The following is a 57,671-nucleotide window of genomic DNA, read 5'->3' on the forward strand; positions in this document are numbered from 1 at the left end:
ACATGCAATTACTGTAATAATTCTAAATTGTTTTGAGTTGGTATCTAGTTCTCCAGATTGATAGTCTGCAATTAATAAAGGTGCAATTAACAAACAAGGAAAAATAGAAGACAAACCTGCACTCAAAGCACCAAAAAAGAAAATTGAAACAGCCCATTTTCCAGCCACTGGCTCTAAAGTATTTGCCATATCTAATACTTGAGTAACTTCTTTACCATCATAAAATAAAGCTCCTGCAGCAACTGCCATTATAACTCCGCTTATGATAAAAATTAAAATAGCAGCTGCTATAGAGTCTTTCTTTTGCTGATCTAAATTTTTTATTGTCCAACCTTTTCCTTTTACAAATAATGGTCTTGATAAAAATGTTGCAGATGCCATTGTAGTACCTACAAAAGCAGCAACCAACATTTTCCTCCTGGAATATCTGGAATAGTTGGTATTAACCCTTTAACTACATCTATAGGTAATGGTTGAACAAAGCATAGAGATAACACAAAAGAAAGCCCCATTAAAGTTACAAATATTACTAATATTTTTTCGAAAAAAGTATATTTACCTACCAACATTAATAAATAAAAAGTAACTATAATTACAATAGCAGTAATTAAAACCGTTTCATATTTATAAGAACTTAAACCATCAAAATTAACAGCTAAAATTTCATAAATAATATTAGATGAAATTCCTAAAATTCCCATTAGTGAATTCCATTGCCCAAACGTAATACCAACAATAATTAAAAGCGCTAAAACTTTACCAAATTTAAAATGTTTTTTTAAGCCAAAAAGTGCAGTTTCACCAGTAATTAATGCATAATTTCCATATGCAAACATTAAAACCCCAGAAAAAACACAACTTAATAATAATACCCATAATAATTGCGTGTTAAATTTACTCCCTGCAACAATCATTGAGGTTACACTACCAGTACCAATTGTATAACCAATAGCAAAAATTCCTGGACCAAAACTTAAAACTAAAGCAATAATTTTCTTTAGTAAGGATTTTTTATTTTCTGAGTTCGACATATTATATGCTTTTAAATTTAGTTATTATTCCAATTTGAATGATAATACTTACCTGAATTATCATCTACTCTTTGATAAGTATGAGCTCCAAAATAATCTCTTTGAGCTTGAATTAAGTTTGCTGATGAATTTGCTACATTAAAACTATTTAAAAAATTAATAGATTCACTTAAGTTAGAAATTGCTATTTCATTTAAAATACATTCAGAAACCACATTTTTAATACTTGGTTTTAATGCATTTATCCTTTTAATTACAATATCACTATCTAAAAGATTATTAGTAGTTTTAAAAATTGTTACCAACTCAACCATTAAATCTGACTTAATTATACAGCCATTCGTCCAAATTCTAGATAATTCACTTAAATTTAATTCCCAATTATAACTTTCGGAAGCTTGATTAATTAATTTAAAGCCTTGGTAATGATTTATAATTCTAGCAAATTGATAAGCTTCTAATAAATCATTATTTTTTAGCTTTAAATTAGATTTTACATTTTTAAGAATCTTATTACTAGCTTTAATTCTATCTTCTTTGTAAAAAGAAATATAACGAGCAAATAACGCTGAAGCGATCATAGTACTTGGAACCCCTAATTCTGCTGTAGTAATTGTAGTCCAATTTCCAGTACCTTTATTACCAGCTTTATCCATTATTTTATCTAACAACCAGTCTTCTCCATCCTTCTTTCTTAAAATATCAATTGTAATTTCTAACAAATAACTATTTGCAGATTCTTTCCAAGACTCTAAAACATCTACAATTTGATTTGGAGTATTGTTTTGATTTTTTAAAATTGTATAAACCTCTGCTAACAACTGCATTTCTAAATATTCTATACCATTATGTATCATTTTTACAAAATGGCCACTACCTTCTAATCCTATAAAAGTACAACAAGGTAAATTGTTATCATCTTTTGCTGCAATCGCTTCTAAATATGGTTTAATTTCTTTATACGCTTCTTTATCACCTCCAGGCATAATAGATGGGCCTTTTAAAGCACCTTCTTCACCACCTGAAACTCCAGCTCCAATAAAGTTGATATTTTTAGATTTTAAATAATCAAACCTTTCTTTAGTTTTTTTGTAATTTGAATTACCTCCATCCATTATTATATCACCATTAGATAAAAAATGGTAAAAGATCTTCAATTACATAATCTACGGTTTTGCCTGCATTAACCATTAACATTATCTTTCTTGGTCTTTGTAAAGATTTTACAAACAATTCTACATTTGAAAACGGTAATGCAGTTGGCAACTCTACAAATTCATTTTTAAATTTATTGCCACATTTTCCTCTAAACCAACTACATGCCTATTAAATAATGAAACATTAAAACCTTTATTTGCTAAATTTCTACTAATATTTTTACCCATTACTCCTAATCCAAATAAACCAAATTCAGATTTTTTTAATAATTCTTTTTCTATCACTTCTACAATTTTGTTTGGAGTTAAACTAATATCTATTTTTATAGCGTTTTTTGGTTCTTCTAAAATATCGAATTGAGATTTTAATAAATCTGAACTCATAAAATGACCTTCTCGATTATTAATTCTATCTGTAATTTGATTAAATGAGCCATGAAGAAAAACCCATTTCGAATTATTTTGGATATCTACAGTTAAAATATCACGATAAAACTCTTTTAATGCTGAACATACTATTACACAGCCTTTATTTTTTGACTGATTTATTGCAAGTTCATTTAAAGTTTTTAACCAACCTATCCTATCCTCATCATTTAAAGGTTGTCCTTTAGACATTTTTAAAACATTACTTTCTGGATGATAATCATCTCCATCAAAGAAAGGAATGTTAAGTGATTTTGATAAAATACTACCAATAGTACTTTTACCAACACCTGAAACCCCATAATAAAGATAATTTTATTTTTTTTCATTTTTTGGTTAACCAATTTGGGCACCCAAAAATACATTTTATTTTTTAATAATCATATTCAATTTATAAAAATGTTTTAAAACACTTAAAATAAAGTAAAACAATACTATACAAAAAAAAGCTTCACAAATATGTGAAGCTTAAAATCAAAAATATTTTGCTATAAGTTAAAATAATTAACTTTTTAATAGCCTATTTACCGATCTTAAATATCTGCTATATATTACATCGTATTTTAAAAGTTGGCTTAAAGAGTATGCAGTCTTAGAATCACTCCTAAGTACTTTATCTCCATTAATTAAAGTTGCAGTAATAACAATATTATCTTTAGATTCATAATTTATAAATGAATCTTTATGAAAAGGAACAATTATTTCTTCTTTTGCAAGTAAATTATACTCATCAGAAATCAAATCTAAAACAAAAACGCTTGTATCGATAGTATTATATCCACGAGATTTTTTTATTAATTTAGTTTCAATATAAAAACTAAGTTCTGACGAAGGCCTACATTCAAACTGACTGTTTGATAGTAAATTAATTACATCTATTTTTTCTAAATTAAGACTAGACTTTATTTTTACATGTTCTTTTTTAGAAAAAGAAAAGATTCCAATAAGAATGATAAATAAAACTATTAATTTTTTTAATGCCTTCATAACTGGGGTATTTTAATTATTAAAAATGAACTACACAGTAAAGATAATTTGTTTTTAAGATTACATAAGTTCTCTTTCGATTAACAAAACTTCTCTATAGATGAACTGCAGCAAATCTTCCGTTTAATTTTATTCATCGATAAATAATACAAAATATTTTAAATATAAAGAATCAAGTCCAAAAGTTGTTGGATAAATTCAAAATAGTAGAACTTTTAGCATTGATCTGTTATTCATATATCTATTTTTTTAAAATTAAAAATGGGTACCTCCAAGATAAAACGGGTGTCTTTTAGTATCCCCAGAAAGGGATATATTTGATAATTTTTGAGATTTAAATAAGGCGTTTATAATTATCAAACATTGGGTTAAAACCCTTCTCTAATTGACTTAAAACAAAAAAGCCTCACATTTCTGTGAAGCTTTAAGTGAGCTCTGAAAGATTCGAACCTTTGATTTAAATAAATCATATTAAATGGAAATAAACATTTACATCTTATAGATTAAGATATTCAGCTTTTAAATAGATTGAAAAAAACTAAATATAAAATCATTTCGTACTATTTATTTATTTTTACATTATTCAAATAAAAACATATGGGAAGATTATATATCAATACAGAAGTACTAGAGATATAGGAAACCTTACTTTAAGATTAACTCATAGTCAAGAAATAGATTTAAAGACCTCCTATCCAATCTAAAAAAGAGTACTGGTTTAAAAAGATAACTAAAGGCTGAAAAACTAAACTATACAAATTATCTAAGGAATTTAAAAATGTGATCACGATGGATTGTTTAAAAAATATAGTGCTAATGGAGGTACTTTATCCCGGTTTCTATATAAAAAAGAGTTATTTAAAAGAGCGGTCAGTATTGATAATTAGAAGAAAACAAAGGATTGACCATAATGGTTGTAGCATACGACAGTGGTTTTAACTCAAAAACTGTATTCAATACTTTTTTTAAAAAGATAGAAGGAATTACACCTAACTCATATCTTAAAAATAATAAACCAAATTAGTTCTGATTTATAAATTAGAACTTTTGTTCAACAATTTCTAAATACTTTTGACTAATAGAAGTACTAACTACTAATTTTTTTACCCATGTATTTCTGAAAAATATACTTTAATTATAAATAAAATCTCACAGAATAATTGAACGTGACTTTAGTAAAAAAAAGAGAGAGAGGATTACTTATTTGGTCGAAATCGAAAACTTCACCATATTTATTAACCTTAATTCTTTCTTATTATTTTATCAAAAATATTAAAAGACAAACTTAAGGCATATAAAATTTATGCTAACTTTAAAGAAATATTGTAAAACCAATCAAAAAACTTAAATGCAAGAAATTTTAACAGAACGAAAAAAAACTTGGAATACAATCTTTCTTTTCCTCGCTATTGTCACAGTTTTAAGCTCTCTATTCCATTATGCTATAGTTAATTTATATCCTTCCCGAATATATATTGGAGGTTTAATGTGGTGTCCAGCCATAGCTACTTTAATTACGTTAAAAATAATAAAACGACCTATTTCTTCTCTAAATTGGAATTGGGGAAATTGGAAATATATTCGACTTTCTTATTTTATTCCTGCTTTATATGGCTTAATCACTTATATACTAATTTGGTTTTTGGTCTTTGGAAGTTTGACAAATGGAGAATTAATTATAGATTGGGGAAAAGAACTTGGTTTGATTGGAATAGGAACTTTAAATCCAACTTTGATTGCAATCATAGCTATTATCTTATTAGGAACTATTGAAGTTATAAGAGCATCAGCAACAACTTTAGGAGAAGAGATTGGGTGGCGAGGTTTTTTCATTTTTGAATTAAGAAAAGTTCTTTCGTTTACTGGTGTTTCCATTTTTAGTGGAGTTATTTGGGCAACTTGGCATTGGCCATTAATTGTATATTATGGTGAAAATGTAATCTTGGAATTGACGACATTTTATGTTGTTATTATTTCAATGTCGTTCATTATGACTTACTACACTTTTAAATCTAAAAGCCTATGGACAGCTGTGATTTTTCACGCAGTAAGTAATGTATATATTCAAAAAATATTGCCCGAATTAACAATTAAAAATAAAGGAACGGAACATTGGCTTGGTGAAAACGGAATTATGTTTGCTATTGTAACTTGTGTTTTTGGAATTTACTTTTGGAGAAAAGCAATTAAAGAAAAATTGTAAATAAATAACTCAGCTCCCTACAAAAAAGTGTAAAAAAATTGCGTAGAGTATTACTTAACAAAAACATAAAATCAATAATTGTAGCTATGCATTTACTATAAAGACAACAATTATAAAATTTAAACAAAAAAAATGCATATTCTTTTAGTACTTATTTCTTACATACTTTTAACTGCTTATACAGCTAAAAAACACTACCTATTTTATGCAAAAGCCTCAGAAGCATATGGAAGTATTACACCCTATGAAAAGTATTTTTTCTTTCATAGAACTTATGGTGTTGATACTGGAGATATATACTGGGTAGATGCACAATTTATTGAGAACCTAAGACCAAATTAAACAGAAAACCTATGACAATTTGTATCACGTTAAAAGAGCTGGAAAAAATGCAATTAATTTATACAACAAAAAAAAGATTAGATTTTTCTTTAGATTTCAAAACACAGAATATGGTATATAAATTATCAGCGTAAATTTAATTTTAACCTGTAGCCATATTTCAGAACAAGATATTATAAAATATACAAGACAAGCATTTCTATCTAATTGAAGTCTTTAATAGTATAAACCACCACATATATAAATGAAAGTAAAGTCATTAAAAATCTTAAGTATATTATTTCTATTTATTCTTAATACTATAAATACTTTTTCACAAACAAGAAAAATTGATATAGAAAACACTATTGAATACTTCAATCAAAGGAATAAAGCCATAAATTTAGTTAAAAGTAAAAAATGGAAAGAATCCATTGAAGTTTTAAAAACCCTAACTACACAATATGAAAACGATGCTGATTTATTTTATTTATTAGGGTTATCCTATTATGAAACTGGACAGTTTGCAAATGCAACTATTGTCTTAAAAAAAACTATTGAATCTGGAGGTACGATATTAAGAGATATTCCAACAGGTTCAGCACCTTCAAATGATATAATGATTAAGATTGCTAAAGCCTATGCTGCAGATGGAGATAAGAAGAATTCATTATTATGGCTACAAAAAGGCTTTGCATCTCGTTATGACGAAAAACCGTTTTTAAAAGATGACCCTGCTTTTAAAATTTTCAATACAGATGACGAATTTTTAGCCTTATTTGGAAATGATAATCAAACAAAAAATACAAAAAAAGAAACCTGGATTAAAGATATTTCATATCTAGAAAAAAGAATTCACGAGTTGCACTATAGCCCTAATCAGTCAATTTCCAGAACAGAATTATCAAAAGAATTTAAAAATTTAAAAACGAAAATAACTGCATTAAATGATGAACAAGTAATTGTAGAGTTAATGAAGATTGTTGGCCGTTTAGGAAATGGACACAACTTAATTATTCCAACATCCCCAAACAAAGGTGCCTTAAAAAAACTTCCAGTTCAGTTTTATAAGTTTAATGATGGACTATTCATTGTTGATGCGGAGATAGGCTTTGAACAATGGATAGGCTATAAAGTAGAATCGATTGAAAATACAACTATCGAAGAAGCTCTTCAAAGAACTAATACAATAAACGCGAGAGATAACGATATGCAAACACTTTGGTTAGGTCCATACTATTTAGGACTACCGTATGTCTTACAGGGTATAGGAATAATTAAAAATGCCAATAGAGTAACAATTACGTTGAGTGATACAAGAGGAAAATCTCAAAAAGTAACAATGAACCCAATTATTTGGAAATTTTCGGACTTCCCTAGAATTCCAAAACTAAAAAACAAGAAACAGCCATTATTTCTTTCAAAAATGAAAAATCCATATTGGTATAAACTATTCCCAGAAGATAATAGTATCTATGTTCAATTTAATATAGTCACACAAAAAAGAAAACAATCACTACTAGATTTTAATTTAGAAATCCGAAATCAAATAGCTCAAAACGGAATACAAAATCTAATATTAGATCTAAGACATAATCACGGTGGAAATGGCTCTATATTACCCCCAATGTTAAAAACTGTAATCAATTTTGAAGTTACGAGCCCTAAAGGGAAGCTTTTTGTAATAATCGGACGAGAAACTTTTTCTGCAGCACAAAATTTATTAACAGACATCACAAAATACACAAATCCAATTATTGTTGGAGAACCTAGTGGTTCAAAACCAAATCATATTGGAGAGGCTGGCTGGTTTAAGTTACCGTATTCAGGGTTAATGGGATTGATTTCTACACAATTTCATCAAACATCCAAGGCGGAGGATAATCGTAAATGGATTGCGCCTCATATTCCGATAAGTCTATCATCTATCGATTATTTTAATGGTAACGATAAGGCTCTGAATATTATAAATGAAGTGATAAAGGAGAAATAGGAAATAAAAACTAGGCATAACAAAGATGTATAAAAAACATAGGGCATTTGTGCTTTCTGTTTATAAATCTAATTTAATGTTTTACAAACTTAAGCCATGTATGACTAATTGTTATGGCAATTTCAACCTTATTATTATTATTATTATTCTATTTCAATACTATTTTTATAAAAACGCTAAACTTGGTAGTATAAACAGTTACAATCACAAAAAAATTATTTAACAAGTTTTTAAGAATTGCTCAGTAACAATGGTTGTGTAGTTGTCGTCTATTATTAAAAATAAATTAAAATGCGTAAAAAATTAACAATATCATTGAATCTTTTAATTGTTTTATTTTTAACAATTACATTATTCAGTTGCTCATCAGATGATGACAATATTTTAGGTCAAAATGATTACTCTAATAAAATTGATTTTGATGGTCAAACGTATCAAATAAGTGGTGGTAATTTTGAAGAAGGAGGTAACAATGAGTACTCTATGGCATTATTCCCAAAAGGTATTACCTTTAATGATAGTAACAATGTTATTAATGGGGGTGATTGGTATTTAGAAATTGAACTTATAACGGACGATAATACAATAGAGGGTACATATAAATGTGGAGAGAATGTATTTGGATATTTTATTAATAATGCTCAATTTGTCGATGACGAACTTCAACCTGGTGATATTGTATACGAGGTAAACCAAAACGGAACATTGAAGATAAACAAATTAGGAAATGACTATGAATTCATTTATAACGCTTTTGACAATAGAGGTGTTGCTTTTACTGTCAATTATAAAGGTGCTTTAACGTCATTGTAATTATTTACACGGAAAATCTCAAAGAAAACAAAGAACTAAGTTAAAAAACCAGTGATTTTTCAATCTAATTTCGACACTAAGCTTCATTATATGGTTTTCCAAATACAACCTAAGCAAATTTAAAAAATGGACTTATTAACTAAATTCATCAACGGGAACAACTAATAAAAAAAAGAAAAGTATTATTAATCTTCATTCTTTTTCTAACTATAGGAATTACTTGGATTATGGAATAATTTCTCCCGACATTTCTTTTTGCTTTGCATAGAACAAGTCACAAAATATTCAATACTTTTACAAGAATTGTGCAATAGGCACAACGTATACGATTAATTACTAGTATTTGCCTATTTACAAAGATCCTTGTGGATTTTCTATTCGGTTTGTATTTGCTAATTTAGCTGCTGAATCATGCAACGAAATCATACACAAAACTGTTTTAGTTAATTAAAAATTCAATATCAGTTTTTCGAAGCCCTGATAAAGTTATATTAAAAAATGAGCAACCACCTACCCATATCATCACCCAACAAATCCATAGCTGTTCTCCCATTTGTTAATATGAGCGCTGACCCTGAGAATGAGTATTTCAGCGATGGCATTACTGAAGAAATAATCAACGCCCTAACCACGGTAAAGGGCTTGAAAGTTATTGCCCGCACATCCTCTTTTGCTTTTAAGAATAAAAATATAGACGTGAGAACCATTGGTGATCAGCTAGGGGTAAGTACTATTTTGGAGGGAAGTGTCCGGAAATCCGAAAACAAGGTTCGCATTACAGCTCAGCTAATTAGCACTAAAGATGGTACTCATTTCTGGTCAAAGAATTTCGATAGGGAATTAGAAGATATATTTGTGGTTCAAGATGAAATAAGTTTACAGATTACTGACCAGATACGGGAAAATTTTGGTCACCTTAATATTCAGGAACATCTAATTGAAGCACCTACACAAAACATAGAGGCCTACAACCTTTATCTTAAAGGTCGCTACCAGCATTTAATGTGGGATGGACCAGGAATCGCAAAAGCAACAGAACTCTATGAACAAAGTGTAGCGAAAGACCCCTCATTTGCTTTGCCTTACTTTGGTTTGGCGTATTGTTATGCCATGTCCATATCATGGAGAAATAATAAAGGTTTATTGCAGATGACAAAAGAGAAACTCAGCAAAGGGTTTAATCTAAACAAACAATCTTTTGTAGGGTATTTTAGTAAAGCGACATTGTCTTTTTGGAGTCATTGGGATTTTATCAATGGGCATAAATATTTTCAAAAAGCAATAGAACTTAATCCATCCTATACGGAAGCAGAAGAAGGATTATGCGAATTATATACAGCAGTGGGGTATTTCGAAAAGGCACTCTGGCATGTTGATAATATTTTAAAAACCAATCCTTTTGCTACGAATCATTATTTTACCAAAGCAAATATTCATTATTTAAACGAGGACTACACCGAAGCTCTGGATTGTATAGAGATCTCCTTAAGCATCAATCCTGATTTCACACATTCTATCGCATTAAAACAAATCTGCTTAATTCTTACGAAAGATTACGAAAAACTAAATAACTTCTTAAGACAAACACCTTTAGCCGAGAGACCAGAAGAATGCAGAGTATTGTATAATCTGGTCAATGCAGAAGAAAAGATCGATATTGATATCAGCAGAGTGAGCTTTATGATAAAAGAGGATATTGGATCAGCACGATTTCCCTGGCCATTATTCTTGATGGTCCATTTTGGGAAACACGAAATGGCCTTGGACTTTTTAGAGGAAAAGATCAAAATGCGTACCGGTCAAATCATAAATTTTATGAATATTCCGCTTCTTCGACCTTTACACCAATATCAGCGATTTCAGGATTTGGTACAAACTGTTTTCCGTGTAGAGCTATTACCAACTGATTCCGAAGAACAAATAAGAATTGACCCTCCCAAAGCCTTAATGTCAGCTGCTGAAATCGACAAGGTTTTAGAAATGATTGGTAAAGGAATGAAGGAAGAAAATTGGTATCTAAACCCATCTTTATCTTTACGAAAACTAGCCGAAAAAGTGAATATTAGCAGTAACAAGCTTTCCTGGTTGCTGAATGAATGTATTGGCCAAAACTTCAATAAATACATCAATAGTTTTCGATTGGAGAACTTCAAAGGGAATGCCTTGAACCCTGCCAATAGCCACCTTACCCTTTTAGCGATAGCTTATGAAAGTGGCTTTAATTCTAAAACGGTATTCAACGCCTTCTTTAAAAAAAACGAAGGGATAACACCGAAAGCTTGGTTGAGATCTAATGAAATTTAAGCCTGTTTAAAAAAATCCAAATCTCACTATAAAGTCCGTAATTTCATTTCAGGACGATTCCACTTTCTTTTCTCTTCATCTTTGCACTTTCAAATCGATAAAGCAGAGTAAATAATCATCGGATGATAATTCCTTTCCCGTTTACTAAATAAACTAAAGATAACGGTAAGTGCTTTGTATAAATTGGATTTTTTTAAAAAAATATATTATTATCATGAAAAGTCTATTAACAATTCTTTTATTTTATTACACACTTAGTGCTTTTGCTCAAACGAACTCATCAGTGGATAAAGAAACTGAAGTTACCTATAAGTACAGGATAAGTATCCCTTCTTTTACTGTAACAGATCAAATCGGGGCATCCTGGGACGATCGAGAAAATACACAAATGATAGAGCTTCATATAAAGCGCAACCTGGATAATAAGAACATCGTAGGTGTGAAGTTTGCCACCTGGCGATTGTTTCAACCTATGGGAATCACTTGGTGGGATGGTCTTCTAGATAAATTAGAGACAAAAAGCGAATACTATCCAGGATATTTACGAGAAACAGGAATAGGCATAACTTACCAACGTATGCTATGGAAAGGACTATTTGCAACTGTTGAAGTTTTACCGCAGTTTCAAACCTATAGCGATTTAGACGGTAATAAAATTGGAAATGGTTTTAAAGTTTATAACTCGGTTCATATGGGCTACCATTTCGCATTTGGAAAGAAAAAACGATTTTTCATAGAACCTCAGGTTCATTGTAATCAATGGATGTTTGACAACAATTCTCCTGATGGATTTAAGCAGTTGGACAATAAATGGAGAAACTACTTTCTTTTTGAGCCAAACATATACATCGGGTGGAGTTTTTAAGCTATATTCTGACAAGTCAGGATTCACAATTTTTGGGTTGCCAGACTATAAATAAGCACAAAATAACAAATAGCATGTCCAGCAAAAAGGAACAATATGAAAAAAAACAACCATAATTATTTAATAAAAATTGAAATATGAAAAAAATATTATTATTTATTGGATTAGTATTAGTCATTTCAAATAGTAATGCTCAAGAGTATAAAGAGTACTATAATAAAAGAAATTTAAAAGTCTTAGGAACAAAAATAAATGGAATAGATACGGGAGAATGGAAATACTATTTTGAGAATGGTAAAATAAGTAAAATTGGAAAATATGAAAATGGAAAGCTTAATGGTGAATGGAAATACTATCACAACAATGGTGTATTAAGAATAATTGGAAAGTATCAGAAAGGAATAGATATAGGAGAATGGAAATACTATCACGATAATGGTGCATTAAGAGCAATTGGAGAGTATAAAAATGGAAAATTCACAGGAGAATGGAAATACTATTTTAAGAATGGAAAAATAAGTAAAATTGGAGAAAGAGAAAATGGAATTGATATAGGCGAATGGAAATACTATAATGAAAATGGCACATTAAAAAAGATTGAAAATAAAGAAAATGAAAAAAAGGCAATAGAAAAAATAATTAATCTCTATTTTGATGGAACAAAAACCGATAACCCAGATTTACTTAGAGAAGCATTTCATCCTGATGCTACGTTAAAGTTTATAAATGCTGAAGGTTTATACACTATGAGAACAATAGAAAAATTTTTCTCTTATTTCACAAATACCAAAACTAGGTCATTTGTAAGCAAAATATATTACATAGATATTACAGGAACAGCAGCAAATGTAAAGCTTTCAACAAAATATAAAACATATAAGTATACTGATTATATGAATATGCTTAAAACTAAAGAAGGTTGGAAAATTGTAAGTAAGATTTCACATCAGGAACTTTTTTGATTTAGCTCTTTTTTTCATTAAAAAAACTTAAAAAACAACGCATAAAATTTATGCTAGATTTATACAAAAATTGTAAAATCATAACAACCAAATAACATTTGTACTAGGCTAAAAATCCTTAGACTTTTAAGCCGTAAAAATCTTATACAATAACATTGTAAGCAATTAAAGAAACATAACGAAAAATAGAATGTCACAAATAAAAATTTACGGATTAAGAACAAATTTAAAAGATATAAAATCTAAATTGTCTGATGTTATTCATAAGTGCGTAGTTGAATCATTAAGTTACCCTAAAGACAAACGAGCGCATAGGTTTATTAATCTTGAAAAAGAAGATTTTTACTATCCTGAAGGAAGAACAGATGCATACATTATCATTGAGATCATGATGATATCTGGAAGAAAAGTTGACACCAAAAAGAATCTTATTAAAATGCTATTTAAAGAAATTCATGAGCAGTTATATATTTCAACAACTGATATAGAAATTTCAATAATTGAAAGTTGTGCATCAAATTGGGGATTTAGAGGTATGACAGGCGATGAAGTTTCCTTAAATTATAAAATTGAAATCTAAATTATAAAGAATTAAGAAATAGTATGATTATTAAAAGTGACCAAAAAAAAGATTTTGAAACAATCTATGAAATCATTAATGATGCTTCAATAGCCTATAAAGGCATAATTCCTTCTGATAGATGGCAAGAACCATATATGTCTAAAGAAGAATTGAAAAAACAAATAATTGAAGGTGTAGAGTTTTGGAATTTCGTAAAAGATAATAGAATATTAGGGGTAATGGGGATTCAATTTAAAGATGATGTTACATTAATTCGTCATGCGTATGTCCGAACCACAGCAAGACAAAAAGGAATAGGTGGGAAACTACTTAATCAACTGATTAACATGTCCGAAACACCAATTCTTATAGGCACGTGGGCTGACGCTTCTTGGGCTATTAGTTTTTATAAGAAAAACGGATTCAAAGTATTGCCTGAAACCGAAAAAAATAAACTTTTGAAGATTTATTGGAATATTCCTAAACGACAAGTAGAAACTTCTATAGTTTTAGCAAATAATGATTGGAAAAGTAACTAGTTAAAAAGATAACTTGTAAATACAAGCCACCATTTTAATTGATAAAACTGTATTCAATACTTTTTTTTAAAAGATAGAAGGAATTACACCTAATTCATATCTTAAAAATGATAAACAAAATTAGTTCTGATTGGTGATTGAATTGCTCCACATATTCAATTTAACTTATCATCAATAAATTATTTTAGTGAGAATGATAATACTTTGATGTTATCTTAGAAATTATTTTAATATAAAATAGGGTTATAATATTAATATTCCCCCTTTGATTTGGTATATGACTTCTATAGTTGTGTACCATTTTTTTATAGGTCTGATTTCTAAACACGAAGTTTTAAACTTAAAATAAATTGCAACTTTGTTGTAAATATCACAAATTATGAAATCAACAATTTACAAAAATTATGATTCACCAGAGGTTATCAAATTATAGAAACTGAAAAACCACACTCAAAACAGAATGAAATTTTAGTGAAAGTTATTACATCTTCAGCTACTATTACAGATACATTTATGAGACTTAGTAAACCTAAATTTGGAAGATTATTTTTTTCTCCTTAATAAACAGCAAGAAAAACTCATAAAAAGAGGTTGTATTTATTTTTACAGTTTCTCCCAACAATGTTTCCTTAACCTCTTGCAGCGTAAATGTTTCACCAGACAAAATATCTAATAAAATATTCTCTAAAAGCAACTTCTTTTTTTATGACTACAAATTGCTTTTTGTCATTTTTTGGCAACTGGTTTTTAAAATCCCATTCAGATTTTTCGAAATACATTTTTAACGTAAAAAACAAACGCTTACCTTTATGATTCAGATCTACAACTACCGGGAAACCTTTTTCCTTTTTTGCGCTTCCCTAGTTTCTAAAAATATATTTCCCTCCATAGCTATTAAAAAATTTCACAGATTTTTCACAGATTTACGCGTAAATATACCAAAATAAAGACAAATACAACCAAACAAAAGAAAACGTAAAACAACAAAAAGCCGCACTATTACTAGCGCGGCTTAAGTGAGCCCTGAAGGATTCGAACCTTCGACACTAAACAACTAAATATTAGTCTCTTGTATATACATTTCAAAACAAGTGTTCCTAAAAGTGTGCCATTTTTGTAATTATATTAACTGTCCTGTCCCTTATATAATATAATAAATAGGACACTATTTTATTATTAATACTGAAATGTTATATATTGTTAAAAAATTCTAATGACTAAAAAAACTAATCCTTCAAAACCTAAAGAAGATTCGGCTAAAGATATTTTAGATAAATTAGGTGTAACAATTTCTAGCCAAGCTCCCACAAAAGAATTACAAAAAATTACAGATAAAAAACATAATAAAAATGAGGACGATATAAATTTCATTTTTAAAGAAATGAATGCTTTAAATTTAAAGAAAGCTGATATGTCTATGTTTGGTATTAATATTAGTCAAATTAAAAAATCACCTGATAAAATTAATAATGTTAAGAAACAGGTTAAAGACATTAGTGACAAAACCTCTTTTAATGCATTAGAGTTGTTAAATCTTAATATTGAGAGCGTTCCTAAGCTTGTAGAACCATTCTTTCAAAAATCTGGACTTGCTTCTTTAGTTGGCACCTCAGATACAGGTAAATCTACCTTTTTAAGGCAGTTAGCTTTATCTATTGTTTTACAAAAAGAGGATTTTATTGGTTTTAAACTAAAGCCTAAACACAATAAAGTAATTTATGTAAGCACAGAAGATGGTGCTTTTAGTGTTAGCCATTCCATAAGGAAACAAATAAAAAGTATTACTGATAAAAATGATGATTTAGACCTTATTAAAAATTTGACATTTTTATTCGATACTGACAACCTCTACGAAAGATTAGAGGATATGATTACAGAATCTCCTGTTGACTTGATTATTATTGATGCTTTTACAGATGTTTTCTCTAATGAGTTAAATTCAAATACTCAAGTAAGAAATTTTCTAAATACTTATGATAGCCTTGCTAAAAAAAATGACTGTTTGGTAGTTTTTCTTCACCATACAGGTAAAAGAACTCAAAACAACAAACCCTCTAAAGATAGTATTATAGGTTCTCAAGCATTTGAAGCTAAAATGAAAGTTGTTTTGGAAATCAGAAGTAATTCTAAAAGTCATAACCTAAAAGATTTATGGGTTTTAAAATCTAACTTTCTTGAAAATGACCAAAAAAACCAATCTCATATTCTTAACTTTTCAAATGATTTAACCTTTTCTAATACTGGTCAAAAAGGCTCAAAGAGTATTAAAGCAAAATCAAATAATAAAGAGATATTAAATAAAGTTATAGAATTACATAGCGCTGGTAATTCCTTTAGAAAAATTGAAGAATTATTAAAAGGCACTAACTTTGAAATAAGTAAAACTGCTGCTAATAACTTAATTAAAGAGCATAAAAAAGGAGGTAATTAAACCTCCTTTTCTTTCTTCTAAAAACTAACTATATTTCCATAAATAATTACCACAATGCTTTCTTTCACCTCTGCACACTTTAGCTATTCCAGATTTATTACAACCTGTTTGACTTGAAGCTTCTGATACTGAAACAAATTCTTTTATAAATATACCAGGTAAAGTATATTGATGCACAACTTTTCTTCTTAAATCTTGTTTAGGGATAAATTTCTCAACATAATCATATGTCCAATAGAAGCCTTTACAAACCTTATTAACACTTAAACAAACCTTTGATAAATCTTGTTTATTTAAACCAATTACAGCTCCTGCATTAGTTAAATTAGAGTATTTGTTCAATAATTTACCAGATGATATATCATATTGATAAACAGTCTTTTCAAGCTCTCCGCCAATTGACATGTTGTATCCATCTTCTTTTGAATTATATTCTAAAATATATTCTTTTTCTTTATTAGCTAATTCATCTTTTGTTGCTACAGTTTCTAAAACCTCCCACTTGAAAGCTTCTATTCCATAAGTAGCAATTGCATTTTGAAATGCATAACTCTTACCTTTTTTAGATTTCTTTAAATGGTCTTTTTTTCTTTCTTCAATAGACTTTGTTGTTGCTCCAATATAGATTTTATTATCTATATTGTTAGTAACCTTGTATATATAATTATAAGTAATTGTCTCTTTCATATTCTCTTTCTTTTTTTAATTTCTCTTTAGGGAACACCCTCTACAACCCTTACTGTTAAAGGGTTTAAAAACTCATTTACCTAATGCTTTTAGGTAATTTTTTTTATGCTGTTTTTTTACCTACTTTATTAATACATAAAAACTCTCCATTCAACCATCTAATTAATAGTTGTCTCATTTTATAACTTGGTATATACAAATTCATATTTTCTTTTTTCCTAATGCATCCTCTCCATATCCATTGTACTAATTCCCCTAAAGCAAACAATTCTTCATTTAATTCAATACCACGTTGTCTAAAAAAGTTAACATTTTGTGGATGATTATATCTACTTGCCAAATAAGCCATTGATTTAATATTACTGTATTTATTTGTTGCTCTTGAATTTACAGGAATAAATCCTTTTGAATAACTTCCCCCTGATAATTTAGTTTCTGAAACTTTAAAAGTTGTGTAAGCATTCTCTTTGGATTTAGTCTTAAATTTTTTCCTAAAAATATAAGATGTTCTATCACTTATTTGTTTAGAGGATTTCCTACTAATATTAGTGCAATAAGTAACACTGTAGGTATTCATTGAATTTTTAGATTCATTAGCAACACCTAAATAAATATTTAATGCCCTTTTAATTTCAGTCAATTGATTTAGAGTGTAACTATCTTTAATATTAAAACTAATATTATGCAATTTCAAATAAGCACATAATAAAGTTCCTTTAAATAAATAGGTTAAAATTTGTACTTCTTTAAAAGCTTTAAAGATTTTAATTGGAAAGACCCAAACAAGATTATTCTTATCTAGATGGTAAACGGTATTGCTTCTGCACAATTTTTTTATATCATCAAATCTCCCTTTATAATCATCATTAATAAATCTTACTCTTTTTGTTTTTTCTTCAATTAAAATATGATTTTGACTAACTAATAATTCTATGTCCTTTTCACCAAGATAATTTAATTTCAGAGGGTTTACAGCTTCATCTAGTATTAGAATATAGTCTTTTAAATAGCTTGAATCTTCTTCCTTTAATAACATAAATAGTTTATGAGTAGCTATAACATTTTGTCCTAAAGAAATAAATTTTAGAAATTGACCTCTTTTATTTAGTTTAACAAATTTATCTTTTGAATTAAGGTCAATACTTCCATCTTTTCTAATCAATCCAGAATGAATATTATAATGGATATTTTCATCAGGGTCTAAAGGAATTGACACAGAATTTTCTGGTAAACTATCTTTAATTCTTTGTACTTCCTCTAAAAATGGTGTTATATACACGAATTTTTTTCCAGACTTTACACATTCATTCATTTTTAAAATTGCTCTATAAGTTTTTCCTGTACCCATAAGCTCATCAATAATTTCTACTTTCATATTATATCTTTTTTAAGTTATATATAATTGAATAGACAGTTAAAAAAGTTAAATAAAAACTATTTACTTGTGAAGTTTAAACTTGGATTTCATCACTCTACATACCTCAACCATCCTATCCAAAAACATATACAAAGGTACAAAAAATAAATGACAAATCCTAATTATTTTAACAGTATTATTGCGTTTTTATCAATAAAGACACGTATTATTTTAATAAAATAAATATACCGCAATAATAATGCATTAAATGCAACTAAAGCAGTATATCTAATTACTAGTCTATTTTCAGGAGCATTTTTTTTAGTTGATGCAGTCTCAAAAACTCCAATAGGATAAAAATACAGTATAACAACTTTCTTTAAATAAGTGTAAAATGATAGCAATAATAAGATTGGTTTTTAACAACATAAACAGATAATAATTCTCTTGTGATTTTTACTTTGTCTACTAAAACAATTTCATCTTTTTCTAAAACACCTATATCATACTTTACTTTAACTTTAAAAGGACATTTTAAACATTCCAATTCATTATTTGAGTTCACAATTAAAATCTCAAAAGGAGAAATATATTTTAATAAATCTGCTAATTCTTCATCATTCATTTTCATTTTTTTTAAACTTGGTTATTAATCAGTTTACACAAAATAGCTATATTATAATGTTGCTAGGTACCAGTTAGGTATGCTATTTTCAATAGAATTAGCTATGTTTTGTATAAACTCGTGTGTATTAACGTTTCGTTCTAAATTAGAATCTATGTATGACGACTTGTTTGCTTCAGTAAAAAGATTGTAAACATTCCATAAACTAATTTGATTATCTGTTCTTTTGAAATTGTCATCAGTAAAATAATCTTTAACCACAGAACCAATTTGAGAATCTGTTAGCTGTAATGGAAATTTTCCTTGCTTTTCTATTTTTGATAAATAATGATACATACGCATCTTACCAATTAAATGTGCAAACTGTTTTTCATCTAAATAATAATTACTTAACCTTTCCAATTTTTCTATATGTGATTCTTGATTATAATTATAGATAAGGTTTTTTACAGCTTCTTGTAACTCTTGAATACTACTAACTCTAATTTCTGAATTCAAACCATCCGTTGCTATACAAAGGTTTGTACAAACTGTATTTTTGTAACCAATAAATACCTTAAATTTTTCAATAGATTTTTTAGAAAATAAATTTTCTTGGTTATAAGCCCTAACACCTCCAATTGATAAATTAAGTATTTGATTATTTACGACCATTTGTCTATTTGGTATTTCCATCATAAAAGCCATACGCTCATAGTAGGTAGTTTTCTCATGTTCTAAGAGCTCTTTTACAGGCTTCCCGATTGCAGAAGGAATTCTACCTTTAATTTGATGAGAAACTCTAATAGAGGGAGTTATAAATGCTCCATTAAATGCAGATTCTGCAATTTCCTTGGTAGCATCAATAAATTCAAAATGAGACAATGTAGTTTCGTTGTCCTTGGCAAAAACTGGGATTATGCAATCTTGTTTTAAGTGATTTAAACTTACCTCTACAGTATTTGCTTCTATAAATTTACTTGATGATTTCTGTACTAAATTTGTAGTATCTTCAATCATATCTTGTACTTGTTGATTAGCTACTAATTCCATTTTCTGATGTTTTATTATTGTGAATAATTTCTTTATTATCTACTATCATAGATTTTACTTTCTCAATTTCTTGTTTACGATTTAAAATAGTATTGTTCAATTCCTTTTTTAGACTTGAATATTTTTGATATAAATGTCTCAATCCTTCAACTGTTGTGCATTCTGCTATTTCTTTTTTAGCTTTTTCAATAGATAAACCTTGATGACACCAATCTAAAATTAATCTACCTGTAGCTTCTGAAATTTTAAAATCTGGTGAGTTAGTAAATAATCCAGTTCTGTCTTTACTTGCAATTGCAAAGTGTTTAATATCGACTTCAAAAACTAAAGTAAATTCATAATCAACACCATCGCGTTGAACCGCCTTTAAACCTACTTTTTCTGGAATATATTTACCATTCTTCTGATTCAAAACATAATCTTGTTTTGTTCTCATTGTTGCTATAATATGAGCATTTGCCTGTAAAATCTTATTTATAAAAGCTTTTTGACGTGGTGTTACTTTATTCCAATTGGTAAAACTATTACCTGGTAATTTTGAATGGAAATCTATTAGCTCATCCCACACTTGTGATATGGAATCTAACACTATAACATCCATATTTGCCTCTAAACATATATCTATAGCCTGTATATATTTTTCTGGAGTAAATGGTGGAGAAATTCTAATGACATTATATTCTCCAAGATGTGCATACAAATCTGCTGAACCATTTTCAGAATCAATTACTGCTACTTTTGATAGGTCATTATTAGTTAAACCTTTTGCTAAAAGCAATGAACTCATCGTTTTTCCACTACCAGCACTACCTTGTAAAGCCATCTTAATTTTAGCTTGTTTCCTTGCGGATTTTCTTAATTGCATAATTTTAAATATTATTGTTTATAATTAAATTCAATGAGACTATTTCACTAAAAAAAGACACAAAAAAAGAGTCTACATTTCTGTAAACTCTATATTGTATCTTAACTTAAAGAATTAGTTTATAAAACCAATTCTTTTTCCACTACATTGTTTTTAACAACGTTTTCTTCTTCACTTACATACTGATAACTGTGCGTTAGTGTCACCATTTCGCCAGTTTCTGGTATTGCATACTCGTAAGCATCTACCTGTACTTTTTGAATACTACCAGGAAAATCTGAACCAATTAAACTTTCACACATTTCTTCATCAAATGTGCAACTGACATTTACTTTACGTGCTGTAAAATAAGTTCTTCCTGTTTCTCTGCTTTTCACTGCTTCAATTCCTCCTTGTACAATTAATGCACAAAACTCTGACCCATTTTTTCTTTCAAAGGTCTTAAATCCTACAATTTTTACCATAGTTTCTTAAATTTTAAAGATTATTTAATAGTACGGGGGTATCCCGCAATGGTAAAAGTGAGTGGGGGCTGAATTTAGATTACCTCGCTTTCATAGTAGTAAAAGTTTTTGAAAATTTTGAAAAAAATTATTTTTTTATTTAGAGAATAGATTAAGACTTACTTTGAATGACAATTATAATAGCGATTGTAATTAATCCATCTCCAATCCAGCCAATTGTACTAAATGTATTAGACACTCCTTTTTGCAAAATCATTAATATTATAAAAAACAAATAAATCCATGATAGAACTTCTGCAATTGGAAAGCTATTTTTATTAATTTCCTCTTCCTGATACTGTTCTACTTCCTGTTTATCAGTTAACCATTGCTCATAGCCATCTTCAAAATCAGTTTCAACTTCCACAAATATTTCTTCTCTTTTAATATTATTTTTTTCATTAATTAAAATCTCATCATTATATCCTTCTGTTGTTAAAGGTGCATCTGATGCTACTAACATAGATACATCTGCTTTTGCAAGTGTTTCTAATTGTAATTTAGCATTACCAGCATATTCTCCATCTAATTGTATTGCTACTTCAACACGCTCCCCTACTTTGAAAACATTTGGATATAAATCTAATAAGATTTTTTGTAAAGAAGCACCAATAACTTCACTATGACCATTTGGATATTTTATCTTAACAGTAGTACTTCTCCATAAATCCCCTTTATCATTTACCTTATCAATTTCACTAATAGTTTCAATCAAACCAATAGAAATAAATTCTCTCTCTCCTGACTCTTCATTTGTTCTAATCATTTTGATTTGAGATTAATTCTTTTAATTTTTATCAATTTATCATCATTTACTCTAAATAAACTTCTATCATCCACCATTCCTTCTGGCTGGGTTAAGATTAGTTTTTCTTTCTTATTTATTTTTTGAATGCTAATATTCCATTCTTTTTGATAGACAAACTTTTTTAGTTTTTCATCATATAAATAATAGCTAGAGTAACAACTACCTCCACAATCTACTTGAACTGTAAAATCTAAAAAACCATCAAAATTATAATCATAAAATCTCATTAGAACATAACCCAGTCCTATATTATCAGGTAAATTAACATGTTCATCAATTTGTTTATTTTTGAAGTATATTTTAAGATTTTTAATTCCTCCTAAATACTCATATTTTTCATTAGGTGTCATTTTACTATCCCAGACAGAAACAAATTCTAAATAATTAACTTTAAACTTCTTGGTGTTTTCTGTTATTTTAATATTTATTTCGTTTTCATCAGCAAAATTAGTCCAACCATCTTGTGAGTAGCTTGCTGATGTTAACAATAAGAAAAAATAAAATTTAATTTTCAACATACACTTTTATAAATTTTAGTAAATACTTACTGCTTCTTTTATAGATTTTACAAAATACTCTGTTTCTACCTGTTGCTCAATAATTTTATCAATTGCTGTTATAGCATCGTATATTTTGGTGTATAATTTCAGTAAAGTTGTTTCTAAAAAATCTAAATTTCTTAAATCATTATATTTATCATACCAGGTTATAAAATCTTTAAGGCTTAAATTTTCTTTAAAATGATTAATATCAGAAAGCATTAATTTATACTGTTCTTTTATAAATTTGTATTTAGAATCTGCATAAAAGGTTACTTTTTCATCTTCATAAAAATGTGGTTCTAAACTATATTTTTTCTCAATAATATTAGAACTTATAATTTCAGAACATGTATAAATATCATCTACATCAATGTTATTTTTACTTTCAATAAATAAGTCTAAATAAAATCCTGATTTAGATATAAATGTGATTGCTTCACAACCTTTGTTACATGCACAACATATTCCATAACTAACTTTATCAAAGCCATTACAACCTTGTTTTTTAGCTTCGTTAAATTTATCTTCTAATGCTTTAAGAAAAATTGATTTATATAAATCCATATATGATTTACTATCATCAAGAAAAATACTTAGCTTATTAATATCAAAGTTTTTTATAGCTTGTATTATTTGTTGTTTCATTCTAATTAACCTGTTATATCCTTTAGTTTCTTGTGATTTTTAAAATACAACCCTAAAAGTAAATATGTATTTTTCATAGTTTTGAATAAATATAACAATTATAACGCATATATGCGTTAATAAAGTATATGAGGTTTATTGATTTTTACATAGTGATAAAAGTCAAAAACATAGCATTCATGAAAGCATTTGGTAAATACCTAAAAATGCTAAGAAATAAAGCTAATCTATCTCAAGAAGATTTAGCCAATGACTGTGACATATCCATATCACAAATTGGCAGAATTGAAAGAGGTGAAATTAATACAACTATTTCAACATTATATGTTCTAGCTAAAGCTTTAAACATTGAAGTCAAAGAATTATTTGATTTTAAATAACTATATTTGAAAATAAAGAAATTTCTTTTTCATAGCAATTTACTCCACCTCTCTATAGAAGTGGAGTTTTTATTTTTTATAAAGTTTATCAACTTCTATACTCACTTTATTCTGCACAATTTTACCATAATGAGATTGAGTAACGTTCATATTAGAGTGACCCAACAATTCGGAAACAATCTCCATAGGAACGTTATTATAAAGTAGTACAGTTGTAGCAAAAGTTTTCCTTGCAATATGATGTGTTAATCTTTTATCTATTCCAATAACCTCAGCTATTTCCTTTAAATAAGAATTAAACTTTTGGTTGCTAATAGTAGGTAGCTTATTATCATATTTACTCAATATTTCTTTTGCTTTAGGTAGTATCGGAACAGAAATTTTACTCTTAGTTTTCTGTCTATACATTTCAATCCATTCCTTACCATCAAAACCAACCTCAATGTTTTTAACTGTTAAATTTGACATTTCAGCATACGCTAAACCTGTATAACAGCAGAATATAAACAAATCTTTTACTTGCTGTAATCTTACTTGACTAAAGTTGTGCTTTTCTAACTTCTTTAATTCTTCATCAGTTAAATAAACAATTACAGTTTTATACTTCTTGTTTTTATATAGGTGAAAAGGGTCTTTTTTTAAATAGTTCTCAGAAATAGCAAACTGAATTATTTTCTTTACTCTTTGTATGCTTCTATAAACAGTAGCTTGTCTTAATTTCAATTCAGTTTTAAAGAAATACTCTAAGTCTTGAATAAATTTTAAATTTAAATCTTTCAGCCTTACATCCTTTCTTTTGTAGAATTTAGAAATAAATAATGCTACTTTTCTTCTACTCTCAACATATCTACTCCAAGATAATTTATTAAAGTCAATTCCTATCAATTTTTCTGTTTTATCATTATGTAAATCATAAGCACCTAAAATTGTAATTTCTTCTTTAGAATCCTCCCCTTTATACTTCCTATAAACATCATCAACATCGAAGTCATCAGGTAAGATTTGAAGCATTAAAAAAGCCTTATCTATCTGTTGATGAATAAGGCTTAGTTTGTTATTTAAAATGGTGTTTTCTTTATTATTAGGTAAAGCTTTCTGTTTACTACTATCCCAATTATCTGGATTTATAAATATCCCAGAAGAGAATTCTTTTCTATTTTTTAAAAATGTAATCCTACATCTTATAGGACATTTCCCTTTTTTATTTATTCTGTTTCTTTGTAGAAAAAAGAGTACAGCTAATTTATAGTTATTCATAGATTTTATGTTTTGTAAAATGGTACACCAGAAGAAATAATGGTACACCTAATTGCACACCTAAAAGATGTAAATTGATTAATTGTGAAGTGATATTGAATTTAATGCGAAGTACTGCAAACCCTTACAAAACCTGTAGAAAACAAAAAAGCCTCACATTTCTGTGAAGCTTTAAGTGAGCCCTGAAGGATTCGAACCTTCGACCGCCTCCTTAGAAGGGAGGTGCTCTATCCAGCTGAGCTAAGAGCCCGTATTTTTTAAGTTGTTACGACAACTGTGTCGGGGTGGCAGGATTCGAACCTGCGACCTCCTCGTCCCAAACGAGGCGCGATGACCGGGCTACGCTACACCCCGAGTGCAATTTTTTAGCGGAGAGACAGGGACTCGAACCCTGGCGACCCTAAGGTCGACAGATTAGCAATCTGCTGCATTACCACTCTGCCATCTCTCCTTTCGACTTCAAACTTAAAAGCTTGAATTAAAAATTGCGAGTGCAAATGTAATATTAGAATTACAATATTACAAGACTTTTTTAAAGTTTTTATAAAACTTTTTTTACTCAGGATATTCTACCCTTAAATGATAAATATTCATTAACTTTTTCTTTACCACTTTTTTTATAATTTTTATCTCTCTAAAAGTAATATCTGAATTTAAAAATTGATTATCTGCCATTTGTTTATCAAAAATTTTATCAATTAAATTACTGATTGATTGAGCTGTAGGTGTTTTTAAACTTTTAGAAGCAGCTTCTGCTGCATCACACATCATAAGTATTGCTGTTTCTTTAGAAAATGGAATTGGCCCTTGATATTGGAATTTTTTAATATCAACCTTCGTATCTGGATTTAACTCTTGTTCTTTTTTAAAAAAGTAATATGTAGAACTAGTACCATGATGTGTTCTTATAAAATCTATTATTCTATCTGGTAAATTATGCTTTTTAGCCAACTCAACTCCTTTTATAACATGGTCTGTAATAATTTTAGTACTATCTCTTGGAGATAAATCATTATGTGGATTTACACCAGTTGATTGATTTTCTATAAAATACATTGGATTTAACATTTTACCAATATCATGATATAATGCACCTGTTCTTAACCAACATAGAATTGGCTCCTATTTCGTTTGCTGCTGCTTCTGCCAAATTAGCTACTTGCATAGAGTGTTGAAATGTTCCTGGAGCTTTTTCATTAAGCTCTCTTAAAAGCTTTGTATTAGTATTAGAAAGCTCTAAAAGTGTTACATCAGAAACAAGACCAAATACTTTCTCATAAATATATATTAGAATAATAGAAAGAAAAGATAATAACCCGTTTGCTGCAAAAAGCATAAAATAATCCCAATTAATTTGAGAAGCATTACCTTCTTTAATAATCGAAAACGCAAAATAAGTAATCATGTATATTAAAGTAATTTGCGCTACAGAAATAAATAAAGTTGCTCTTTTGTATAACTCAGAAACTGTTAATATGGTTACGATACCTGCAATAATATGTAAATAAATAAATTCAAAACTATTTGGCACTATATATCCTAAAAGTAAAACGGTTAAAACATGAGTAAACAACCCTAATCTTGCGTCAAAAAATGCTTTTAAAATTATAGGAAGAATACTTAAAGGAACAACATATAAATAATCAGAATTGTATTTTATAACCAATGTTTGGATAAAAATTATAGCAAAAACATTAAAGAAAATAAAGGTTACTTTATTATTATTATTAAATATTTCTAGTCGATATTTATTTAGAAATAAAAGTAACATCAATAAGGCTAAAGAAACTAAAATTGTATACCCAAAAATAATCCAATTATAATTCGACTCTGTCCAAACTTTAGATTCAGACTCACTTTTTAAAGAGTTTAAAATTGCTAGTTTTTTTCCTTCAACAATATCTCCTTTTAAAATTATTAACTTTCCTAATTCTACTTTACCTTTAGTATAAGAAATATGGCTAATCTCATTATTAATTATCTTATCAGTTAAAACATTATCATAAGAAACATTAGGTTTTATAATACCTGCTAATAAATTAAGCACTAATTTTTGTCCATAGCTATAAGGTTCATCTTCTAAATTTGTATTAATTATTTCTAATACATTTTTAGAGGTTAATAACTTTTTAAACAAAACATCCTGTACCTCATTTTCTTTTTTTAGTACAATTATTTCATTTCTATCAGACAATCTATCTTCACTAATAACCTCTAAAAAACCAATATCGTATACTTTCCACAGAACTCTCTCGCCTATTTTCTTTAATCTATCTAAATCTTTATTAGTTAAAGAATCACTAGTATTTATTTGAGAAATTCTATTTTGAAATGTTTGCTTTACTTCAGAAACAATATCTCTATCATATTGAAAATATAATTTACTATTAGCTTCAATTTCTTTTTTTCAATTTTTATTTCTTCATCAGTTTTTTGAATTGCAAAATCAAAAGGAGCATATAAATTATCGTATTTCCAAAGTTGGCCATTATTAAAATCATATTTAAATTGACCTCCTTTCGGAAATAAATATACAATTGCTATAGTGGTAATTAGAAATAAAAATACCTTATATATAATTGTATTATTTCTGTAGATTTTATTTACTATTTCGCTCATCGAATTCTCTCTTAGTATAACAAACTTACAGTAAAATAATGAAGCTTAAAAATTACACATATATTAAGATTTTAATTTGATTTAATTTGGTTAATTTAGCAACCTATATTTTTAATATTATAAAACATAAATATTTAGTATGAAAGACGTTGTAATTGTATCGGTTGCCAGAACTCCAATAGGTAGTTTTATGGGTAGTTTATCTACTATACCTGCCACTATCTTAGGAGCAACAGCAATAAAAGGTGCTTTAGATAAAATTAATTTAGATGCTTCTTTAGTTGAAGAAGTTTTTATGGGTAATGTTGTATCTGCTGGCTTAGGTCAAGCACCTGCAAGACAAGCTGCTATTCATGCTGGTATTCCAGATACTGTTCCTTGTACAACTGTAAATAAAGTTTGTGCTTCTGGAATGAAATCTATAATGCTTGCTGCCCAAACAATTGCTCTAGGTGATGCTGATGTAGTTGTTGCTGGTGGAATGGAAAACATGAGTTCTATTCCTCATTATCAACATGCTAGAACTGGTTCTAAATTTGGACCAATTACAATGGAAGATGGCATGCAAAAAGACGGCTTAGTAGATGCCTATGGAAAAGTTGCTATGGGTGTTTGTGCAGATGAATGTGCTACTGAATATAGTTTTTCTAGAGAAGACCAAGATGCATTTGCAATTCAATCGTACAACCGCTCTTCTAAAGCTTGGAGCGAAGGCAAATTTACTGATGAAATTGTACCCGTTTCTATACCACAAAGACGAGGAGAACCTATTCTTTTTTCTGAAGATGAAGAATATAAGAATGTGAAAATGGAAAAAATCCCAGCCTTAAGAGCTGCTTTTACTAAAGACGGTACTGTTACTGCTGCAAATGCTTCTACTATTAATGATGGTGGTGCTGCTTTAATTTTAATGTCTGCAGAAAAAGCAAAAGAATTAAACTTAGCTCCTATTGCTAAAATAAAAAGTTACGCAGATGCTGCACACGAACCAAAATGGTTTACAACAGCGCCAGCTAAAGCTTTACCTAAAGCTTTAGCAAAAGCAAACCTATCTATAGATGATGTAGATTATTTTGAATTAAACGAAGCTTTTTCTATTGTTGGTTTAGCAAACATGAAAATACTTGGTATTAATGATAAAAATGTAAACGTAAACGGTGGTGCTGTTTCTTTAGGTCATCCATTAGGCGTTTCTGGAGCTAGAATAGTAATTGCTTTAACATCTATATTAAAACAAAATAATGCCAAAATTGGTGCAGCTGCTATTTGTAATGGTGGTGGTGGTGCTAGTGCTTTAATTATTGAAAGAATATAATACAATAAAATTGAACTTCGGTATTTGTAATCTTAGTATAGTTCCTATTCGTTCAGAAGCTTCAGACGCATCAGAAATGACAAGTCAGATGTTATTTGGAGAGCATTTTACTATTCTAGAAAAAAACAAATACTGGAGTAAGATTCGTTTATTTTATGATAATTTTGAGGGTTATATTGATAACAAACAATTTGAAGAAATTTCTAAAGACTACTTTCAAAAATTATCAACTATAGAATCTATTTATTCAGGTGATATAATTGACTTTATCTCTAGTGATACAAACGATTTATTTACAATACCTTTGGGTGCTAGATTACCTTCTTTTACAAATAATCAGTTTTATATTAACACTAAACGCTTTCAATACGAAGGAGCTACATTTAAAGGTGTTTTATCAAAAAATGAAATTATTCAAAAAGCGTTTACTTATTTAAATACTCCTTTTTTATGGGGAGGAAAAACTCCTTTTGGGATTGACTGTTCTGGTTTTACACAAATGACCTATAAGCTTTGTGGTTATAAAATACCTAGAGATGCTAAAGAGCAAGCTTCTAAAGGTGAGGTATTAAGTTTTATTGAAGAAAGTGAACCCGGAGATTTAGCTTTTTTTGATAATGAAGAGGGTGAAATTATACATGTTGGTATTATTTTAAATGACTACCATATTATTCATGCTCATGGAAAAGTAAGAATAGATACTTTAGATCATAGTGGAATTTTTAATTCCGATTTACAAAAACACACTCATAAACTACGAGTTATTAAAAAATTAATATAAAAAAAAACCGAAACGTTAAGTTTCGGTTTTTTTTATATTAAGTAAGAAGCAATATTATTGACCTCTTAATTTTTTATAAATTGGTCTTAAAGCATCTCCTTCAGCTTCCTTTTCTAATAAATCATAAATATTTAAAAGATTTTTTACAGAATCAAAGTCTCTTTTTAACTCATCAGCTTTCTTTACAAAAGGTAAAGCTTCTTCATGAATCGTTTTTAATTTAGCTTCTAACTCTTCGTATTTTTTATTATTATCAAGATTGTTATTCATTTCTTCCTGAACAGCAATTCTTTTATTCAAAATAGCTGAACCTAAGTTTAAATAAGCATCTCTATAATCTGGCTTTAATTCAATTGCTTTTTTATAATAACCAATAGCGTCATCAAATTTATTTTGATTACCATTAACAACACCTAAATTATAAAATAAAATAGGATTATTTGGATCTAATTTAACTGCTTCTTGCATAAGTTCTCCAAACTTATCCATCTTTTTTAATTTAATATAAAGATCGGCTTCATTTAATAATAAATTTAAATCTTTAGGATTTGCTGCTCTTGCTTCTTTCATAGCAATTATAGCCTCATCACTTTTTCCTTGAGTATTTAAAATTAATGCGATATTCTTAATAATATCTCCACTTTTAGATTTAGTTTGTTTTACTTCTGGTTTTATATATTGCCCAGCTTTAACCATTAAATCTCTCTGTTGTTTAGACCCTAGGTTTTCTACTGCACCAGTAGCTTTATTAGTAGCAACATATTGAGTTTCGATACCAGTATACCCCATATCTTTTAATTCTCTATAATACTTTAATGCTGTATCATACTCTTTTGCTTGAGTAGAAGATACAGCAGCATTAAAAACAAAAGAAGTATCCTTTGGACTTGGACTTAACTTATACGTTAAGTAAAAGTTAGTGGCAGCACTTTTATAATCTTTATCTTCATTATATAACTTAATTGCTTTTTGAGAAACATCAGCAACCAATTTATTTAACATAGGTGCAGCACTTTTTGTATATTTTGCTTTACCAATTTCTTTTTCATAATTCATTAAATCACTAAAAGCTTCAGATGCATTTAAATAATCTTGTCCGCCAGCAAAAGCTTTTCCTTTTAAGTAATAAAACTTAGCCTTATACTTAGATTCCATAGAATTTTCCATAGAGTTTAAAGAGTTTAAAACTGTAATAGCCGATTTAAAATCATTTTTTTTAATCGCTTTTTCTGCAGCTTTAAGTTCGTTTTTTTGTGCAAAAGCTCCAATAGATATTATTCCTAAAGAAAGCGCTAATATTTGTTTTTTCATTTTACTGATTTGTTTATTTATTGTTATTCTTGATTTTCGTTTGAATCATTTTCAATTTCCGTGCCATTTTCAGAATCGTCTTCTAATTCTTCTTCAGCTTCTTCTTCATGAGCTACTTTAGCAACAGCAGCAATACTATCAGAATCTTTAATATTTATTAAACGAACACCCTGAGTTGCACGTCCCATAACCCTTAAATCTTCAACAGCCATTCTAATGGTTAAACCAGATTTATTAATAATCATTAAATCGTTAGAATCATCTACATTCTTAATAGCTACCAATTCTCCAGTTTTCTCAGATATATTTAAAGTTTTAACTCCTTTACCACCTCTGTTAGTAACTCTATAATCTTCTAATTTAGAACGTTTCCCATAACCTTTTTCTGATACCACAAGGATATTGCTTTCCATATCATTTACAGCAACCATACCTATTACCTCATCATTTTCATGCTGTAATGTAATACCTCTAACTCCAGATGCAGTTCTTCCCATTGGGCGAGTTTTTGCTTCTTCAAAACGAATTGACTTACCAGATTTTAAAGCTAACATTACTTGACTGTCTCCTGTTGTTAATTTAGCTTCTAATAATTCATCACCATCTTTTATAGTAATTGCATTAATACCATTTGTTCTTGGACGAGAATATTGCTCTAAAGAAGTCTTTTTAACTTGACCTTTTTTAGTAGCCATAATTACATAATGGCTATTAATATACTCTTCGTCTTTTAAATCTTGAGTTACTAAGAATGCTTTTACTTTATCATCTTGCTCAATATTAATAAGGTTTTGCATTGCTCTACCTTTGGTGTTTTTACCACCTTCAGGAATTTCATAAACTCGCATCCAGAATACTTTACCTTTTTGGGTAAAGAACATCATATATTGGTGATTTGTACCAACAAATAAGTGCTCTAAGAAATCTTCATTTCTTGTGGTTGCGCCTTTTTGACCTCTTCCTCCTCTATTCTGAACTTTATACTCTTCTAAGTTGGTACGTTTTAAATAACCTGCATTTGAAATGGTAACTACTACTTTCGTATTAGGTATCATGTCTTCAATACGCATATCTCCACCTGCATATTCTATTGCAGATCTACGTTCATCTCCATACTTTTCTTTAATATGTAATAACTCATCTGTAATTATTTGGTAACGTCTAGGCTCGTTAGATAAAATATCTTTTAAATCAGTAATTGTTAACATGATTTCATCAAACTCAGCACGTAGTTTATCTTGCTCTAAACCTGTTAATTGACGTAAACGCATTTCTACAATTGCTTTCGCTTGTATCTCTGTTAATTCGAAACGTTCAATTAAACTCTCTCTTGCTTCATCTGCATTGCTAGATGCTCTAATAATTTTAATTACTTCATCAATATTATCAGATGCAATAATTAAACCTTCTAAAATATGAGCTCTTGCTTCTGCTTTCTTTAATAAAAATTCAGTTCTACGAACAACAACTTCATGTCTATGCTCAACAAAATAATGAATTAATTGTTTTAAGTTTAATTGCTCTGGTCTTCCATTTACTAAGGCAATATTATTTACACTAAAAGAAGTTTGTAATTGCGTGTATTTAAATAATTTATTTAAAACGATATTTGGTATTGCATCACGCTTTAAAATATAAACAACACGCATTCCATTCCTATCAGACTCATCTCTAATATTAGAAATACCTTCAATTTTTTTATCATTTACAAGCTCAGCAGTTTTTTTTATCATTTCTGCTTTATTCACTTGATAAGGAATTTCTGTAACAATAATGCACTCACGCCCTTTAACTTCTTCAATAACCGCTTTAGCACGCATTACAATACGCCCTCTACCTGTATGAAAAGCGTCTCTTACACCATCGTAGCCATAAATAATACCACCAGTAGGAAAATCTGGAGCAGAAACATGTTGCATTAACTCATCAATTTCTATATCTCTATTTTCAATATATGCAACAGTACCATTTATAACTTCTGTTAAGTTGTGTGGCGCCATATTAGTTGCCATACCAACTGCAATACCAGAAGCTCCGTTTACTAATAAATTAGGAATACGAGTGGGTAAAACGGTAGGTTCTTGTAAAGTATCATCAAAATTTAAACGATGATCTACAGTATCTTTTTCAATATCAGCTAACATATCTTCTGATATTTTTTGCATTCTAACCTCTGTATAACGCATTGCTGCAGGAGAATCTCCATCAACAGACCCAAAGTTACCTTGCCCATCTACCATCATATAACGTACACTCCAATTTTGAGCCATACGTACCATAGAGTCATAGACAGATGTATCACCATGTGGGTGATATTTACCTAAAACTTCCCCAACAATTCTAGCAGACTTTTTATACGATCCAGTAGCTTTAATTCCTAATTCGTGCATACCAAATAAAACCCTTCTATGTACTGGTTTTAAACCATCTCTTACATCTGGTAATGCTCTCGAAACGATTACTGACATTGAATAATCAATGTATGCAGATTTCATTTGATCTTCAATGTTAATTGGAATTAACTTTTCTCCGTCTGTCATATATATTTTATTAATATTTTACTCTAATTTTTAAAACAAGGCAAGATACTATTTCTCGTAGTTTTTTCAAAGGTTTTACTTTTTAGAATTCGCTAGAGTTATCAACATTTTTTGATAATTTTTAACATAAATTTATTTGTCTGATTTTCAATAGTTTTCTACCTTGCTTTTGTGGTCAAACTGTCATATTTTATGCTATGGCATCTTTTTTGTAATTAATCATAAAAAAAAGGACTAAATTTACAACACATCAATAAAGACAGAAAGAAATATGGACGATAATTTTTCACCAAAAGTTAGAGATGTAATCACTTTCAGTAAAGAAGAAGCCTTAAGGTTAGGCCAAGAATTTATTGGAACAGAACATTTACTATTAGGTTTAATAAGAAAAGGAGAAGGAAAAGCAATAGAAATTTTAACAGCTTTTGATGTTGATTTAGTTTTATTACGAAAAAAACTAGAGCAATTAAACCCATCCAATCCTTCTTTTATAGATAATACAGATAAACCTAGTTTACGTTTAACTAGGCAAGCAGAAAAAGCTTTAAAAACTACTTTTTTAGAAGCTAAATTATACCAAAGCGAATCTATAGATACCGCACATTTATTATTATGTATTTTAAGAAATGAAAACGACCCAACAACAAAGTTAATTCAAAAATACAATGTAAATTATGATGATGCTAAAGCACTTTATAAACAATTACATGTAGATGATACCGATTTAGAATTACCTTCTAACCCAATTGCAGAAACACCTTCTGATGACGAGTTTGCTTCTGAAAAATCGAATCCTTTTGATAATACACAAAAAGGTAAAAATGTAAAAAAATCTAAAACACCTGTTTTAGATAATTTTGGTAGAGATTTAACAGATTTGGCAGAAAAAGGAAAACTAGATCCTGTAGTTGGTAGGCAAAAAGAAATTGAACGTGTTTCACAAATTTTAAGTCGTAGAAAAAAGAACAATCCAATGTTAATTGGAGAACCTGGTGTTGGTAAATCTGCCATAGCAGAAGGTTTAGCTTTAAGAATTGTAGAACGTAAAGTTTCTAGAATTTTGTTTGATAAACGTCTAGTCTCTTTAGATTTAGCAAGTTTAGTTGCAGGCACAAAATACCGTGGGCAATTTGAGGAACGAATGAAAGCGTTAATGAACGAATTAGAAAAGAATGATGATATTATTCTTTTTATTGATGAAATTCATACTATTGTTGGCGCAGGTGGCGCAACAGGTTCATTAGATGCTTCTAATATGTTAAAACCTGCTTTAGCAAGAGGAGAAATACAATGTATTGGTGCCACAACTTTAGATGAGTTTAGAACTAATATAGAAAAAGATGGCGCCTTAGAACGTCGTTTTCAAAAGGTAATTGTAGACCCTACCTCTGTTGAAGAAACCATACAAATTTTACATAATATTAAAACTAAATATGAAGAACATCATCATGTAAATTATACAGATGATGCACTAGAAGCTTGTGTAAAATTAACTAATAGGTACATGACAGATCGTTATTTACCAGACAAAGCTATTGATGCTTTAGATGAAGCGGGCTCTAGAATTCATATCACAAACATTATAGTTCCGCAGCAAGTTTTAGAATTAGAAGCACAATTAGAAATCATTAGAGATCGTAAAACAAAAGCTGTTAATGGGCAAAAATACGAAGAAGCTGCTAAGTTACGTGACGATGAAAAGAACATGGAATCGGCCTTAAATTCTGCTCAAAACCAATGGGAAGAAGATTCTAAATTAAATAGAGAAATTGTAACCGAAGACAATGTTGCAGAAGTAGTTTCTATGATGACAGGAATTCCTGTAAACAGAGTTGCAGAAGCAGAAACACATAGATTACACGAATTGCCAGACTTAATTAAAGGAAAGGTAATTGGGCAAAATGAAGCGGTTACCAAAGTGGTAAAAGCAATACAACGTAATAGAGTTGGTTTAAAAGACCCTAACAAACCAATTGGTTCTTTTATTTTCTTAGGACAAACTGGTGTTGGTAAAACGCAATTGGCTAAAGTTTTAGCTCGTGAGTTATTTGATTCTGACGATTCTTTAATTAGAATTGATATGAGTGAATACATGGAAAAATTTGCTATTTCTCGTTTAATTGGTGCGCCTCCTGGTTATGTTGGTTATGAAGAAGGTGGTCAATTAACAGAAAAAGTAAGAAGAAAACCGTATTCTGTTATCCTTTTAGATGAAATTGAAAAAGCGCATCCAGATGTGTTTAACATGTTATTACAAATTTTAGATGACGGTCATATTACCGATAGTTTAGGTAGAAAAATCGATTTTAGAAACACCATAATTATTATGACTTCTAACATAGGTGCTCGTCAATTAAAAGACTTTGGTGGCGGTGTAGGTTTTGGAACTTCTTCTAAAAAAGAACAAGCAGATGCCCATGCAAAATCTGTAATTGAAGGTGCATTAAAGAAATCTTTTGCACCAGAATTCTTAAACAGAATAGATGATGTTATTGTGTTTAATGCTTTAGAAAGAGAAGATATCCATTCTATTATAGATATTGAACTAGATAAACTATTACAAAGAATAGCAGATTTAGGATATACGTTAGAATTAAGTGAAAAAGCTAAAGATTATATAGCAGACAAAGGCTTTGATAAAAAGTACGGTGCAAGACCACTTAAAAGAGCGATACAAAAATACATTGAGGATGCTTTGGCAGAAGAAATTGTAAATTCTAAACTATCTGAAGGCGATACGATAACTATGGATTTAGATGATGACAAAAACAAGCTCACCATCAAAATTAGAAAAGGAGATAAGAAAACTGAAACTAGAACAGAAACAGAATCTTAAAATAGTAAAAATCCCAAACTTATCAGTTTGGGATTTTTTTGACTTAAATAAGGTGTTTACCTTCTTATTTTTTAAATAAAAAAAGACCTTCGCTAAAAAACGAATATAAATCATTAGAACGAAGTCTTATCCCTGTTAACGTTACATACAATGAAAAAAAACTTATTTATTGGATTATTAACTATTTTTCCATTAATCTTATTTTCTCAAAATAAAAATATTCATTTTGGAATAAAAGCTGGAATGAACTACTCGAATTACATCGATAATATTGATTTGAATTTATTTACTCATATTCCAGCTTACTATAATGGAAAGATAGGTTTCTATATTGGAGCTTATTCTAATATTGGAATCAATAAATTGATCTCAATAAAACCCGAATTGTTAATTTCTAAAACTGGCAGTAAAGCAACTATTGAATTTAAAGATTTACGTAATATTTATACTAATCAAGACAAAGTAGTATATCAAGAAACAAAAGCAGTAATAAATGAATATAATGTATTAATCCCTATTTTATTAAACATTAATCTGAATAAATATTTTTTTGAAATTGGCCCACAATTTGGGTATACTTTTAGTAGAAATATATCTTATAAACATGCCCCAATTAATTCTCAACTAATTTTGAAAAACTCTAGCTCTGAAAATCTTGAATTTGCTGGAGCAATTGGTTTCGGATATAAAATATCTGAATTATATCAGATTGATATTCGATATTCGTATGGATTTACAAAAAGACAACAATTGAATAGTTCTATTTTAAATTTTGGACTATCCTACAACCTTTATTAGAAAAACTGTTTGTAACACCGTTTAAACTTTATTGTTTGTTTTGACTCTCTTGATAAATTCCTTCGGAATTTTTCCATTAGTATTTTATTTACGAAATTTACTACTTAAGAAAGGCAATAAATCTTACACGTTAGCAAACTTTATCCAAACAATTCTAAACTATCAATTTCTAAAGAAGTAATAAATTTAGAAGCATTTATAATATCTGAATGTAGCACTCTATCTTCTTCTACAATTGTTACTTCTTGTCTAAATGAACTTATTATAGATTCTAAAAATGGAGAACTTTTTCTATTTCCAAAACTTAATGCTTGTGAAGCTGTAAAAAGTTCTATTGCAAAAATGGTTTGTAAATTATCTACAATTTTTTTACATTTTGTTGCCGCATTTGCCCCCATAGAGACATGATCTTCTTGTCCGTTACTAGACTCAATAGAATCTACACTTGCGGGAGTTGCGTATTGTTTATTCTGACTTACAATACTTGCTGCAGTATATTGCGGAATCATAAAACCAGAGTTTAAACCAGGATTAGAAACCAAAAATGGAGGTAAATGTCTGTGGCCAGAAACTAACTGATATGTTCTACGTTCCGATATATTCCCTAATTCCGATAAAGCAATGGCTAAAAAATCTAATCCTAAAGCTAATGGTTGTCCATGAAAATTTCCACCAGAGATAATTTCATCTTCATCAACAAAAATATTTGGATTGTCTGTAACAGAGTTTATTTCAGTTAGAAAAGTTTTAGTTACAAACCTTATAGTGTCTTTACTAGCTCCATGTACTTGTGGCATACATCTAAATGAATATGGGTCTTGTACATGCTGTTTTTCTTGCGAAATTAATTCACTTTCTTCTAAAAAATCTTTAATTCTTTCCGCAGTTTTTATTTGCCCATTATGAGGTCTAGCAAAATGAATTAATGAGTTAAAGGGCTCTATTCTACCATCAAAACCTTCTAAAGAAATTGCACCAATTAAATCTGATAAATACGATAATTTATGCGCTTTTAGCAGGCAATTAATTCCGTATGCAGACATAAACTGTGTACCGTTTAACAAAGCTAAACCTTCTTTAGATTGTAGGTTTATTTTATCCCAAGAAAAAAGGTCTAATAATTTTTTACTTTCAATTTTATCATCTTTATAATACACCTCTCCTAACCCAATTAATGGTAAAGCCAAATGCGCTAATGGAGATAAATCTCCTGAAGCACCTAATGAACCTTGCGTATAAACAACAGGAATGATATCGTTATTATAAAATTCTATCAATCTATTTACAGTTTTTAATTGCACCCCAGAATGTCCGTAACTTAAAGCTTTTATTTTAAATAAAATCATCAATTTAACAATCTCTTTCGGCACCTCATCACCAGTTCCACAGGCATGACTCATTACTAAATTCTCTTGTAGCTTCTGTAAATTATAATCATCAATTTTCACATTATACAACGATCCAAAACCTGTATTAATACCATAAATAGGCTTCGAAATCGATTTCGTTTTAGCATCTAAATAAGACCTGCATTTTTCGATTTTCTGAATCGCAGTTTCAGATAATACTAGTTTTTTATCCGAAGAAACTATTTCTTGAATATCTGTTAAATCTAGAGGTTTAATATCTATATAATGAAAAGAGCTCATAAGTTGTTTTATTGAGTTTCAAAAGTGCAAATTCATAAGAGTATATGCAAATCATTTTAACCTTTTTTCTGTAATTTAAGCTTTATATTTGCAGAAAATTTAAATTTTTAGAATGAAAAACATTAGCGTTATACTATTTAGCTTATTACTATTAAGTTCTTGTGGAAAAAGCCATCCAAAAGAGTACCTTACTTTATCTGGTAAACTAGAAAACAATAAAGACACTATAATTTCAATTGCAAACCAACAAGGTGTTATTAAAAAAATAGTAATCAAAGAAGATGGTCGTTTTAAAGATACATTAAAAATTGAAAAAGCTGCTATTTATACTTTTTTAACATCGACCAACAAAAGGTCTCCTATTTATTTAAAAAACGGGTATAATATTTCTTTAAAAGGAGATGCAGATGATTTTATGAATAGTTTTAAATTTTCTGGTGAAGGTTCTGATAATAGTAACTTTATTTTAGCTCAGGTAGCAAAAAGTCAAAGTATAGGAAATCCTCAAGTAATTTTAAACTTAGAAGAAAATGCTTTTAAAGAAAAAGTAAATCAATTAAAATTTGAATACGATAGTATTTTAAATGCATATAATAATTTAGATAGTACTTTATATAATTCAATAAAAAAACAAAACCAGCAAGTTGTTACTTATTTCAACAATGCTTATGAAAAAAACAGGTTTATGAGTAAAGGTAAACCGTCACCTAAATTTGAAAACTATATTGATATTAAAGGAGGTACAAAATCTTTAGATTCTTTTAAAGGTAAATATGTTTATATAGATGTTTGGGCTACTTGGTGTGGACCTTGTATACAACAAATCCCTTTTTTACAATCTTTAGAAAAAGAATATCATAATAAAAATATTGAATTTGTAAGTATTTCTACAGATGAATCTAGAAGAAGTGGTGGATCTTGGGAAGCTGCTGAGAAAAAATGGAGAAATTTTGTAAAGAAAAAAATATGACAGGAGTTCAACTTTGGTCTGGTCAAGATTTTTCTTTCCAACAGGCCTATCAAATAAATGCTATACCTAGATTTATTATTATAGACCCAGAAGGTAAAATTGTAGATGCAAATGCTCCAAGACCTTCTGAACCAAGATTAAAAGATCTATTTACTTCTTTAGGCATATAAATAATCTAAAAATTCTGGATAAAAAAATTACAAAAAAAGTGTATTCATAAAAAAGGCGAAATTCTTAAATGAATTTCGCCTTTATATATATAATACCTAACTGATTTTCTACTCTTTGTAAACACCCATATCAGAGTATTTATCCATTCTTTTCATAACTAAATCTGATTCAGATAAATCTTTTAACTCTTCAAAAGCTGCTAAAATTTGAGTTTCTACCGCTTTAAATGCTCCTTGTCTATCTGCATGTGCACCTCCAACTGGTTCTTTTATAATAGCATCAATTAACTTTAGCCTTTTCATATCTGCTCCCGTTAATTTTAATGCAGCTGCAGCTTGTTCTTTAAATTCCCAACTTCTCCATAAGATTGAAGAACAAGATTCTGGAGAAATTACAGTGTACCAAGTGTTTTCCATCATGTATACTCTATCTCCTACTCCAATACCTAAAGCACCACCAGAAGCTCCTTCACCAATCACAATTGTTATAATAGGTGTTTTTAAACGAGTCATTTCTAAAATATTTCTAGCAATAGCTTCACCTTGTCCGCGCTCTTCTGCTTCTAAACCTGGATATGCACCAGGAGTATCCAATAAAGTTACAACAGGAATATTAAATTTCTCTGCCATTTTCATTAAACGTAAAGCTTTTCTATACCCTTCAGGATTTGCCATCCCAAAATTTCTGTATTGACGCGTTTTAGTATTGTATCCTTTTTGCTGACCAATAAACATAAAAGATTGGTCTCCAATTTTACCTAACCCACCAATCATTGCTTTATCATCTTTTACATTTCTATCTCCATGAAGTTCCATAAAAGTACCTCCACAAAGAGCATTAATGTAATCTAACGTATATGGTCTGTTTGGGTGCCTAGACAGTTGTACTCTTTGCCAAGGGGTTAAGTTTTTATAAATATCTTTTCTAGCAGCAGCTAGTTTTTTTTCTATTTTTTTACAAGTTGCAGTAACATCTACTTCACTTTCTTCTCCAATAATTTGACACTTTTCTAGCTGATCTTCTAGCTCTTTTATTGGCATTTCAAAATCTAAATATTCCATTTTGCAGTTATTTTGATTTAGTGGTTTGGATTAACAAACATACTATAAAATTTACTTTATTAAGCAAGTTCAGTTTACTTTTTTAGTTTTGTTTTCTGTTGAATCTTTTGTTTGATAACAGATTTATTTTTTATTACTCCGTTTAAAAGAACTACACTTAGTACTATTATTGCTCCCATATAAAATGCTGGGTTCATTTTTTCTTTATCTCCAAAAATTATTAAGGCTAAAATTATTGCGTAAACTGGTTCTAGATTTATAGTTAACATAACAGTGTATGGCGATAAATATTTCATCACCTTTACAGATATTATAAACGCATAAGCTGTACAAATACTACTTAAAACAAATAAGTAAATCCAATCTTTTTTGGGTAGTATAAAAAAAGTAATTGAATAACTATTATTAAAAAATAAGTAAGTAGCTACAAACAGAAAACCAAACAAGAGTTGATATAATGAGATTCTATTTGCATCATACTTTTTGATAAAGAGGCCGTTTAAAACAGAAAACAAAGCACCTAAAAAAGATGAAATTAAGGCATAAATAATTCCTAGTTTATATTCAGTTTCAAAATTAAAAATAATATACAAACCACCAATTACAATCATTCCTAAAATAATTTCTAACGATTTTACTTTTCTTTTAAAAAAAGTGGTTCTATTAAGGATGTAAAAAAAGCACCGGTACTCATAGTAACTAAAGCAACTGAAACATTAGATACTTTTATTGCTTTAAAAAAGAAAATCCAATGAGATGCTATAATAATTCCTGAGAATAAAAATTTGATTAATCCTTTTTTGTCTACGTAAAAACTTTTCTTTTTAAAAAGAAAATAGATAGCAATAAACAAAACTGCTAATCCCATTCTAAAAAAGACTAAAGGAATTGCATCTATAGTTATAAGCGCACCTAAAATTGCAGTAAAACCCCAAATAAAGACAATGAGATGTAATAATAAGTAATTTTTAAGCCTACTTTCTAGCATTGTAGTATAAATATATGGCTACAAACCCGAAAAATAAATTAGGCATCCAAACATACAAAAGGGAATTTACACCAGCTACCGCACCTAAAACTTCCGATACTTTCATTAGAAAAACGTACATAAACATCATTCCAATTCCAATTGCTAAATTTACTCCTGTTCCTCCTCTACGTTTTCTAAAAGCTAAAGCAACTGCTATAATTGTAAGTATGTAAGATGCAATTGGTAAACTTGTTCTTTTATGAAGCTCAACCAAATATGCATTTAAATTTTTCACTCCTCTTTTTCTAGAAATATTAATAAACTTTAATAGTTCATCAGATGGCATTTCTTGTGATAAAGCTGATTTATATATTAAATCTTTTGGTGTAAAGTTAAAAACGGTATCTAATTTATTTCCCGAAAAAATACTATCTCTGTTATTGTAAATTTGTCTTTTTCTCCAATTATTTAACGTAAAAACTGAATCTTTTTTATTGAATCTAATATTATCTGCAACAAGTTTCGATTTTAATTTTAAACCATCATAAACTTCAGAGGTAAAGTCAAAACCAGCACTTGTACTTGTATTAAAATTTCTTATAAAAATATAAGTACTATCTGTGAGCTGTAGACTAAAATCTCTAACATATTTTAGTTCATTTTTTTCTTATTATTATCAATATATTCTTTCTCAAATTTTTTTCTAGTTTTACTACTATTAGGCACTACAAAATGGTTCATCAGTAAAGACATAACAGTAATTAATGTAGCTCCAATAAAATAAGGATACAAAAATCGAGTAAAAGATACTTTAGCATTAGTAATAGCGATAATTTCGGTGTTGTTAGAAAGTTTAGAAGTGAATAAAATTACAGCAATAAATAATGCCAATGGCATAAATGTATTGGCATAATAAATGGTAAAATTTTTATAATACTCATCTACTACTTGATAAAAACCTAAATCTGCATGTTCTAAAAAATTATCAATTTTTTCAGAGATGTCTATAGCAATGGCAATAGGAATCAAAATTAATAAGGTAAACAAAAAGGTTACCAAAAATCGTTTTAATATGTACCAATCTATAATTTTCAAAAGCGCTGCTTTATTTTGTTTTTAAATGAAGATATTTCTTAAACCTATAATTATAGGCGTTTATCCATTTGTTTTACCATTTTATCTTTCCATTCTCTAAAATCGCCTGCTAAAATATGTTTTCTAGCTTCGCGTGTTAACCAAACATAAAATCCTAAATTATGAATAGAAGCAATTTGTTTTCCTAACATTTCTTTAGCAGCAAATAAATGACGTAAATAGGCTTTTGAATACATGGTATCTACCCAAGTAATTCCCATTTCATCTATTGGAGAAAAATCGTCTTCCCACTTTTTATTTTTTATATTGATAGAACCATGTGCTGTAAATAACATACCATTTCTAGCGTTTCTTGTTGGCATTACACAATCGAACATATCTATACCTAAAGCAATGTTTTCTAAAATATTAATTGGAGTACCAACACCCATTAAATATCTTGGTTTATCTTCTGGTAAAATTTCTGTTACAACTTCCGTCATTGCATACATTTCTTCTGCAGGTTCACCTACTGAAAGTCCACCTATTGCATTTGCTTGCTGATTTGAGTTTGCTATATATTCTGCAGATTGTCTACGTAAATCTTTATAGGTACTACCTTGTACAATTGGCATAAATGTTTGTTCAAAACCATATTTAAAAGGCAATTTTTCTAAGTGATTTATACACCTATCCAACCAACGATGCGTCATGTGCATAGATCTTTTTGCGTAATTATAATCGCAAGGATACGGTGTACATTCATCAAAAGCCATAATAATATCGGCGCCTATTGTACGTTGCGTTTTCATTACATTTTCTGGTGTAAAAAAGTGCATAGAACCATCTATATGACTTTTAAACTTTACACCTTGTTCGTTAATTTTTCTTCTACCAGATAAAGAGTATACTTGGTAACCACCCGAATCTGTTAAGATGTTACGATCCCAATTCATAAACTTATGTAAACCTCCTGCTTTTTCTAAAATATCTAATCCAGGACGTAAGTATAAGTGATATGTGTTACCTAAAATAATATCTGGATTAATCTCGTTTTTTAATTCTGATTGATGAACACCTTTTACAGTTCCAACAGTTCCTACGGGCATAAAAATAGGAGTTTCAATTACACCATGATCGGTAGTTATTACTCCTGCTCTAGCCTTACTTTTTGGGTCGGTTATTTTTAAGTCGAATTTCATTGACAGCAAAGATACTATTATTTAAGAATTGAAAAATTAAATGAACTGTTATAAAAATTACAAAAAGATAATTTTAATGCTTTTAACTGGCAAAAATGTGCGTTAAGGATTGAAGCGGCATCCTTTTTATACTTACTAAAGAAGCGAAAGCATTTTTAGTAAGTATAAAAAGATATAGCGTAAAGCCTGACTTTATTTTGAATGCTTTCAGAATAAAGTAACGTACTAAAAATTACCAGCGTTTCTTTTTAGATGAAAAACCTGTAGATTTCTTTTTGTTTTTAGGTGATGATTTTCTAAAAGATGCACTTTTTTTATTAAACTCATTTTTAGATGGTGCTAGTTTTCGCTTCGATTTTTGTGCTTTGGGTTTTTCTTTAACTACAGAAGCTTCTTCGGTTTTTGATGATGAAGAAATCATTTTATTAATTTCTTTCATTTCTTCTTCAGTTAATTCTCGCCAATCTCCAGCTTGTAAATAACCAAGTTCTACATTCATAATTCTTGTACGTTTTAACTTAGTTACTTCGTAATCTAAGTACTCGCACATTCTACGAATTTGACGATTTAAACCTTGTGTTAATACAATTTTAAATATTTTGGCACTTACTTTTTCTACCACACATTTATTAGTCATAGTACCTAAAATTGGAATTCCGTTTCCCATTTTTTCGATAAAATCGTCTGTAATTATTTTGTTTACAGTAACAAAATACTCTTTTTCGTGATTGTTACCTGCTCGTAAAATTTTATTTACAATATCGCCATCATTTGTAAGGAAAATTAACCCTTCCGATGGTTTATCTAAACGACCAATAGGAAACAATCTTTCTGGATAATTTACATGCTTTACAATATTATTAGGTTCTCTATCATCTGTAGTAGAAACTATACCAACTGGTTTATTTAATGCAATATATAAGGTAACGTTTTTGGGTGTTACTAAACGACCGTCGAACTTTACAACATCTTTTTTACCAACTCTATTACCTAATTGTGTTGGTTTACCGTTTATAGTTATTCTACCTTCTTTAATAAATTTTTCTGCTTCTCTACGAGAACAAACTCCAGAAGAACTTATATATTTATTAAGGTTTATAGATTGTTGATTTGAATTATCCAAAGAAAAATATTTTATGCAAAAATACAATTTATTTCAAGGGAGAAAAGCATACAATTAAGATTTCAACTCAATAGTTCTAAAGGTTAAATTAATTCGTGGAGTATTTACTTTTTTTGTAGGTGGTAATCTGTGTAACCAATTGGTTTGAGTCCCATTTTTCATAACCAACAAACTCCCTCTTTCTAAAACAATATCTATTCTTTGCTTATTTTCTTTATGCTTAAATGAAAATTTACGTTCTGCTCCTAAAGACAAAGATGCAATTGCTCCATTTTTTTCAACATTTTTTCTCCGTCAGAATGATAAGCCATTCCTTCTTCTCCAGAATGATATAAATTTAACAAACACGAATTATAAGTTTCGTTACTCTCTTGCTCAACAATACTTTTTAACTCTAACAGTTCTTTAGTAAAAATATTTGCAGTTTTTGTTACTTTAGAATAGGTATAAGAATACTCAGATTCTCCATACCAAGCTACTTTTCGTTTTGTAATTATTTTTTTACCAAAAATAATTGCTTCATCATTTTTCCAATTAATCGTATTTATTAATTGCTGGTAATAAAACTCACATTGGCTTTTGTTTAAAACAATTCCATGATAATTTGTAATGCCATCAAAAGGTAAAATATTTTTTATTTTTTCAGAAGAGAATAAATCCATGAATTAAAAGTAGTAAAAAAACCTCAACAAAAATGGAAATATCAAAATCAGTAATTATTTTTTTTACAAAAAAATAGCCCAAAGCATAAACTTTGGGCTATAGAATTTGAATTAAAAAATGGGGACTGTTTTACTTATTTAAAATATTAATTTTTAACCACTTTTTTAATTGCTTGTTTACCATCTACTGTCGTTATTTTTACTAAATAAATACCTTTAGATATTGAACTAATATTTATTTTTTTAGTTCTAAACTTCTGAACTAACTGACCTTGTAAATTAAATAATTCAATAGTTTTAACCTCTTCTTGTAAACCAAAAATTAAATTCCCTTTTGTTGGGTTTGGATACAATTCAAAATCAAACTTATTTACATCACTTACACTAGCAGTACTACTGAAGGTTACAGTAATATTTTTATCTGCATCCATTGTAACACTTAAAGGGTTTGTTGTACCGTTTGCATCTCCAGACCATTCTGTAAACCCAAATCCTGAAGCAGCTGTAGCTATTAAACTTAAAACAGTACCGTCCGCATGTGTACCATTAGGAGATGAACCACTTGCTAAAGTAACTGTTCCATTTCCTACAACAGTTACATTTAAAATTCTTTGTATTTGACTAAATGTAGCTGTTACTGTTTTATCTGCATCCATTGTTACATTTACAGATGCAGTTGCACCACTCGCATCTCCAGACCATCCATCAAATTGATATCCTGCAGCTGGTGTTGCTGTTAAACCTACAACTGTTCCGTTATCATAAGTTCCGTTTGTTGGGTTTGGATTTGTTACAACTGTTCCATTTGTAGCATTAATTGTTAATGTACGTTGGATTAAACTAAATGTAGCAGTTATTGTTTTATCTGCATCCATTGTTACATTTACAGATGCTGTTGCTCCACTTGCGTCTCCAGACCATCCATCAAATTGATATCCTGCAGCTGGTGTTGCTGTTAAACCTACAACTGTTCCGTTATCATAAGTTCCGTTTGTTGGGTTTGGATTTGTTACAACTGTACCATTTGTAGCATTAATTGTTAATGTACGTTGGATTAAACTAAATGTAGCAGTTATTGTTTTATCTCCATCCATTGTTACATTTACTGATGCTGTTGCTCCACTTGCGTCTCCAGACCATCCATCAAATTGATATCCTGCAGCTGGTGTTGCTGTTAAACCTACAACTGTTCCGTTATCATAAGTTCCGTTTGTTGGGTTTGGATTTGTTACAACTGTACCATTTGTAGCATTAATTGTTAATGTACGTTGGATTAAACTAAATGTAGCAGTTATTGTTTTATCTCCATCCATTGTTACATTTACAGATGCTGTTGCTCCACTTGCGTCTCCAGACCATCCATCAAATTGATAACCTGCAGCTGGTGTTGCTGTTAAACCTACAACTGTTCCCTCATCATAAGTTCCGTTTGTTGGGTTTGGATTTGTTGCAACTGTACCATTTGTAGCATTAATTGTTAATGTACGCTGTACAACAGGTATTAAACTAAACATTGCTGTAGCTGTTTTATCTGCATCCATTGTTATACTTAATGGATTTATTGTCCCACTTACGTCTCCAGACCAACCATCAAATTGATAGCCTGTGTTTGGTGTTGGAGTTAAAGTAACCACAGATCCATCTAAATAAGTACCATTTACTGGATATGAATTTGGAGTTACTGTTCCGTTTGTGGCATTTATTGTTAACGTACGTTTTATTAAACTAAAGTTAGCTGTATATGCTTTATCAGCATCCATCGTAACACTTAAAGAACTTACAGTACCTGTTGCATCTCCAGACCAACCATCAAATTGATATCCTGTATCTGGCGTTGCAGTAATTGTAACTACTAAACCATCTGTATACGTACCATTTGATGGGTTTGGGTTTGTTGTTACTGTACCATTACCAACAACTGACGTTGTTAAGGTTCTATTTATTACAACAGTACTAGGAGTAGAGCCAGTCTCATATGCCCCCATATCTACAGTAGTATTAAAAACACGTTGGTTTCCTAATAAATCTGAAGTAGTTGTTACATAACTATTATCTCCACTATCTTCTGCTGGCGAACCTGCTGTTAAAGTAAAATCTTCATTTGCTAAATTTGTAAATAATGGATCTGAATCACTTGTAGCAGTTGCTGAAGTAATTGTAGCATCATTAAAATTATTTTCATCAATAGAGTTATATACATTTACAGAAGCAACTGGTATTTTATAAAGATCTGTAATTGATCTAGTTACTGCACCACCGGTAGTTTTATTATTCCAAAAAATAGAATTCGAAATTACTGCATTAAATGTACCTTGAAACCCAGAGGATCTAGAAATAGCTAATACTGCATGTGTAGAAGCATTTAAACTTTCCTGAGTACCTGTATCTATATTGTTAACTAATGTATTATTCGTAAAATTAAAATTAACATCAGACGTATTTCCTAACATTCTAAACCAACCAGCACTTCCACTATAAGCTGTAGCTGCAGCTGTCAAATCAGCAACAGTATTTTTATTAAATAATGTGTTTGAAATATTTATATCTACATTCGTATTACTCCTTACAAAGCTATAAACACTAGTACCGTAACGAGACATGTTATTAGTAAATTCGCAATTTTCTATAGTTAATAAACCTCTAGTTCCTGTAACATTATTTAATTCAAACTCTGCCATTAAACCAGCATTTGCATTTCTTGAAACATTATTCTTAATTATACAATTTTTAAGTGTTAATTTAGAAACTGCTTTGTTTTTTAAAATTGCACCTCCATGTTCTGTAGCATTTTTACTATTATGAGCATCACTTATTGTTAAGCCATCTAATAATAAATCATTTCCTGTAGCTGTAATATTAATTATATGAAAACTATTTACATTTTGACGTGTTGAATTACTATAATTATCAAAATAACCTGTAACATTGGCATCATTCCCTTGTAAATCTCCAGATAAAATAGTTTCATTCATTCCAAAAATCCTATCAGAAATTTTTGATTCTGTACCAGCAAAACCTCCATAAATTTTTACGCCATTCTTTGTTATCTCATAATAAACACTTGTATCTGATACACTCGGTGTATACGTACCACCAGCAATCCAAATTTCAGAATTATTAACAATATTTGCTAAAGCAGTATTTAAATCTGTATAAGCATCTGCCCAAGTTAAACCATCGTTATTTCCTGTAGCATTCTTGTTAACATATATTCTTGACTTAGAAAAATTAGCTGTAACAGTTAACGTATTATTTACTAATACTCCTAAAGTACTAGTGTTACCTACAACATCTCCTGTCCAACCTGTAAATTCATAACCTGGTTCTGGTGAAGCTACTAAATTTAATGATGTTCCATAATCATGATTTTGTGAAGCAGGATGATTTACAGTACCATTACCTACAACTAATACATTTAATTTGTATGTAATTGATGCATAAGGATCAAACTCATATGATCCCATATCAACAATACTTGCAACAATTCTATCTTTACCTAATAAATCTTTAGTAATTGTTGCTGGTAATTTTGCGTTGTCTCCAGAATTAATCGCAGGAGAACCTGTTAATAATATAAACTCATTATTTGCTACATCTTTAAATAGAGGATCTGTATTACTTGTATTTGTTAAGTTAGCTGTTGTTAATCTAGAAAAGCTACCTTCATCAATTGAGTTCGTTACTGTAACATTTCCTAATGTTGCACTGATTCCTGTAATAGAATTACCAACTGCGCCACCTGTTATGGTATTATTCCAAAAAATACTATTTGCAACTTCTAAATTCATTGTACCTCCATAATCTGTAGAAGCACCAACAGTTGCTCTATTAAGGTTACTCATAGAAGAATGGGTACCAATATCATTATTATTAACATAAGTATTGTTAATTAAACTAGCGTTTACTATAGTAGAAGCATTACCAATTGCTCTTAACCAACCAGAACTACCTCCTGTACTATTATTACTACCACTTAAATTTCTAGTTTCATTATTACTAAATAAAGAATTACTAACATTAAATGTAAAAGTACCACCAGATCTAGCCCAAGCACTAAAAGAAGTACTAAGACGTGCAAGATTGTTATCAAAAATACAGTTTTCTATATCTAATGTTCCTCCTCCAGATGTGAATTCTGCAAATATACCTGCTGCATTATAGGCAACATTATTTTTAATAGTACAGTTTTTTACGGTTAGTGAGTTTACAGGTTTTGCTTTAAAAATTGCACCACCAGCAGCATTATCTCCAGAGTTATTTGCAACACCATCTCTAATAGTAAAACCATCTAAAACGGTACCATGTTTATTTATTTCTACAACATGATAAGCATTTTCACCTCTAACAGTTCCTCCAATAGCTCCAGCATCATTCCCTGCTAAATCACCAGATAAAATAGTTTCATTTGCTATAAAATCTCTCTGACTTAAAGTAGTTTCTGTACCATTAAAACCTCCATAAAACTCAACATTAGTATTCCCAATTATAAAAGAACTATTTCTATCTGTAGTAGCTGGCACATATGTACCTTTTGCAACCCAAACTTTACCATTATCTTGTAGTGAACTTAAAGCATCTTGTAGATCTGTATAAGCATTTGACCAAGAAGTTCCATCGTTTGTACCTGTTGCATTTTTATTAACGTACGTAATTCCGTTTGTTCTTACTTCTAAAGGAGAAGACCACGACGATATAATAGAACTTGTACAAGGAGTTCTTAAGTGTATATTATAAATAGTACCAGGCTGTAAACCTGTTAAATTTTGAACATCATTGGCAGTGTAATTTATGTTTGAAACTATTGTTGCATTAGAAAAAGATTCTCCTTTAGCAACATAGGCTAAATCGAATGTACCTGATTCTGTCCAAGAAACATCTGCAGTTGTTTCTGTAATATTAGTTGAAGTTATGGTTGATGCTAGTGGAGGAAAACAAAAACTATTTACAGTAGCTATTTGTGTTACTTCTGCCTGAGTTATTCTTCTTGTATAAATATTTAAATCATCTATAGCTCCATCAAACCTATTTGAATTGCTCAAATTATTACCTCTATTGTTTCCAACTGTAAAATTTCCAGTATTGTCATGAGATTGTAATAATCTAAAACCACCAGAACTTGACCCAGCTTCATCAATTCCTACTTGACCTTGATCTATACCATCAATATATACTCTTGCTCGTGTATAAATAAAACGAGTTAATCCAGAACTACTAATGTTATATGTATTACCAATTGTCATTACTACATGATGCCAATTACCATCACTTACATTTAAAGTAGATTTTTTAGTTGCTGTTTTATAGCCTGTATTTCCATGAAACAATACTCTTGTAGTTACTCCAATCTGTCCTCTTTCTAAAAAAATATAATACCCAGTCCAAGAAGCACTATTTAAACTTGAATTATTATTAGAATCATCAATAATAATTCTCTTATTATTATCATTTGTAGTTGTTTTAACCCAAAAACTAACAGTACCATCGTTACCATAAGCAGCTCCTAATCCATTATCTGGATAAGCTACATCTGTTCTTGTTAAGTAATCTCCGTTTAAATTAATTGCATTGTTTGCTGCTGAAAAACGATCATTATCATTTGTTAGCGCTGTTCCTGTTTGTGTAAAACTTACTGCATTTGCTGCATCTGAAAATGCTCCGTTTGTAAATTCGTATTGTGCAACTAAACCATTTGTTGGTATTTGAGCGAAAACACTACCTACAACAAATAGCATTAAGTATAATAATTTTGTTTTCATTTTTTCTTTTTTTATTAATTAGATTGTTTTATGCAATGATATAATTTTACAATAGTTCTAAAAGAAAGCGGTTTATGAATAGCAATTTGGCTTTGTAAATGGTAAAAAAGACCAATTTTTAGACTTAAATTTTATGTAACCAAAAAATTTAATTTTCTAAAAATCTAGAGAACATTTTTGTAAACTTACATTGTTAACAGTATTGTTAAAATTTACGTACTGGACGTATAAGGAAATTATTATTCTTAACCTTGTACGTAGTTTTTCCGTTATAAACATCCATTATCCAAGCATAGTTCTGGTCTCTATTTGAAGAAGTCCAATAATCATTTATTCTTAAATCATCTCCTTCATTATCTACTGCGGTTGCATTTACTATTTCTCTATTTTCATAAATCTCATTCATTTCTGTTCTACTTGGTAAATACCAATCTGAATATCCGTTTGCTATATAATCGAAACATAATTTTGCAGCAGTGTTATCTGTAGCACAAGCTGCTTTAATTGCAATGGTATTTTCCATACCGTCATAATAATTTTGACCATTTGCATTAGGTATATCAGTTCCTCTGCATCCCCATTCTGCTCCTTCTTTTCCTAAATCTTCTATTGCACAAACCAATCCTTTGGTATCATCGTCTGGATCTACATAAAAAACAACTCCACCATAAATAAAATCACCTACTTTTACTGAAATAAGATCTTCATTTTCACTACAACTAGTTCCTAACATTAATGTTAAAATTACTAGTAAAATATATTTTTGCTTCTTCATTTATTTGCTATTTAAATATTAGCAAGCTTCTACTCGCTGACTTTTGTTTTATCTTTATTTGTGATTTTAATTATTGTTGTTGTCTTTTTAAAACCCACTTCCAGGAGCTTCTGGACTTTGTGCTTGTGCTTTTTGTGGATTCAAAATTAAGTAAGTACCTAATGCAGTTAAAGCAGCATATTTACCATAGTTTCCTATTTTTTTTAAAGCCTCTTTTCTGTCTATATTTTTATCTTGATTGTTCATGGTGTTTTCTGTTTTTGAGTTCAATAAATAAAGTAATAAGTAGAGTTTTGGTGGTTTTAAACAGCGTTTAAACCGCCATGAACTCATTAATTTAAGATTACTTTCTTGTTTACGCTTCCGTTTGCAGTTTGTATTTTTATAAGATATACACCTGTAGACAAGCTTATTGGTAATTGTACTGTTGTTTTTTGTTGTACTTTAATACTTGTATTAAAAACTTCTTTCCCTAAAATAGTATATACTTTTACACTATTTTGTTCTTGGTTGGCTAAACCTGTTATGGTTAAAGTTCTTGTATTAGACTTATAAACATAAATGCTATTTAATGCTGCAATACTAGTACCAACACTTAAAATTCTAGAAGTTGTATGTAAGTAAAAACGACCAAATCCATTTACATCATTACTTACTGTAGTTGTATAAGTTGCTTGTACAGTCTCTAAAAGTGTAAAGGTGTTTTCAACTTTATCCTCTATATACACTTTAATAGCAGATGGTAAATTTTCTATAGCTGCTGTAAATGAAAGTGTTGTATTTTCAACTGCATTTACACCTAAAGGTATTACCATAGCTTCATAATTATCTATTGGTAAAGATTGTATACCAAAACCAACAGTAGTATCATTAGACAATAGTTTTGTATATACATTAAATGCCTGTGCTTCGCCAGAGAAAACACCAGCATCATAACCAGGGTCTAAACCAATAGTAGCTGTATTGTAATATTTAACATCAGTACTTTTTTGTAAGCTTCCGTTAGAAACTAATAACTTTATTGAAGGCACTGTATTTGATGTTTTTGATGCTGAACCTGCATTACCTTGATGATTTTGCATTGCTTCTGTAAACTGAAGCGAACCTCCACCATTTTTAGATTCTACAAAAAACGCTTGCGTTGGTGCAATGTGTTTAGATGCTGTTGTATTATTTACAATATCATAAGAATTATTTGAAGCATTCCAAACATACATAGCAACTCTTAAAGGGTCTAACTCATTTGCATTAACTGTTAAAAAGTTATTAGCTGCATGAGCATTTGTATTTCCATAAATACTAGAGGTAAAAGGATTACCAACTAAGTTCCATTTATTACCTGTTGCACTACCATCTGTTATTGCCATTGGCACATCAATAGTATTTAAAGCTCCTTCAAAAGAGAATATACCAGATGTAGATCTTTGAATTGAATATCCTTTTCCTTTTACAAAATTACCAGACGTATTAACATCATTTGTACCTGCAGCAGTTGTATAATAATTGTAACGATTTGTTGCTAAAGTATTAACATAAGGTGCAATTGCGTATTTTGTTCCATTATCAGATACATCATTTTTAAAAGCTGCTATACTTTGCCCCTCAACTGGAGATGTTAATAAATGCCAATTAGAAGTTACCTCTCTATTATAAGTTACATTACCAGTAGCCGTTCCTTTTAAAATTAAAGATCCGTGGTTTAATAATGAACTATCTGAAGTAATATTAAAAGTTCCGTTTTGAGTTAAATTACCTTCAATAGTTAGTGTTTTTCCTCCGTCTATTAATAATGTTCCTCCTGCTTGAATTTCTAAATCTCTTACAACCATAGAAACTGATCTAATAATTGGATAATTACTACCAACATTAGGTATAACTGCATTTACTGTAGCTGTAGGCACGCCATTTGTCCAATTTGAAGCTAAATTCCAACTATTAGAAGGAGAACCAACCCAAGTAGTTAATAGTGTAGTGTTTTCGTAAACTCCCATGTCTACAGTAGTATTAATGATACGTTGATTACCTGCTAAATCTTTAGTAATACCAGCTAGAATCTTTGAGTTATCACCAGTATTTAATGCAGGGGAACCAGATTGTAATGTATAATCTGACGCACTTGTAAATAAAGGATTTGCATTACTTATACTCGTTGTAGATGTTATAGAAGAATCTGTAAAATTATTTTCATCTATAGAATTGTAAACGTTTACAGAAGCTACTGGTTCTAAATATAGATCTGTTATAGATTTAGTTACAGCATTACCAGTAGTTTTATTATTCCAAAATATATTATTAGCAATTTCTGCATTTATTGCACCATTTAATCCACTATTTGCTTTACTGATACCTAAAACTGCGTGCGAAGTTGCATCTAAGCTTTGATCTGTACCATCATCTAAATTATTAACTATTGTGTTATTAATAAACTTTAAGTTAACATCACAGGTATTACCAGACATTCTAAACCAACCGACACTTCCGCTTAAACCTTGTGCAGTACTTGCATTTAAATTACCAGTAACATTATTATCAAATAATGTATTGGTAATAGTAACATCTATATTTGCATTACTTTGTATTTCACTATAGATACATGATCCCCAACGAGACATGTTATTTATAAATTGACAATTTTCTATATTTAATTCAGCTCTAGTACCTCCTAGATTATTTAATTGAAAACCTGCATGCAAACCTGCATTACCATTTCTACTTACATTATCTTTAATAATACAATTTTTTAATGATAGCTCTTTAACAGAAATTTCTTTTAAAATTGCTCCACCTTGCTCTGTAGCACTCAAGTTATTATGAGCACCACTTATTGTTAGGCCATCTAATAACACACCACTTCCATTATATGCAATCTCAATAATATGATAGCTATTATCTGCATTACGAGTTGTATTTGAATAATTAGATATAAAATCTGTAACATTTACATCATTATTACCTAAATCTCCAGATAAAATAGTTTCATTAACTCCCAAAACTCTTTGTGAAATAGCAGTTTCTGTACCTGCAAAACCACCATAAATCTCAAGATCTCTTGCGCTAATTGTAAAGTAAGTAGATCTTGAAGAAGCATGCGGAGTATAAGTACCTGTTGCTAACCAAAGAACATCATTATTACTTGCATTTGCTAAAGCAGTTTGTAAATCTATTGCATTTGCCCATGAAGACCCATTTCCAAACCCTGTTGCAACTGGTTTTACATACCAGTTTTGTGCAGAAACACTAAGTGTAATAAATAAACAAAGTAGTACTGTAATTTTTTTCATAATTATTTTTTTTATTGTGCAATAATACTAAGGAAGAATCCTATAAAAAGAAAGTAATTTATGAGTATCAATTTGAGTTTATAAACAACAAATATTTAGCAAATTATAAAAGATAAAAACAAAAAAAGCTCAGTATTACACTGAGCTTTCAAACAAAACTAATCAACCACTTTTTATAATATGACTATTTTATAAAAAGCAAACTCCTACTCTCTCTTTTTAAACATATATTTTAGTTTTATGCAAAACTTAATTCTTTTAAAAAATTGAATTCATCAACTTTATTACATTAATATTTTTTTTGACAAAACACCTTTATCAGTTATAACTCTTATTATATAAATCCCTTTTGATAAATTGTTAACTGCTAAACGAGTTGTGTGCTTACTTACTTGTTTGTTTTTCCAATTCTGTGCTTTTTTACCTAATAAATCATAAATTTCTACTGCAGTAATTTCTGTATCATCTAATCTATTTAAAACTAATTCTTTATTGTTTGAATTATAATAATAATGTAATCGATTTTCTAATAAATGTTCAGATTCAAAAGATAAAACTGAATTATTTTGAATAGTTATAATGTCTGAATAAAAAGAATTACCTCCATATAAAGTAACTTTAACCTTTAAAATATTAGTGCCTTGTATAAAATGATGAAACCCAATTGTATGTTCTAATTTATTTGGAATATAATTAGTACCAATAACACTGTTATTTAGTTCATATTCAATTAATCTAACTTTATTATTTTTATCTTTTAGAGATACATTAATTAAAACATTTTGCTCTGAGGTTAAAGTAACACTATTAGACGTAGGTAAATTAATTGTAATGTCTAAACTGTCTTTTTTTATATCTGTGCCATATTCAAATGCTCCTAAGTCTATTCTTGTATCACGAATGTTTCCAGAAAAATCATACACATCAAAATTATGATTCGTACCAGAATTGATTGCAGATGAAGTTTCATTTAATTCAACATTTTTATTTATAAAATCTTTAAAACCTATCTCAGAGACATCTTTATTTATAAGATTAAAAGAAACTGTACCTATATCTGCTTTTATTCCTTTAGTTGGATAAGGATCATTTAAAGTATCTTTTTTTCCATAACCAAACACAATATTATTTTTTATATCTATTGTCTGAGGACTATATGAGGTAATTCCATTACCCGATCCTCCTTCGATTGTATTATTATAAATTTCTATAATACCGTCTAGGTTCAAATAATTTCGATTGTTAAGATATAATCCAGTATAACCAGAGCCTAAAACAACATTGTTATATATTTTGGTATTTCCAGTAGCATTTATTTGCATACCATTAGATTGTTTGGTTCCATTTTCAATCCAATTTCCATGTATCACTGCTACAGATCCATCACCTACTAATATTCCTTCATCATGATGTCCAATTTCTCTAAATGCATAATCTTTTATTACATTATTATAAATTTGTGCATTACGATGTGTATTTTTC

46 protein-coding genes, 3 tRNA genes and 4 pseudogenes (2 of these 53 cut by a window edge) are annotated in these 57,671 nt (G+C 29.2%); 18 read left to right on the forward strand and 35 right to left on the reverse strand.

The annotated features are described in order from the left end of the window. The 5 genes from N5A56_RS01390 to N5A56_RS01410 all read right to left on the reverse strand — a co-directional run. On the reverse strand, nt 1–411 hold the 5' portion of the coding sequence (locus N5A56_RS01390; protein ID WP_265724110.1) for a divalent metal cation transporter. It extends 243 nt beyond the left edge of the window; 411 of the gene's 654 nt are visible here — the first part of the coding sequence; its start codon is at nt 409–411; the stop codon falls past the left edge of the window. After that, entirely contained in the window at nt 390–1,031 is a 642-nt protein-coding gene (locus tag N5A56_RS01395; RefSeq protein WP_265724109.1) for an Nramp family divalent metal transporter, read from the reverse strand. The genes N5A56_RS01390 and N5A56_RS01395 overlap by 22 nt, the downstream gene beginning before the upstream one ends. A gap of 17 nt (nt 1,032–1,048) precedes the next feature. Continuing rightward, nucleotides 1,049–2,188 carry an NADP-dependent phosphogluconate dehydrogenase gene (gene gndA, locus N5A56_RS01400; protein ID WP_265724108.1) on the reverse strand — a complete coding sequence of 380 codons (1,140 nt, stop codon included), beginning with the start codon at nt 2,186–2,188 and terminating at the stop codon, nt 1,049–1,051. Nucleotides 2,189–2,299: 111 nt separating this feature from the next. Further along, on the reverse strand, nt 2,300–2,887 hold the full coding sequence (locus N5A56_RS01405) for a gluconokinase (RefSeq protein ID WP_337994752.1): 588 nt from the start codon (nt 2,885–2,887) through the stop codon (nt 2,300–2,302). 231 nt (nt 2,888–3,118) lie between these two features. Next, nucleotides 3,119–3,601 carry a hypothetical protein gene (locus N5A56_RS01410; RefSeq protein ID WP_265724107.1) on the reverse strand — a complete coding sequence of 161 codons (483 nt, stop codon included), beginning with the start codon at nt 3,599–3,601 and terminating at the stop codon, nt 3,119–3,121. A 901-nt stretch (nt 3,602–4,502) separates the two neighbouring features. Between N5A56_RS01410 and N5A56_RS17300 the strand changes: the two genes are divergently transcribed. The 10 genes from N5A56_RS17300 (at nt 4,503) to N5A56_RS01455 (ending at nt 14,163) form a co-directional block, all read left to right on the forward strand. After that, nucleotides 4,503–4,625 (forward strand): helix-turn-helix domain-containing protein, encoded by a 123-nt coding sequence (locus N5A56_RS17300; RefSeq protein ID WP_337994737.1) that lies wholly within the window; start codon nt 4,503–4,505, stop codon nt 4,623–4,625. A gap of 324 nt (nt 4,626–4,949) precedes the next feature. Continuing rightward, a complete protein-coding gene (locus tag N5A56_RS01415; protein ID WP_265724106.1) occupies nt 4,950–5,804 on the forward strand; it encodes a CPBP family intramembrane glutamic endopeptidase in 855 nt (284 codons plus the stop codon). A 132-nt stretch (nt 5,805–5,936) separates the two neighbouring features. Continuing rightward, nucleotides 5,937–6,146 carry a hypothetical protein gene (locus N5A56_RS01420; RefSeq protein WP_265724105.1) on the forward strand — a complete coding sequence of 70 codons (210 nt, stop codon included), beginning with the start codon at nt 5,937–5,939 and terminating at the stop codon, nt 6,144–6,146. Nucleotides 6,147–6,390: 244 nt separating this feature from the next. Continuing rightward, nucleotides 6,391–8,118 carry a S41 family peptidase gene (locus N5A56_RS01425; RefSeq protein ID WP_265724104.1) on the forward strand — a complete coding sequence of 576 codons (1,728 nt, stop codon included), beginning with the start codon at nt 6,391–6,393 and terminating at the stop codon, nt 8,116–8,118. Nucleotides 8,119–8,409: 291 nt separating this feature from the next. Beyond that, nucleotides 8,410–8,931, forward strand: coding sequence for a hypothetical protein (locus N5A56_RS01430; protein ID WP_265724103.1), 522 nt, complete (start codon nt 8,410–8,412; stop codon nt 8,929–8,931). Between the two features lie 498 nt (nt 8,932–9,429). Next, nucleotides 9,430–11,235 (forward strand): helix-turn-helix domain-containing protein, encoded by a 1,806-nt coding sequence (locus tag N5A56_RS01435; RefSeq protein ID WP_265724102.1) that lies wholly within the window; start codon nt 9,430–9,432, stop codon nt 11,233–11,235. 439 nt (nt 11,236–11,674) lie between these two features. Continuing rightward, entirely contained in the window at nt 11,675–12,100 is a 426-nt protein-coding gene (locus tag N5A56_RS01440) for a hypothetical protein (protein ID WP_265724101.1), read from the forward strand. A 137-nt stretch (nt 12,101–12,237) separates the two neighbouring features. After that, nucleotides 12,238–13,062 (forward strand): nuclear transport factor 2 family protein, encoded by an 825-nt coding sequence (locus tag N5A56_RS01445; RefSeq protein ID WP_265724100.1) that lies wholly within the window; start codon nt 12,238–12,240, stop codon nt 13,060–13,062. A gap of 190 nt (nt 13,063–13,252) precedes the next feature. After that, a complete protein-coding gene (locus N5A56_RS01450) occupies nt 13,253–13,642 on the forward strand; it encodes a tautomerase family protein (protein WP_265724099.1) in 390 nt (129 codons plus the stop codon). 23 nt (nt 13,643–13,665) lie between these two features. Beyond that, nucleotides 13,666–14,163, forward strand: coding sequence for a GNAT family N-acetyltransferase (locus N5A56_RS01455; RefSeq protein ID WP_265724098.1), 498 nt, complete (start codon nt 13,666–13,668; stop codon nt 14,161–14,163). 653 nt (nt 14,164–14,816) lie between these two features. On the opposite strand, the pseudogene N5A56_RS17640 reads toward N5A56_RS01455, so the two are convergent. After that, nucleotides 14,817–14,993: pseudogene (locus N5A56_RS17640) on the reverse strand (hypothetical protein); the annotation flags it as partial. Between the two features lie 383 nt (nt 14,994–15,376). On the opposite strand from N5A56_RS17640, the gene N5A56_RS01460 reads away from it, so the two are divergent. Then, entirely contained in the window at nt 15,377–16,594 is a 1,218-nt protein-coding gene (locus tag N5A56_RS01460; protein ID WP_265724097.1) for an AAA family ATPase, read from the forward strand. A gap of 24 nt (nt 16,595–16,618) precedes the next feature. Here the strand turns inward: N5A56_RS01460 and N5A56_RS01465 are convergent, their stop codons facing one another. The 9 genes from N5A56_RS01465 to N5A56_RS01505 all read right to left on the reverse strand — a co-directional run bounded on the left by N5A56_RS01465 (nt 16,619) and on the right by N5A56_RS01505 (nt 23,658). Then, nucleotides 16,619–17,281 carry a GIY-YIG nuclease family protein gene (locus N5A56_RS01465; RefSeq protein WP_265724096.1) on the reverse strand — a complete coding sequence of 221 codons (663 nt, stop codon included), beginning with the start codon at nt 17,279–17,281 and terminating at the stop codon, nt 16,619–16,621. 103 nt (nt 17,282–17,384) lie between these two features. Then, on the reverse strand, nt 17,385–18,656 hold the full coding sequence (locus N5A56_RS01470) for a hypothetical protein (protein ID WP_265724095.1): 1,272 nt from the start codon (nt 18,654–18,656) through the stop codon (nt 17,385–17,387). 361 nt (nt 18,657–19,017) lie between these two features. Beyond that, complete coding sequence (locus tag N5A56_RS01475; protein WP_265724094.1) at nt 19,018–19,263, reverse strand: hypothetical protein; 246 nt, start codon at nt 19,261–19,263, stop codon at nt 19,018–19,020. Nucleotides 19,264–19,314: 51 nt separating this feature from the next. After that, entirely contained in the window at nt 19,315–20,295 is a 981-nt protein-coding gene (locus N5A56_RS01480; RefSeq protein WP_265724093.1) for a DUF3871 family protein, read from the reverse strand. Beyond that, nucleotides 20,279–21,160, reverse strand: coding sequence for an AAA family ATPase (locus tag N5A56_RS01485; RefSeq protein WP_265724092.1), 882 nt, complete (start codon nt 21,158–21,160; stop codon nt 20,279–20,281). Before N5A56_RS01485 ends, N5A56_RS01480 begins: the two co-directional genes overlap by 17 nt. A gap of 119 nt (nt 21,161–21,279) precedes the next feature. Next, entirely contained in the window at nt 21,280–21,624 is a 345-nt protein-coding gene (locus N5A56_RS01490; RefSeq protein ID WP_265724091.1) for a hypothetical protein, read from the reverse strand. Between the two features lie 151 nt (nt 21,625–21,775). After that, nucleotides 21,776–22,429 (reverse strand): hypothetical protein, encoded by a 654-nt coding sequence (locus N5A56_RS01495; RefSeq protein ID WP_265724090.1) that lies wholly within the window; start codon nt 22,427–22,429, stop codon nt 21,776–21,778. Continuing rightward, on the reverse strand, nt 22,426–22,989 hold the full coding sequence (locus tag N5A56_RS01500; protein WP_265724089.1) for an XAC2610-related protein: 564 nt from the start codon (nt 22,987–22,989) through the stop codon (nt 22,426–22,428). The genes N5A56_RS01495 and N5A56_RS01500 overlap by 4 nt, the downstream gene beginning before the upstream one ends. 15 nt (nt 22,990–23,004) lie before the next feature. Then, nucleotides 23,005–23,658, reverse strand: a complete 654-nt coding sequence (locus N5A56_RS01505) for a hypothetical protein (protein ID WP_265724088.1) — start codon at nt 23,656–23,658, stop codon at nt 23,005–23,007. A gap of 179 nt (nt 23,659–23,837) precedes the next feature. Between N5A56_RS01505 and N5A56_RS01510 the strand changes: the two genes are divergently transcribed. After that, nucleotides 23,838–24,038, forward strand: coding sequence for a helix-turn-helix domain-containing protein (locus N5A56_RS01510; protein ID WP_265724087.1), 201 nt, complete (start codon nt 23,838–23,840; stop codon nt 24,036–24,038). 69 nt (nt 24,039–24,107) lie between these two features. On the opposite strand, the gene N5A56_RS01515 is transcribed toward N5A56_RS01510, so the two are convergent. From N5A56_RS01515 to N5A56_RS01535, 5 genes and pseudogenes are all read right to left on the reverse strand, one after another. After that, nucleotides 24,108–25,295, reverse strand: a complete 1,188-nt coding sequence (locus N5A56_RS01515) for a site-specific integrase (RefSeq protein ID WP_265724086.1) — start codon at nt 25,293–25,295, stop codon at nt 24,108–24,110. A gap of 176 nt (nt 25,296–25,471) precedes the next feature. Next, a tRNA-Arg gene (locus N5A56_RS01520) sits at nt 25,472–25,545 on the reverse strand. Between the two features lie 29 nt (nt 25,546–25,574). Next, nucleotides 25,575–25,649, reverse strand: a tRNA-Pro gene (locus N5A56_RS01525). 15 nt (nt 25,650–25,664) lie between these two features. Next, a tRNA-Ser gene (locus N5A56_RS01530) sits at nt 25,665–25,746 on the reverse strand. A 104-nt stretch (nt 25,747–25,850) separates the two neighbouring features. After that, a pseudogene (locus N5A56_RS01535) lies at nt 25,851–27,914 on the reverse strand (HD family phosphohydrolase). A 139-nt stretch (nt 27,915–28,053) separates the two neighbouring features. On the opposite strand from N5A56_RS01535, the gene N5A56_RS01540 reads away from it, so the two are divergent. Together N5A56_RS01540 and N5A56_RS01545 are read left to right on the forward strand one after the other, a co-directional pair. Beyond that, nucleotides 28,054–29,229, forward strand: a complete 1,176-nt coding sequence (locus N5A56_RS01540) for an acetyl-CoA C-acyltransferase (protein WP_265724085.1) — start codon at nt 28,054–28,056, stop codon at nt 29,227–29,229. Nucleotides 29,230–29,239: 10 nt separating this feature from the next. Beyond that, nucleotides 29,240–30,010: a C40 family peptidase gene (locus N5A56_RS01545; RefSeq protein WP_265724084.1), complete on the forward strand. Its 771-nt coding sequence runs from the start codon at nt 29,240–29,242 to the stop codon at nt 30,008–30,010. A gap of 54 nt (nt 30,011–30,064) precedes the next feature. Here the strand turns inward: N5A56_RS01545 and N5A56_RS01550 are convergent, their stop codons facing one another. Both N5A56_RS01550 and gyrA read right to left on the reverse strand, forming a co-directional pair. Further along, nucleotides 30,065–31,321: a tetratricopeptide repeat protein gene (locus N5A56_RS01550; RefSeq protein WP_265724083.1), complete on the reverse strand. Its 1,257-nt coding sequence runs from the start codon at nt 31,319–31,321 to the stop codon at nt 30,065–30,067. Nucleotides 31,322–31,344: 23 nt separating this feature from the next. Continuing rightward, on the reverse strand, nt 31,345–33,861 hold the full coding sequence (gyrA, locus tag N5A56_RS01555; RefSeq protein ID WP_265724082.1) for a DNA gyrase subunit A: 2,517 nt from the start codon (nt 33,859–33,861) through the stop codon (nt 31,345–31,347). 271 nt (nt 33,862–34,132) lie between these two features. Between gyrA and N5A56_RS01560 the strand changes: the two genes are divergently transcribed. Both N5A56_RS01560 and N5A56_RS01565 read left to right on the forward strand, forming a co-directional pair. Continuing rightward, nucleotides 34,133–36,697 (forward strand): ATP-dependent Clp protease ATP-binding subunit, encoded by a 2,565-nt coding sequence (locus N5A56_RS01560; protein WP_265724081.1) that lies wholly within the window; start codon nt 34,133–34,135, stop codon nt 36,695–36,697. 150 nt (nt 36,698–36,847) lie between these two features. Continuing rightward, on the forward strand, nt 36,848–37,495 hold the full coding sequence (locus N5A56_RS01565) for an outer membrane beta-barrel protein (protein ID WP_265724080.1): 648 nt from the start codon (nt 36,848–36,850) through the stop codon (nt 37,493–37,495). Between the two features lie 140 nt (nt 37,496–37,635). On the opposite strand, the gene hutH is transcribed toward N5A56_RS01565, so the two are convergent. Then, on the reverse strand, nt 37,636–39,144 hold the full coding sequence (gene hutH, locus N5A56_RS01570) for a histidine ammonia-lyase (RefSeq protein WP_265724079.1): 1,509 nt from the start codon (nt 39,142–39,144) through the stop codon (nt 37,636–37,638). A gap of 112 nt (nt 39,145–39,256) precedes the next feature. On the opposite strand from hutH, the gene N5A56_RS01575 reads away from it, so the two are divergent. After that, on the forward strand, nt 39,257–40,114 hold the full coding sequence (locus tag N5A56_RS01575) for a TlpA family protein disulfide reductase (RefSeq protein WP_265724078.1): 858 nt from the start codon (nt 39,257–39,259) through the stop codon (nt 40,112–40,114). Beyond that, nucleotides 40,111–40,284 (forward strand): TlpA family protein disulfide reductase, encoded by a 174-nt coding sequence (locus tag N5A56_RS01580; protein WP_265724077.1) that lies wholly within the window; start codon nt 40,111–40,113, stop codon nt 40,282–40,284. Before N5A56_RS01575 ends, N5A56_RS01580 begins: the two co-directional genes overlap by 4 nt. Nucleotides 40,285–40,392: 108 nt before the next feature. On the opposite strand, the gene N5A56_RS01585 is transcribed toward N5A56_RS01580, so the two are convergent. The 12 genes and pseudogenes from N5A56_RS01585 to N5A56_RS01640 all read right to left on the reverse strand — a co-directional run. Beyond that, the gene (locus N5A56_RS01585; RefSeq protein ID WP_265724076.1) at nt 40,393–41,346 is read right to left on the reverse strand and encodes an acetyl-CoA carboxylase carboxyltransferase subunit alpha; all 954 of its coding nucleotides are present in this window, start codon (nt 41,344–41,346) and stop codon (nt 40,393–40,395) included. Nucleotides 41,347–41,420: 74 nt separating this feature from the next. Further along, a pseudogene (locus tag N5A56_RS01590) lies at nt 41,421–42,334 on the reverse strand (DMT family transporter). Further along, nucleotides 42,321–42,923, reverse strand: a complete 603-nt coding sequence (locus tag N5A56_RS01595; protein WP_337994753.1) for an LptF/LptG family permease — start codon at nt 42,921–42,923, stop codon at nt 42,321–42,323. The pseudogene N5A56_RS01590 and the gene N5A56_RS01595 overlap by 14 nt, the downstream one beginning before the upstream one ends. A 44-nt stretch (nt 42,924–42,967) precedes the next feature. Beyond that, nucleotides 42,968–43,411, reverse strand: coding sequence for an LptF/LptG family permease (locus N5A56_RS01600; RefSeq protein ID WP_265724075.1), 444 nt, complete (start codon nt 43,409–43,411; stop codon nt 42,968–42,970). Between the two features lie 50 nt (nt 43,412–43,461). Then, nucleotides 43,462–44,592 carry a tRNA guanosine(34) transglycosylase Tgt gene (tgt, locus tag N5A56_RS01605; protein WP_265724074.1) on the reverse strand — a complete coding sequence of 377 codons (1,131 nt, stop codon included), beginning with the start codon at nt 44,590–44,592 and terminating at the stop codon, nt 43,462–43,464. 232 nt (nt 44,593–44,824) lie between these two features. Continuing rightward, a complete protein-coding gene (gene rluF, locus N5A56_RS01610) occupies nt 44,825–45,715 on the reverse strand; it encodes a 23S rRNA pseudouridine(2604) synthase RluF (RefSeq protein ID WP_265724073.1) in 891 nt (296 codons plus the stop codon). Nucleotides 45,716–45,769: 54 nt separating this feature from the next. After that, a pseudogene (locus N5A56_RS01615) lies at nt 45,770–46,377 on the reverse strand (alpha-ketoglutarate-dependent dioxygenase AlkB family protein). Nucleotides 46,378–46,523: 146 nt separating this feature from the next. Next, the gene (locus N5A56_RS01620) at nt 46,524–52,133 is read right to left on the reverse strand and encodes an InlB B-repeat-containing protein (protein ID WP_265724072.1); all 5,610 of its coding nucleotides are present in this window, start codon (nt 52,131–52,133) and stop codon (nt 46,524–46,526) included. Nucleotides 52,134–52,338: 205 nt separating this feature from the next. Further along, the gene (locus N5A56_RS01625) at nt 52,339–52,908 is read right to left on the reverse strand and encodes an Lcl domain-containing protein (RefSeq protein WP_265724071.1); all 570 of its coding nucleotides are present in this window, start codon (nt 52,906–52,908) and stop codon (nt 52,339–52,341) included. 87 nt (nt 52,909–52,995) lie between these two features. Continuing rightward, nucleotides 52,996–53,154, reverse strand: a complete 159-nt coding sequence (locus N5A56_RS01630; RefSeq protein WP_274270137.1) for a hypothetical protein — start codon at nt 53,152–53,154, stop codon at nt 52,996–52,998. Between the two features lie 86 nt (nt 53,155–53,240). After that, nucleotides 53,241–56,189 carry a T9SS type A sorting domain-containing protein gene (locus N5A56_RS01635; protein WP_265724070.1) on the reverse strand — a complete coding sequence of 983 codons (2,949 nt, stop codon included), beginning with the start codon at nt 56,187–56,189 and terminating at the stop codon, nt 53,241–53,243. Nucleotides 56,190–56,473: 284 nt separating this feature from the next. Beyond that, nucleotides 56,474–57,671: the 3' portion of a right-handed parallel beta-helix repeat-containing protein gene (locus tag N5A56_RS01640; RefSeq protein WP_265724069.1), read on the reverse strand. Its footprint extends 839 nt past the window's final position; the window shows 1,198 of its 2,037 coding nt (coding positions 840–2,037); its start codon lies off the right edge, out of view — the gene reads right to left on this strand; the stop codon is at nt 56,474–56,476.

This window comes from Polaribacter ponticola (assembly GCF_026191475.2).
GTDB classification, from domain to species: Bacteria; Bacteroidota; Bacteroidia; order Flavobacteriales; family Flavobacteriaceae; genus Polaribacter; species Polaribacter ponticola.

Excerpts from the sequence above, each read along its gene's own strand:
- N5A56_RS01450 (WP_265724099.1), top strand. The coding sequence starts at position 13,253 with ATGTCACAAATAAAAATTTACGGATTAAGAACAAATTTAAAAGATATA.
- N5A56_RS01435 (WP_265724102.1), top strand. The coding sequence starts at position 9,430 with ATGAGCAACCACCTACCCATATCATCACCCAACAAATCCATAGCTGTT.
- N5A56_RS01620 (WP_265724072.1), bottom strand. The coding sequence starts at position 52,133 with ATGAAAACAAAATTATTATACTTAATGCTATTTGTTGTAGGTAGTGTT.
- N5A56_RS01510 (WP_265724087.1), top strand. The coding sequence starts at position 23,838 with ATGAAAGCATTTGGTAAATACCTAAAAATGCTAAGAAATAAAGCTAAT.
- N5A56_RS01580 (WP_265724077.1), top strand. The coding sequence starts at position 40,111 with ATGACAGGAGTTCAACTTTGGTCTGGTCAAGATTTTTCTTTCCAACAG.
- N5A56_RS01585 (WP_265724076.1), bottom strand. The coding sequence starts at position 41,346 with ATGGAATATTTAGATTTTGAAATGCCAATAAAAGAGCTAGAAGATCAG.
- N5A56_RS01425 (WP_265724104.1), top strand. The coding sequence starts at position 6,391 with ATGAAAGTAAAGTCATTAAAAATCTTAAGTATATTATTTCTATTTATT.
- N5A56_RS01575 (WP_265724078.1), top strand. The coding sequence starts at position 39,257 with ATGAAAAACATTAGCGTTATACTATTTAGCTTATTACTATTAAGTTCT.
- N5A56_RS01395 (WP_265724109.1), bottom strand. The coding sequence starts at position 1,031 with ATGTCGAACTCAGAAAATAAAAAATCCTTACTAAAGAAAATTATTGCT.
- N5A56_RS01630 (WP_274270137.1), bottom strand. The coding sequence starts at position 53,154 with ATGAACAATCAAGATAAAAATATAGACAGAAAAGAGGCTTTAAAAAAA.
- N5A56_RS01550 (WP_265724083.1), bottom strand. The coding sequence starts at position 31,321 with ATGAAAAAACAAATATTAGCGCTTTCTTTAGGAATAATATCTATTGGA.
- N5A56_RS01565 (WP_265724080.1), top strand. The coding sequence starts at position 36,848 with ATGAAAAAAAACTTATTTATTGGATTATTAACTATTTTTCCATTAATC.
- gyrA (WP_265724082.1), bottom strand. The coding sequence starts at position 33,861 with ATGACAGACGGAGAAAAGTTAATTCCAATTAACATTGAAGATCAAATG.
- N5A56_RS01500 (WP_265724089.1), bottom strand. The coding sequence starts at position 22,989 with ATGTTGAAAATTAAATTTTATTTTTTCTTATTGTTAACATCAGCAAGC.
- N5A56_RS01495 (WP_265724090.1), bottom strand. The coding sequence starts at position 22,429 with ATGATTAGAACAAATGAAGAGTCAGGAGAGAGAGAATTTATTTCTATT.
- N5A56_RS01410 (WP_265724107.1), bottom strand. The coding sequence starts at position 3,601 with ATGAAGGCATTAAAAAAATTAATAGTTTTATTTATCATTCTTATTGGA.
- N5A56_RS01505 (WP_265724088.1), bottom strand. The coding sequence starts at position 23,658 with ATGAAACAACAAATAATACAAGCTATAAAAAACTTTGATATTAATAAG.
- N5A56_RS01460 (WP_265724097.1), top strand. The coding sequence starts at position 15,377 with ATGACTAAAAAAACTAATCCTTCAAAACCTAAAGAAGATTCGGCTAAA.
- N5A56_RS01475 (WP_265724094.1), bottom strand. The coding sequence starts at position 19,263 with ATGAATGATGAAGAATTAGCAGATTTATTAAAATATATTTCTCCTTTT.
- N5A56_RS01430 (WP_265724103.1), top strand. The coding sequence starts at position 8,410 with ATGCGTAAAAAATTAACAATATCATTGAATCTTTTAATTGTTTTATTT.
- N5A56_RS01515 (WP_265724086.1), bottom strand. The coding sequence starts at position 25,295 with ATGAATAACTATAAATTAGCTGTACTCTTTTTTCTACAAAGAAACAGA.
- N5A56_RS01490 (WP_265724091.1), bottom strand. The coding sequence starts at position 21,624 with ATGGTAAAAATTGTAGGATTTAAGACCTTTGAAAGAAAAAATGGGTCA.
- N5A56_RS01470 (WP_265724095.1), bottom strand. The coding sequence starts at position 18,656 with ATGAAAGTAGAAATTATTGATGAGCTTATGGGTACAGGAAAAACTTAT.
- N5A56_RS01625 (WP_265724071.1), bottom strand. The coding sequence starts at position 52,908 with ATGAAGAAGCAAAAATATATTTTACTAGTAATTTTAACATTAATGTTA.
- tgt (WP_265724074.1), bottom strand. The coding sequence starts at position 44,592 with ATGAAATTCGACTTAAAAATAACCGACCCAAAAAGTAAGGCTAGAGCA.
- N5A56_RS01560 (WP_265724081.1), top strand. The coding sequence starts at position 34,133 with ATGGACGATAATTTTTCACCAAAAGTTAGAGATGTAATCACTTTCAGT.
- N5A56_RS01445 (WP_265724100.1), top strand. The coding sequence starts at position 12,238 with ATGAAAAAAATATTATTATTTATTGGATTAGTATTAGTCATTTCAAAT.
- N5A56_RS01540 (WP_265724085.1), top strand. The coding sequence starts at position 28,054 with ATGAAAGACGTTGTAATTGTATCGGTTGCCAGAACTCCAATAGGTAGT.
- N5A56_RS01455 (WP_265724098.1), top strand. The coding sequence starts at position 13,666 with ATGATTATTAAAAGTGACCAAAAAAAAGATTTTGAAACAATCTATGAA.
- N5A56_RS01485 (WP_265724092.1), bottom strand. The coding sequence starts at position 21,160 with ATGCAATTAAGAAAATCCGCAAGGAAACAAGCTAAAATTAAGATGGCT.
- N5A56_RS01420 (WP_265724105.1), top strand. The coding sequence starts at position 5,937 with ATGCATATTCTTTTAGTACTTATTTCTTACATACTTTTAACTGCTTAT.
- N5A56_RS01415 (WP_265724106.1), top strand. The coding sequence starts at position 4,950 with ATGCAAGAAATTTTAACAGAACGAAAAAAAACTTGGAATACAATCTTT.
- N5A56_RS01635 (WP_265724070.1), bottom strand. The coding sequence starts at position 56,189 with ATGAAAAAAATTACAGTACTACTTTGTTTATTTATTACACTTAGTGTT.
- hutH (WP_265724079.1), bottom strand. The coding sequence starts at position 39,144 with ATGAGCTCTTTTCATTATATAGATATTAAACCTCTAGATTTAACAGAT.
- N5A56_RS01465 (WP_265724096.1), bottom strand. The coding sequence starts at position 17,281 with ATGAAAGAGACAATTACTTATAATTATATATACAAGGTTACTAACAAT.
- N5A56_RS01480 (WP_265724093.1), bottom strand. The coding sequence starts at position 20,295 with ATGGAATTAGTAGCTAATCAACAAGTACAAGATATGATTGAAGATACT.